Annotated in this window: 54 protein-coding genes, 1 tRNA gene and 1 pseudogene (2 of these 56 only partly in view); 26 read left to right on the forward strand and 30 right to left on the reverse strand. The window is 70.3% G+C overall.

Annotated features, from left to right (window positions below; translation table 11 throughout):
- A protein-coding gene (locus ACWCQS_RS19370; RefSeq protein WP_450983080.1) for a hypothetical protein crosses the window boundary here: on the forward strand, window positions 1-38 show its final stretch. 463 nt of this gene lie to the left of the window's left edge; only the last 38 of its 501 coding nucleotides appear in the window; the start codon falls outside the window, past its left edge; its stop codon occupies window positions 36-38.
- A gap of 3 nt (window positions 39-41) precedes the next feature.
- Here ACWCQS_RS19370 and ACWCQS_RS19375 read toward each other — a convergent pair whose 3' ends face one another.
- Window positions 42-731: a pentapeptide repeat-containing protein gene (locus ACWCQS_RS19375; protein ID WP_451005534.1), complete on the reverse strand. Its 690-nt coding sequence runs from the start codon at window positions 729-731 to the stop codon at window positions 42-44.
- 161 nt (window positions 732-892) lie between these two features.
- Between ACWCQS_RS19375 and ACWCQS_RS19380 the strand changes: the two genes are divergently transcribed.
- The 3 genes from ACWCQS_RS19380 (at window position 893) to ACWCQS_RS19390 (ending at window position 4709) form a co-directional block, all read left to right on the forward strand.
- A complete protein-coding gene (locus ACWCQS_RS19380) occupies window positions 893-2053 on the forward strand; it encodes an NAD(P)-binding protein (protein WP_451005653.1) in 1161 nt (386 codons plus the stop codon).
- 50 nt (window positions 2054-2103) lie between these two features.
- The gene (locus ACWCQS_RS19385) at window positions 2104-3105 is read left to right on the forward strand and encodes a zinc-binding dehydrogenase (RefSeq protein ID WP_451005535.1); all 1002 of its coding nucleotides are present in this window, start codon (window positions 2104-2106) and stop codon (window positions 3103-3105) included.
- Window positions 3106-3194: 89 nt separating this feature from the next.
- Window positions 3195-4709 (forward strand): MFS transporter, encoded by a 1515-nt coding sequence (locus tag ACWCQS_RS19390; RefSeq protein ID WP_451005536.1) that lies wholly within the window; start codon window positions 3195-3197, stop codon window positions 4707-4709.
- On the opposite strand, the gene ACWCQS_RS19395 is transcribed toward ACWCQS_RS19390, so the two are convergent.
- Window positions 4698-5177 (reverse strand): N-acetyltransferase family protein, encoded by a 480-nt coding sequence (locus tag ACWCQS_RS19395; protein ID WP_451005537.1) that lies wholly within the window; start codon window positions 5175-5177, stop codon window positions 4698-4700. The two genes, ACWCQS_RS19390 and ACWCQS_RS19395, sit on opposite strands and share 12 nt — an antisense overlap.
- A gap of 355 nt (window positions 5178-5532) precedes the next feature.
- On the opposite strand from ACWCQS_RS19395, the gene ACWCQS_RS19400 reads away from it, so the two are divergent.
- Window positions 5533-6186, forward strand: coding sequence for a rhomboid-like protein (locus ACWCQS_RS19400; protein ID WP_451005538.1), 654 nt, complete (start codon window positions 5533-5535; stop codon window positions 6184-6186).
- Between the two features lie 10 nt (window positions 6187-6196).
- Entirely contained in the window at window positions 6197-7603 is a 1407-nt protein-coding gene (locus ACWCQS_RS19405) for an NAD(P)/FAD-dependent oxidoreductase (protein WP_451005539.1), read from the forward strand.
- A 55-nt stretch (window positions 7604-7658) separates the two neighbouring features.
- Here ACWCQS_RS19405 and ACWCQS_RS19410 read toward each other — a convergent pair.
- Window positions 7659-7735, reverse strand: a tRNA-Thr gene (locus ACWCQS_RS19410).
- Window positions 7736-7941: 206 nt separating this feature from the next.
- On the opposite strand from ACWCQS_RS19410, the gene ACWCQS_RS19415 reads away from it, so the two are divergent.
- The 3 genes from ACWCQS_RS19415 to ACWCQS_RS19425 all read left to right on the forward strand — a co-directional run bounded on the left by ACWCQS_RS19415 (window position 7942) and on the right by ACWCQS_RS19425 (window position 10588).
- Window positions 7942-9078: an ABC transporter ATP-binding protein gene (locus tag ACWCQS_RS19415; RefSeq protein ID WP_451005540.1), complete on the forward strand. Its 1137-nt coding sequence runs from the start codon at window positions 7942-7944 to the stop codon at window positions 9076-9078.
- Window positions 9079-9305: 227 nt separating this feature from the next.
- On the forward strand, window positions 9306-9767 hold the full coding sequence (locus tag ACWCQS_RS19420; RefSeq protein ID WP_451005541.1) for a hypothetical protein: 462 nt from the start codon (window positions 9306-9308) through the stop codon (window positions 9765-9767).
- An 89-nt stretch (window positions 9768-9856) separates the two neighbouring features.
- Window positions 9857-10588 (forward strand): nucleotidyltransferase family protein, encoded by a 732-nt coding sequence (locus ACWCQS_RS19425; RefSeq protein ID WP_451005542.1) that lies wholly within the window; start codon window positions 9857-9859, stop codon window positions 10586-10588.
- Between the two features lie 110 nt (window positions 10589-10698).
- Here ACWCQS_RS19425 and ACWCQS_RS19430 read toward each other — a convergent pair whose 3' ends face one another.
- From ACWCQS_RS19430 to ACWCQS_RS19460, 7 genes are all read right to left on the reverse strand, one after another.
- The gene (locus tag ACWCQS_RS19430; RefSeq protein WP_451005543.1) at window positions 10699-12405 is read right to left on the reverse strand and encodes a DoxX family membrane protein; all 1707 of its coding nucleotides are present in this window, start codon (window positions 12403-12405) and stop codon (window positions 10699-10701) included.
- Window positions 12406-12558: 153 nt separating this feature from the next.
- Complete coding sequence (rlmB, locus tag ACWCQS_RS19435) at window positions 12559-13500, reverse strand: 23S rRNA (guanosine(2251)-2'-O)-methyltransferase RlmB (protein WP_450983091.1); 942 nt, start codon at window positions 13498-13500, stop codon at window positions 12559-12561.
- 92 nt (window positions 13501-13592) lie between these two features.
- Complete coding sequence (cysS, locus tag ACWCQS_RS19440; protein ID WP_451005544.1) at window positions 13593-15008, reverse strand: cysteine--tRNA ligase; 1416 nt, start codon at window positions 15006-15008, stop codon at window positions 13593-13595.
- 172 nt (window positions 15009-15180) lie between these two features.
- A complete protein-coding gene (locus tag ACWCQS_RS19445; protein ID WP_451005545.1) occupies window positions 15181-15585 on the reverse strand; it encodes a PPOX class F420-dependent oxidoreductase in 405 nt (134 codons plus the stop codon).
- Window positions 15586-15659: 74 nt separating this feature from the next.
- Complete coding sequence (gene ispF, locus ACWCQS_RS19450; protein ID WP_388630742.1) at window positions 15660-16178, reverse strand: 2-C-methyl-D-erythritol 2,4-cyclodiphosphate synthase; 519 nt, start codon at window positions 16176-16178, stop codon at window positions 15660-15662.
- On the reverse strand, window positions 16168-16920 hold the full coding sequence (ispD, locus tag ACWCQS_RS19455; RefSeq protein ID WP_450983095.1) for a 2-C-methyl-D-erythritol 4-phosphate cytidylyltransferase: 753 nt from the start codon (window positions 16918-16920) through the stop codon (window positions 16168-16170). Before ispD ends, ispF begins: the two co-directional genes overlap by 11 nt.
- A gap of 324 nt (window positions 16921-17244) precedes the next feature.
- On the reverse strand, window positions 17245-17727 hold the full coding sequence (locus ACWCQS_RS19460) for a CarD family transcriptional regulator (protein WP_003953493.1): 483 nt from the start codon (window positions 17725-17727) through the stop codon (window positions 17245-17247).
- A gap of 626 nt (window positions 17728-18353) precedes the next feature.
- On the opposite strand from ACWCQS_RS19460, the gene ACWCQS_RS19465 reads away from it, so the two are divergent.
- Window positions 18354-19031 (forward strand): DUF461 domain-containing protein, encoded by a 678-nt coding sequence (locus ACWCQS_RS19465; protein WP_451005546.1) that lies wholly within the window; start codon window positions 18354-18356, stop codon window positions 19029-19031.
- 215 nt (window positions 19032-19246) lie between these two features.
- Here the strand turns inward: ACWCQS_RS19465 and ACWCQS_RS19470 are convergent, their stop codons facing one another.
- Complete coding sequence (locus ACWCQS_RS19470) at window positions 19247-19927, reverse strand: response regulator transcription factor (RefSeq protein WP_362114769.1); 681 nt, start codon at window positions 19925-19927, stop codon at window positions 19247-19249.
- Window positions 19924-21183: a sensor histidine kinase gene (locus ACWCQS_RS19475; protein ID WP_451005547.1), complete on the reverse strand. Its 1260-nt coding sequence runs from the start codon at window positions 21181-21183 to the stop codon at window positions 19924-19926. Before ACWCQS_RS19475 ends, ACWCQS_RS19470 begins: the two co-directional genes overlap by 4 nt.
- A gap of 180 nt (window positions 21184-21363) precedes the next feature.
- On the opposite strand from ACWCQS_RS19475, the gene phoU reads away from it, so the two are divergent.
- Both phoU and ACWCQS_RS19485 read left to right on the forward strand, forming a co-directional pair.
- Window positions 21364-22053 (forward strand): phosphate signaling complex protein PhoU, encoded by a 690-nt coding sequence (phoU, locus tag ACWCQS_RS19480; protein ID WP_451005548.1) that lies wholly within the window; start codon window positions 21364-21366, stop codon window positions 22051-22053.
- A 786-nt stretch (window positions 22054-22839) separates the two neighbouring features.
- Window positions 22840-22995 carry a hypothetical protein gene (locus ACWCQS_RS19485; protein WP_451005549.1) on the forward strand — a complete coding sequence of 52 codons (156 nt, stop codon included), beginning with the start codon at window positions 22840-22842 and terminating at the stop codon, window positions 22993-22995.
- 71 nt (window positions 22996-23066) lie between these two features.
- Here ACWCQS_RS19485 and ACWCQS_RS19490 read toward each other — a convergent pair whose 3' ends face one another.
- From ACWCQS_RS19490 to ACWCQS_RS19500, 3 genes are all read right to left on the reverse strand, one after another.
- Window positions 23067-23531, reverse strand: coding sequence for a hypothetical protein (locus ACWCQS_RS19490; RefSeq protein WP_451005550.1), 465 nt, complete (start codon window positions 23529-23531; stop codon window positions 23067-23069).
- Window positions 23531-24391, reverse strand: coding sequence for a GAF and ANTAR domain-containing protein (locus ACWCQS_RS19495; protein WP_451005551.1), 861 nt, complete (start codon window positions 24389-24391; stop codon window positions 23531-23533). Before ACWCQS_RS19495 ends, ACWCQS_RS19490 begins: the two co-directional genes overlap by 1 nt.
- A gap of 289 nt (window positions 24392-24680) precedes the next feature.
- Complete coding sequence (locus tag ACWCQS_RS19500) at window positions 24681-26210, reverse strand: hypothetical protein (RefSeq protein ID WP_451005552.1); 1530 nt, start codon at window positions 26208-26210, stop codon at window positions 24681-24683.
- A 1112-nt stretch (window positions 26211-27322) separates the two neighbouring features.
- Between ACWCQS_RS19500 and ACWCQS_RS19505 the strand changes: the two genes are divergently transcribed.
- Window positions 27323-27532, forward strand: coding sequence for a hypothetical protein (locus ACWCQS_RS19505; protein WP_450983106.1), 210 nt, complete (start codon window positions 27323-27325; stop codon window positions 27530-27532).
- A 1051-nt stretch (window positions 27533-28583) separates the two neighbouring features.
- Here ACWCQS_RS19505 and ACWCQS_RS19510 read toward each other — a convergent pair.
- Window positions 28584-28874, reverse strand: coding sequence for a hypothetical protein (locus ACWCQS_RS19510; RefSeq protein WP_451005553.1), 291 nt, complete (start codon window positions 28872-28874; stop codon window positions 28584-28586).
- Between the two features lie 806 nt (window positions 28875-29680).
- On the opposite strand from ACWCQS_RS19510, the gene ACWCQS_RS19515 reads away from it, so the two are divergent.
- Window positions 29681-30397, forward strand: a complete 717-nt coding sequence (locus tag ACWCQS_RS19515) for a DsbA family protein (RefSeq protein ID WP_451005554.1) — start codon at window positions 29681-29683, stop codon at window positions 30395-30397.
- 850 nt (window positions 30398-31247) lie between these two features.
- On the opposite strand, the gene ACWCQS_RS19520 is transcribed toward ACWCQS_RS19515, so the two are convergent.
- Both ACWCQS_RS19520 and ACWCQS_RS19525 read right to left on the reverse strand, forming a co-directional pair.
- Window positions 31248-31613, reverse strand: coding sequence for a DUF805 domain-containing protein (locus tag ACWCQS_RS19520; protein WP_451005555.1), 366 nt, complete (start codon window positions 31611-31613; stop codon window positions 31248-31250).
- Window positions 31614-31922: 309 nt separating this feature from the next.
- A complete protein-coding gene (locus tag ACWCQS_RS19525) occupies window positions 31923-32081 on the reverse strand; it encodes a hypothetical protein (RefSeq protein ID WP_451005556.1) in 159 nt (52 codons plus the stop codon).
- A gap of 170 nt (window positions 32082-32251) precedes the next feature.
- Here ACWCQS_RS19525 and ACWCQS_RS19530 point away from each other — a divergent pair.
- From ACWCQS_RS19530 to ACWCQS_RS19545, 4 genes and pseudogenes are all read left to right on the forward strand, one after another.
- A pseudogene (locus ACWCQS_RS19530) lies at window positions 32252-33238 on the forward strand (tyrosine-type recombinase/integrase); the annotation flags it as partial.
- Window positions 33239-33742: 504 nt separating this feature from the next.
- The gene (locus tag ACWCQS_RS19535) at window positions 33743-34336 is read left to right on the forward strand and encodes a hypothetical protein (RefSeq protein WP_451005557.1); all 594 of its coding nucleotides are present in this window, start codon (window positions 33743-33745) and stop codon (window positions 34334-34336) included.
- 33 nt (window positions 34337-34369) lie between these two features.
- Window positions 34370-34987, forward strand: coding sequence for a hypothetical protein (locus ACWCQS_RS19540; RefSeq protein WP_450985693.1), 618 nt, complete (start codon window positions 34370-34372; stop codon window positions 34985-34987).
- A 190-nt stretch (window positions 34988-35177) separates the two neighbouring features.
- Window positions 35178-35591: a hypothetical protein gene (locus ACWCQS_RS19545; protein WP_451005558.1), complete on the forward strand. Its 414-nt coding sequence runs from the start codon at window positions 35178-35180 to the stop codon at window positions 35589-35591.
- A 94-nt stretch (window positions 35592-35685) separates the two neighbouring features.
- Here the strand turns inward: ACWCQS_RS19545 and ACWCQS_RS19550 are convergent, their stop codons facing one another.
- A complete protein-coding gene (locus tag ACWCQS_RS19550; protein ID WP_451005559.1) occupies window positions 35686-36447 on the reverse strand; it encodes a phosphoglyceromutase in 762 nt (253 codons plus the stop codon).
- Window positions 36448-36647: 200 nt separating this feature from the next.
- Between ACWCQS_RS19550 and ACWCQS_RS19555 the strand changes: the two genes are divergently transcribed.
- Window positions 36648-37904, forward strand: a complete 1257-nt coding sequence (locus ACWCQS_RS19555) for an MDR family MFS transporter (protein WP_451005560.1) — start codon at window positions 36648-36650, stop codon at window positions 37902-37904.
- A 102-nt stretch (window positions 37905-38006) separates the two neighbouring features.
- Here ACWCQS_RS19555 and ACWCQS_RS19560 read toward each other — a convergent pair whose 3' ends face one another.
- A complete protein-coding gene (locus ACWCQS_RS19560; protein WP_451005561.1) occupies window positions 38007-38249 on the reverse strand; it encodes a hypothetical protein in 243 nt (80 codons plus the stop codon).
- Between the two features lie 472 nt (window positions 38250-38721).
- On the opposite strand from ACWCQS_RS19560, the gene ACWCQS_RS19565 reads away from it, so the two are divergent.
- On the forward strand, window positions 38722-39195 hold the full coding sequence (locus tag ACWCQS_RS19565; protein WP_451005562.1) for a carboxymuconolactone decarboxylase family protein: 474 nt from the start codon (window positions 38722-38724) through the stop codon (window positions 39193-39195).
- Window positions 39196-39210: 15 nt separating this feature from the next.
- Here the strand turns inward: ACWCQS_RS19565 and ACWCQS_RS19570 are convergent, their stop codons facing one another.
- Window positions 39211-39687, reverse strand: a complete 477-nt coding sequence (locus tag ACWCQS_RS19570; RefSeq protein WP_451005563.1) for a DUF2000 family protein — start codon at window positions 39685-39687, stop codon at window positions 39211-39213.
- Between ACWCQS_RS19570 and ACWCQS_RS19575 the strand changes: the two genes are divergently transcribed.
- On the forward strand, window positions 39686-40486 hold the full coding sequence (locus tag ACWCQS_RS19575; RefSeq protein ID WP_451005564.1) for an AraC family transcriptional regulator: 801 nt from the start codon (window positions 39686-39688) through the stop codon (window positions 40484-40486). The genes ACWCQS_RS19570 and ACWCQS_RS19575 overlap by 2 nt on opposite strands.
- A gap of 18 nt (window positions 40487-40504) precedes the next feature.
- A complete protein-coding gene (locus tag ACWCQS_RS19580) occupies window positions 40505-41149 on the forward strand; it encodes a class I SAM-dependent methyltransferase (protein WP_451005565.1) in 645 nt (214 codons plus the stop codon).
- A gap of 1 nt (window position 41150) precedes the next feature.
- On the opposite strand, the gene ACWCQS_RS19585 is transcribed toward ACWCQS_RS19580, so the two are convergent.
- The 3 genes from ACWCQS_RS19585 to mshA form a co-directional block, all read right to left on the reverse strand.
- Entirely contained in the window at window positions 41151-42815 is a 1665-nt protein-coding gene (locus tag ACWCQS_RS19585) for a glycosyl hydrolase family 28-related protein (RefSeq protein ID WP_451005566.1), read from the reverse strand.
- A gap of 104 nt (window positions 42816-42919) precedes the next feature.
- On the reverse strand, window positions 42920-43423 hold the full coding sequence (locus ACWCQS_RS19590) for a type III secretion system chaperone family protein (RefSeq protein WP_388630793.1): 504 nt from the start codon (window positions 43421-43423) through the stop codon (window positions 42920-42922).
- Window positions 43416-44753 (reverse strand): D-inositol-3-phosphate glycosyltransferase, encoded by a 1338-nt coding sequence (mshA, locus tag ACWCQS_RS19595; RefSeq protein WP_451005567.1) that lies wholly within the window; start codon window positions 44751-44753, stop codon window positions 43416-43418. Before mshA ends, ACWCQS_RS19590 begins: the two co-directional genes overlap by 8 nt.
- Window positions 44754-44916: 163 nt before the next feature.
- On the opposite strand from mshA, the gene ACWCQS_RS19600 reads away from it, so the two are divergent.
- The 3 genes from ACWCQS_RS19600 (at window position 44917) to ACWCQS_RS19610 (ending at window position 48614) form a co-directional block, all read left to right on the forward strand.
- The gene (locus ACWCQS_RS19600) at window positions 44917-45765 is read left to right on the forward strand and encodes a class I SAM-dependent methyltransferase (protein ID WP_451005568.1); all 849 of its coding nucleotides are present in this window, start codon (window positions 44917-44919) and stop codon (window positions 45763-45765) included.
- Window positions 45766-45965: 200 nt separating this feature from the next.
- Window positions 45966-47033: an NlpC/P60 family protein gene (locus tag ACWCQS_RS19605; RefSeq protein ID WP_451005569.1), complete on the forward strand. Its 1068-nt coding sequence runs from the start codon at window positions 45966-45968 to the stop codon at window positions 47031-47033.
- 279 nt (window positions 47034-47312) lie between these two features.
- The gene (locus tag ACWCQS_RS19610) at window positions 47313-48614 is read left to right on the forward strand and encodes a PP2C family protein-serine/threonine phosphatase (protein WP_451005570.1); all 1302 of its coding nucleotides are present in this window, start codon (window positions 47313-47315) and stop codon (window positions 48612-48614) included.
- Window positions 48615-48731: 117 nt separating this feature from the next.
- Here ACWCQS_RS19610 and ACWCQS_RS19615 read toward each other — a convergent pair whose 3' ends face one another.
- The 5 genes from ACWCQS_RS19615 to ACWCQS_RS19635 all read right to left on the reverse strand — a co-directional run bounded on the left by ACWCQS_RS19615 (window position 48732) and on the right by ACWCQS_RS19635 (window position 52098).
- Window positions 48732-49070, reverse strand: coding sequence for a DUF2516 family protein (locus ACWCQS_RS19615; protein WP_388630806.1), 339 nt, complete (start codon window positions 49068-49070; stop codon window positions 48732-48734).
- Between the two features lie 120 nt (window positions 49071-49190).
- Window positions 49191-49781, reverse strand: a complete 591-nt coding sequence (locus ACWCQS_RS19620; RefSeq protein WP_451005571.1) for a hypothetical protein — start codon at window positions 49779-49781, stop codon at window positions 49191-49193.
- A gap of 76 nt (window positions 49782-49857) precedes the next feature.
- Window positions 49858-50334: a helix-turn-helix domain-containing protein gene (locus tag ACWCQS_RS19625; RefSeq protein ID WP_451005572.1), complete on the reverse strand. Its 477-nt coding sequence runs from the start codon at window positions 50332-50334 to the stop codon at window positions 49858-49860.
- 334 nt (window positions 50335-50668) lie between these two features.
- On the reverse strand, window positions 50669-51535 hold the full coding sequence (locus tag ACWCQS_RS19630; protein WP_451005573.1) for an RNA polymerase sigma-70 factor: 867 nt from the start codon (window positions 51533-51535) through the stop codon (window positions 50669-50671).
- Window positions 51532-52098, reverse strand: a complete 567-nt coding sequence (locus ACWCQS_RS19635) for a carboxymuconolactone decarboxylase family protein (protein WP_451005574.1) — start codon at window positions 52096-52098, stop codon at window positions 51532-51534. Before ACWCQS_RS19635 ends, ACWCQS_RS19630 begins: the two co-directional genes overlap by 4 nt.
- 149 nt (window positions 52099-52247) lie before the next feature.
- Between ACWCQS_RS19635 and ACWCQS_RS19640 the strand changes: the two genes are divergently transcribed.
- Window positions 52248-54617 (forward strand): ATP-binding cassette domain-containing protein, encoded by a 2370-nt coding sequence (locus ACWCQS_RS19640; RefSeq protein ID WP_451005575.1) that lies wholly within the window; start codon window positions 52248-52250, stop codon window positions 54615-54617.
- Window positions 54618-54630: 13 nt separating this feature from the next.
- On the opposite strand, the gene ACWCQS_RS19645 is transcribed toward ACWCQS_RS19640, so the two are convergent.
- Window positions 54631-54808, reverse strand: partial view of an HAD domain-containing protein gene (locus ACWCQS_RS19645; RefSeq protein ID WP_451005576.1) — the end only. 305 nt of this gene lie beyond the right edge of the window; the window shows 178 of its 483 coding nt (coding positions 306-483); the start codon falls outside the window, past its right edge; its stop codon occupies window positions 54631-54633.

Raw genomic sequence — 54808 nt, forward strand, 5'->3', positions numbered from 1 at the left:
TCTGGACCCTCCAGGCCCGCTTTCCGCGACTGCCGTAAGGCCTACTCCACCCGGATCCCCAGCTCCGCCGCCAGCACCGGTGCCAGATCCAGCAGTTGGCCCGTGCTGATCACCGCCCCCGACAGCCGGTCCAGCCCCCGCACGATCTCCAGTGGCGCGGCGCCGCGCAGGTCCACGTCCTTCAGTGTCGCGCTGCCGAAGTCGGCCTCTCTCAGCGCGCAGTCGACGAACTCCACCCGCTCCAGCGTCGCGCCCGCGAAGTCCGGCTCGACCAGCACGCAGGACTCGAAGACCACGTCCTTGAGGCGCGCCTCACGCAGATTCAAGTAGTCGATCTTGCCGCCGCGGACCACGACCCGCTCCAGGACGGCGCCGTGCAGCTGGGTGCCGCCCAGCCGGGCGTCGAGCAGCTCGACGTCCCGGAACGTGGACTCGGCGAGATGCGTGCCCACCCCGCGCAGCCCGGTCAGGACCGAGTCCAGCACTCTGGCCCGGCCCAGCGAAGTCCCCTCCACCACGCAGCCGGTCAGCGCGCAGTCCATGAACCGGGCGCCCACGCCGTCCTGCCCGGTCAGATCGGCGTCCCGGAACTCCAGCCCGTCATAGTCCCCGTCCGGCGCCAACTCGCCGCCGGACCACGGCTCCAGGGGCGGCAGCCGCACCTCCGGCCGCTGCGCACCCTTCACCGCTGCCCTGCCCGCCGCACGGCCGCCCGTCGCTCTCCTCGCCATGCCCCCATGCTGCACCCCACCACTGACAGTTCGTCTGACCTGCGCAAACCCCGGCGATGTCACATTCCGGCCCCGCCGAACAGTCATACCTACGGACCGACAGCCGTACGCACGGACCAGGTGTACCGATCCGAGGGAGGGCCCACCTCATGCACCGCCCCATGCACCGCATCACCGTCGTCGGCGGTGGCTTCGCCGGACTCACCGCCGCGATCACCGCCGCCGAGGCGGGCGCCACGGTCACCGTCCACGAGGCCCACCACACCCTGGGCGGCCGGGCCCGCACGGCCCAGGGGCCGTACCGCACCAACGAGGGCCCGCACGCCCTCTACAACGGCGGCCCGCACTGGACCTGGCTCAGGCAGCGGAACCTGATCGGACCGCTCGCCCCGATCCCGGCCCTGGAGGCCGCCCGGCTGCGGCTGCGGCACCACGGCACGCTGCGCCGCACCCCGCCCTTCGGGATGCTGAAGCTGCTGCGCCCCGGCGTCCGGCAGGCGCCCGTCGACACCGACTTCCTGAGCTGGGCCACCAAAGTCGCCGGCGAGGAGGGCGCCCGCGCCGCCGCCCACTACGCGGCCGTCGCCCTGTTCCACCACGACCCCGGCGCCCTGTCCGCCGCGTTCGTGCAGGAACGACTGCGCCGGGCCACCAAGCTGCCGCCGGAGGCGCACTACCCGGTCGGCGGCTGGGCCTCCCTGATCGACCGGATGGCCACCCGGGCCTGGAAGCTGGGCGTGCGGATCGAGACGCTGTCCCGCGTCGACGAACTGCCCACCGACACCCCCGTGGTCGTCGCCACCTCGCTGGCCGCCGCCCGCCGGCTGCTCGGCGACGACTCCCTGACCTGGCCCAGCGGCCGTACGGTCCTGCTCGACCTCGCCGTACGCACCCGGCGCGGTGACCCCTTCGTGCTCTCGGACCTCGACGCGACCGGCTGGCTGGAGCGGTGCACGGCGCCGGATGCGTCCCTCGCCCCGGCCGGGGAGCAGCTGATCCAGGGGCAGTTCCCGATCGGGCCGGGCGAGTCCCGCCTCGACGGTCTCGCCCGCGCCGAGGAACTCCTCGACCTGGGGTTCCCGGGCTGGCGGGAGCGGCTGACCTGGCGCCGGGAGGCGGTGGCGGACGGCCGTACCGGGGCCCTGGACCTGCCGGGGAGCAGTTGGCGGGACCGGCCCGCCGTGGACCGCGGCGACGGGGTCTATCTCGTGGGCGACCAGGTGGCGGCGCCGGGCGTGCTGTCGGAAGTGTCCTTCAACAGCGCGGTCACCGCGGTGTCCCTGATCCTCGGCCGGCCCGTCCTTGACCTCAAGCGCGCTTGAGGTCGGAGCGTGGTCGCGATGACACAGCCGTCCTCCTGGGGGGGGTCACCATGCACGCCGTCCGTCTGTACGCCTTCGGTCCCGCCGAGAACCTCACCTACGAGCAGGCGCCGGACCCGGTCCCCGGCCCGGGCCAGGTGCGGATCGCGGTCGCAGCCGCCGGGGTGCATCTCCTCGACGCCGCCCTGCGCGCCGGGCACCGGGGCCCGCTGCCCGAGCGGCCCGCGCTGCCGACCGTGCCCGGCCGCGAGGTCGCCGGGGTCGTGGACGCGCTCGGCGACGGCGTCGACGGGCTGTGGCTCGGCAGGCGGGTCGTGGCCCACCTCGGCCTCGCGCTGGGGGTCCCCCCAGGCCTTCCGGGCACTGGGGGAGGGTACGCCGAACTCGCCGTCACCGAGGTCGACCGCGTGCACGAGGTCCCACGGAACCTGGACTTCGCCGCCGCCGTCGCCATGATCGGCACGGGGCGTACGGCGCTCGGGATCGTGCAGTTCGCCGAGCCGGGACCGGACGACGTGGTCGTCGTACCGGCCGCCGCCGGAGGCATCGGCACCCTGCTCGTGCAGTACGCCAAGAACGCCGGCGCCACCGTGATCGGACTCGCGGGCGGCCCGGAGAAGACGGCCCGGGTCCGGGCCAACGGCGCCGATCTCGCCGTCGACTACACCGACACCGCCTGGCCCGCGAAGGTCCGGGCCGACCTCGGGGCGAGGCGGGCCTCGATCGTCTACGACGGCGTCGGCGGCGAGGCGGCCCGGCAGGCCGTCGCCCTCCTCGGACCCGGCGGGCGGCACCTGGTCTTCGGCTGGTCGGCGGAGGGCATCGGGCAGGGCGCGGGGCACTTCGTCGAGGGCGTCTCCCGGTCCGTGCTCGGCCCCGAGCTGCTCCGCAGGGCCGGCGGACTGCGCGCGCTCGAACTGCGCGCGCTCGCCGAAGCCGCGCACGGCCGGCTGCGCCCCGCCGTCACCCGCTTCCCCCTCGCGGACGCACCCGCCGCGCACCGCGCACTCGAGAACCGCGGCACTATCGGAAAGGTGGTACTGGAGCCATGAAACGCCCGCCGAAATCCACGCCGAAAGCCCCGAACAGCCGGAACGCACACACGGATGCAATACGCCCCGATTCATGGTCTCCTGGCCAGATGACCAACGGCCGAACGGGTGCGACCGGAACCCCCCGACAGGCCCCGGAGGCGACCGACCCGCACCGCTGGTGGGCACTCGTCGTCATCGCCCTCGCCCAGCTGATGGTCGTCCTGGACGCGACGATCGTGAACATCGCGCTCCCCTCCGCCCAGCACGCCCTGCACATGTCCGACGGCAACCGGCAGTGGGTGATCACCGCCTACACCCTCGCCTTCGGCGGCCTCCTGCTGCTCGGCGGCCGCATCGCCGACCTCGTCGGACGCAAACGCACCTTCGTCCTCGGACTCGTCGGCTTCGCCGTCGCCTCCGCGCTCGGCGGCGCCGCCACCAGCTCCGGCATGCTCTTCGGCGCCCGCGCGCTCCAGGGCGCCTTCGCCGCCGTCCTCGCGCCCTCCGCGCTCTCCCTGCTGACCACGACCTTCACCGACCCCCGCGAACGCGGCAAGGCCTTCGGCGTGTACAGCGCCCTGGCCGGCAGCGGCTCGGCGATCGGGTTCATCGTCGGCGGCCTGCTGACCGAGTACCTCAACTGGCGCTGGTGCCTGTACGTCAACGTGCCCATCGCCGTGCTCGCCGTGATCGGCGCCTTCGCCCTCCTGCACGACCGCCCCGGCCACCGCGAGTCCCGCCTCGACGTCCCCAGCGCGCTGCTCGGCTGCGGCGGACTCGTCGCGATCGTCTACGGCTTCAGCGAGGCGCAGCCCCGCGGCTGGAGCGACTCCCTGGTGCTCGCCCTGTTCGCGAGCGGGCTGCTCCTGCTCACCGCGTTCGTCTGGTGGCAGAACCGCGCCCCGAGCCCCCTGCTCCCGCTGCACATCGTCAAGGACCGCAACCGCGCCGGCTGCTTCCTGACCATGATGCTCGCGACGATCGGCATGTTCGGGCTGTTCCTGTTCATGACCTACTACCTGCAGATCATCCTCGGCTACTCGCCGGTCAGGACGGGCCTCGCCTATCTGCCGCTCACCGCCGCGATCATCATCGGCGCCACGCAGATCTCCGCCCGGCTGCTGCAGCATGTGGCCCCGCGCATGCTCATGACTCCCGGCATGATCATCGCCGCCGGCGGCATGGCTCTCCTCACCCGCATCACGGTCCACTCCTCCTACACCACCGAGATCCTGCCCGCCCTCATCCTCATGGGCCTCGGCATGGGCCTGACCTTCATGCCCGTGTTCGCCACCGCGACCTCCGGTGTCGCCCCTCGCGACTCCGGCGTCACCTCCGCGACCGTCAACACCTCGCAGCAGGTGGGCGGCTCGATCGGTACGGCGCTGCTCAACACCATCGCCACCACCAGCAGCACCGCCTACATCACCGCCCACCTGCGCATCGGCGCACCCAAGGCCCTCGTGGTCCCGGCCGGAGTCGTCCACGGCTACACCGTCGCCATCTGGTGGGCGGCCGGCGTGATGCTCCTGGCGGGCCTGACCGCCGGCCTGATGGTCACGGCCAGGGCGCCGAAGAAGGGGCTGCCGGCCGACGCCCCGGTACCGGAGTCAGTGATCTGACGCCAACTGCGCGAGCGGCCCGTCCGTCAGCCGGTACACCGTCCACTCGTCCTGCGGACGGGCGCCCAGCGCCTCGTAGAAGCCGATCGCGGGCCGGTTCCAGTCCAGCACCGACCACTCCAGCCGCTCGTACCCGCGCTCCACACAGATCCGCGCCAGCTGCGTCAGCAGCGCCCGGCCGTGCCCGCCGCCACGCGCACCCGGCCGGACGTACAGGTCCTCCAGATGGATCCCGTGCACCCCGCGCCAGGTCGAGAAGTTCAGGAACCACAGCGCGAACCCCACGGCCTCGCCGGTGGCGTCGTCCACAGCCATGTGGACGAACGCCGCCGGCCGCTCCCCGAACAGCGCCTCCCGCAGCTGCTCCTGCGTCGCCCTCGCCTCGTGCGGGGCCTTCTCGTACTCGGCCAGCTCACGGATCAGGGCGTGGATGACGGGGAGGTCGGCGGGTGTCGCGGTACGAATCATGCCGCGAGGCTAGTCGGTGAGCCGGCGCGCGATCTCCAGCGGCCGCCCCCCTTCATGACGTCCCACAGGGCGCGCTACCCCCGCGCGGTCGGCGGCCGACACGTTCTCGAAGTGGCAGATCCCAGTGCAGCAGCCGGTCACCGAGCGCACATGCCCGGCGGTGCCGGGACGGACGGCAGACGGGCCGGCAGCCGCGCGATGACCACGACGGCCGCACACGTGACGGCCACACGGCCGCCGTCGGACCCGACGCCGACAGGACCCTGCATCTCCAGGACTCCATCTCCTGGACTCCGCAAGATCGCCGGGAATGTCAATCACGGGCCGGACGATACTGGCGTGCGTGAATCGGCTCATGCGAATCAACCGGGGCCTCGGCTACGTATGGGCGTACATCCGCAGCGCTCCCGGCACGTATGTGTGGCTGGCGGTCCTGTTCGTCACGACCGTCGCGCTGCACCAGATGTCGCCGGAGTTCGAGCAGCACTTCCTGCGGCAGCGGTCGACCAACATCCACGAACTGTCGCACAACCCCGTGCGGGTCCTGGTGGCCAGCGCGCTGTGGATCGACAGCGGCCGCTGGCTTCCCTACGTCCTGCTGTACACGGTGTTCCAGGCGCCCGCCGAACGCTGGCTCGGCACGGCCCGCTGGTTCGCGGTGTGCGCCCTGGCGCACGTCCTGGCCACCCTCATCAGCGAGGGCGCCCTGCTCAAGGCCATCCGGGACGGCATGGCCCCGCACTCGGCCGTCAACACCCTCGACATCGGCGTCAGTTACGCCCTGGCCGGCGTCATCGGCGTCCTCACCTACCGCTTCGCATCCCCCTGGCGCTACGCGTATCTCCTGGTCATCCTGGCCGTCTTCACCCTGCCCCTGGCCGCGGGACGCACCTTCACCGAACTCGGCCACCTCGTCTCCGTACTGATCGGACTGGCCTGCTACCCGCTGACCAGAGGCCGCGGAAAAGCATGGAATCCGAAGGAGACACTGACCGCTCCGAGGGGTTAACGTCCCGGCCATGAGCAGCACGGCAAGCAGTGTCGTCAACGGCGGGATCTCCTTCTGGTACGCGGACGACGGCCTCCCCGCGGTGCGCGAGCCCCTGCCCGGGGACGCCACCGCCGACGTCGCGATCATCGGCGGCGGCTACACCGGCCTGTGGACCGCGTACTACCTGAAGAAGGCCGCCCCCTTCCTCCGCATCACCGTCCTGGAACAGAAGTTCTGCGGCTACGGCGCCTCCGGCCGCAACGGCGGCTGGCTCTACAACGGCATCGCCGGCCGCGACCGGTACGCCCGGCTGCACGGCCGCGAAGCCGCCGTACGCCTGCAGAAGGCCATGAACGACACCGTCGCCGAGGTGATCGCGGCGGCCGAGGCGGAGGGCATCGACGCCGACATCCACCAGGGCGGCGTCCTCGAAGTGGCCACCACGCCCGCCCAACTGGCCCGCCTCAAGGCCTTCCACGAGCACGAGCTGTCGTACGGCGAGAAGGACCGGGAACTCTACGGCGCCCGCCAGACCGCCGAACGCATCCGCATCGCCGACGCGGTCGGCTCCACCTGGACCCCGCACGGCGCCCGACTGCACCCCGTGAAGCTGGTCAAGGGCCTCGCGGCGGCGGTCGAGGCCCTCGGCGTCACGATCCACGAGTCGACCCCGGTCACCGAGATCCGCCCCAAGCACGCCGTCACCCCCTACGGCACGGTCCGCGCCCCCTACATCCTGCGCTGCACCGAGGGCTTCACCGCATCCCTGAAGGGCCAGAAGCGCACCTGGCTCCCCATGAACTCCTCGATGATCGCCACCGAGCCGCTGACCGAGGACCAGTGGGCGGCCATCGGCTGGGACGGCCGCGAAACCCTCGGCGACATGGCCCACGCCTACATGTACGCCCAGCGCACCGCCGACGGCCGGATCGCGCTCGGCGGCCGGGGCGTGCCCTACCGCTTCGGATCGAGGACGGACAACGACGGCCGCACGCAGCAGGCGACCATCGAGGCCCTCCGCGAGATCCTGACCCGCTTCTTCCCGGCCCTGACCGGAGTCCGCGTGACCCATGCCTGCTCGGGCGTCCTCGGCGTGCCCCGCGACTGGTGCGCCACGGTGACCCTCGACCGCTCGACGGGCCTCGGCTGGGCCGGCGGATACGTCGGCTCCGGCGTCGCCACCACCAACCTGGCCGCCCGCACCCTGCGCGACCTGGTCCAGCAGGACTCCGGCCAGGGCGGCCGCACCGAGCTGACGGACCTGCCCTGGGTGAATCACAAGGTCCGCAAGTGGGAACCCGAACCCTTGCGCTGGCTCGGCGTCCACGGCATGTACGCCACCTACCGCACCGCCGACCAACGCGAACGCCTCCGCCCGGGGACGGAGTCCTCACGGCTGGCGAAGGTGGCGGACCGCGTGGCGGGCCGGCACTGAGCGGGCTGAAACGATCGGGCCGACCTGGAGGAAACCCCAGGTCGGCCCGGTTGTCTGGAGCCCCCTGTCGGATTCGAACCGACGACCTTCGCTTTACAAGAGCGGCGCTCTGACCAGCTGAGCTAAGGAGGCGTGCACCTGGGTGCTCGTGCAGTGTACCCAGGTCCACGGCGGGTCCCGGCGAAAATTTCCGCGAAGTTCACAGTCGTCGAGGTACTGACAGACCACGTGACCCCCAGGTACCGTCCTGAGCCAGTTCACTCGTGTGGACTACACCAACCACCTTCCTACAACGGATCGTCCGGCACGTTCCTGCCGGTAGAAGGGGGCCCATCACCATGGCCACTGTCACGTTCGACAAGGCGACCCGGATCTACCCGGGTTCCACCAAGCCCGCCGTCGACTCGCTCGACATCGCGATCGAGGACGGCGAGTTCCTCGTCCTGGTCGGCCCGTCGGGTTGCGGAAAGTCCACCTCGCTGCGGATGCTCGCGGGCCTGGAGGACGTCAACGCCGGCGCCATCCGCATCGGTGACCGCGACGTCACCCACCTGCCGCCCAAGGACCGGGACATCGCCATGGTGTTCCAGAACTACGCCCTCTACCCGCACATGACGGTCGCCGACAACATGGGCTTCGCGCTCAAGATCGCGGGCGTCAACAAGGCGGAGATCCGGCAGAAGGTCGAGGAGGCCGCGAAGATCCTCGACCTCACCGAGTACCTGGACCGCAAGCCGAAGGCGCTCTCCGGCGGTCAGCGCCAGCGTGTCGCCATGGGCCGCGCCATCGTGCGTGAGCCGCAGGTGTTCCTCATGGACGAGCCGCTGTCCAACCTGGACGCCAAGCTCCGTGTCTCGACCCGTACGCAGATCGCGTCGCTGCAGCGCCGCCTCGGCATCACCACCGTCTACGTCACCCACGACCAGGTCGAGGCCATGACGATGGGCGACCGGGTGGCCGTGCTCAAGGACGGCCTCCTGCAGCAGGTCGACTCACCGCGGAACATGTATGACAAGCCCGCGAACCTCTTCGTCGCCGGCTTCATCGGCTCCCCGGCCATGAACCTCGTCGAGGTCCCGATCACCGACGGCGGCGTGAAGTTCGGCAACAGTGTCGTCCCGGTCAACCGGGAGGCGCTGAAGGCCGCAGGTGACAAGGGTGACCGCACGGTGACGGTCGGTGTCCGGCCCGAGCACTTCGATGTGGTCGAGCTGGGCGGCGGTGCGGCCGCCTCCCTGACGAAGGACAGCGCCGACGCGCCGGCCGGTCTCGCCGTCTCCGTGAACGTCGTCGAGGAGCTCGGCGCCGACGGCTACGTCTACGGCACCGCCGAGGTCGGCGACGAGGTCAAGGACCTGGTCGTCCGCGTCAACGGCCGCCAGGTGCCGGAGAAGGGCTCCACGCTGCACGTGGTGCCGCGGCCGGGCGAGATCCACGTGTTCTCGACGTCCACGGGTGAGCGCCTCTCCGACTGAGCACGTGCACGCCGACTGAGCTGCGCGTTTGCGCGGAGTTGACGAAAGGGGCCCTGCGGACTGCCGCAGGGCCCCTTTCGTGCCGTTCGCGCGCCCGGATATACCCCGGCACAGCCATCATTTCGGGCGAGGCCCGTCAACCCCCTACCCAGAAAATGACGACACCACATCCCCCGAAGGGGTGACCGAATGTCGCCAAATCATTACCCCGCGCTACCCTCACACGCGTGAAGCACTCCACCACCCCACAGACGCGACGCGGCCACCGGGGCGGCCCTGCCCGCCGGATCGGCCGCACTCTCGCCCTCGTCCTGCCCGTCGTCCTGGTGCTCTCCGGGACCCTCGCGGTCACCCGGGTCAACTGGACGGGAAGCCCCTCCAGCTCGGTGCTGGCCGCCTCGGACATCTCCTCGGCCGAGGTCTCCACCAGGACGGTCTCCCGGGCCCCGCAGGACGTGCTCCGCGACCAGCTGTTGAGCGAACTACAGGACAAGAACCCCGGGGTCGTCCTCACCCACCTCCAGCAGGCCGTCAACGGACACCCCGCGCTGGCCCGGCACTGCTCCGCCATCGCCCGTGCGCTGGGCCAGGCCGCGGTGCGCATCTACGGCGCCCCGCGCGCCCAGTCCTACGCCCGCCCCGTGTGCGACACGGCGTTCGCCTCGGGCGTGCTCGCCGCGCACAGCTGACGCCGGGTACGCCGGGACGTCGGCGACGGCTCCTCAAGGAGCGCGCCGCCGTCGGCCGGCCCCAGGGGCGCGCCGCGTACAGTGCGGTCATGACCCATCCCAACGCCGCGTCGCGCCCCACCCAGGCCGTGGTCCTGGCCGGTGGCCAGGGCTCCCGGCTGCGTCCCTACACCGACGACCGGCCCAAGCCGATGGTCGAGATCCCCGGCACGGGCACTCCGATCATCGGCCATCAGCTGACCTGGCTCGCCGAGGAAGGCGTGACCGACGTGGTGGTCTCCTGCGGCCACCTCGCCGAGGTCCTGCAGAAGTGGCTGGACTCCGCCGACCTGCCGCTCTCCGTCACCACCGTCGTGGAGACGGAGCCCCTCGGCCGTGGCGGCGGCCTCAAGTACGCCGCCGCGCGTCTCCCGCGCCCCGACCGCCCCTGGTACGCCACCAACGGCGACATCTGGACCCGCTTCTCCCTGCGGGACATGGCCGACTTCCACACCGAGCGGGACGCCGTCGCGACACTGGCCCTGGCTCGGCCGCGGATCCCCTGGGGCGCGGTGAAGACCGACGGGTTCGGGCACATCACCGACTTCATCGAGGCGCCGCCGTCGACGTTCGAGATCAACGCGGGCGTGTACGTCTTCTCCCCCGAGTTCGCCTCGCTGCTGCCGGAGCGCGGGGATCACGAGCGCACCACGTTCCCCGGGCTGGCCCGTGAGCGGAAACTCGCCGGGTTCCCCATTCCGCAGGGGGCGTACTGGCGCGCCATCGACACGGCCAAGGATCTGACGGAGGCGGCCAAGGAGCTTGCCGCGCTGGGGCGGTAGCCCAGCGGTAGGCCAGGGGCAGCCCAGGGGTAGCCAGTTGGTTGCGCCCTCCTCACGTCAGAAGGCCCCGTACCTTTCGCGGTACGGGGCCTTCCGCTCGCTGGGTCGAGCTAGCCGAGCAGGCCGCCCACCAAGCCCGGCTGGCCGCTGGACGAAGAGCCGCCCGAGCTGCCGGAGCCGCCGGAGCCGGACGAGCCGCCGGAGCTGGCTGAGCCGCCGGAGCTGGTCGGGCCGGCCGTCGTGCTCGGGGCGCCGCCCGTCGGGGAGGACTGGCGGGGCGGAATCTGGCCCGAGGTGCCCTGGGTCTGGCTGGGGGTCGTGGTCGTACCGCCGGCGCTGCGGGTGGCGCCCGGGGTCGTGGCCGCGCCGGAGGGGCTCGTGCCGGCCGTGGCGCCGCCCGAGGGCGAGGTGGAGGCCGCCGGGTTCTTCTTGTGCCGCTGGCCGGACTGCTGGGGCAGCGGGGAACCCGGGAGGTTGTTGCGGGGGGCATCACCCGGGCCGGGGACGATGACGCGGCTGGAGTCGCGTACGGCGCCGCCGAGCAGGGAGCCGACGAGCAGCGTGACGCCGACGGTGACGATCGTGATCAGGGCGCCGCGGCGCAGGACGTGGCGGCGCAGGTCCCAGATGTCGGCGCGGGGGCCGAGGCGGCGCCAGGCGCCGGCGGCGAGGCGGCCGTCCACGGAGTACACGGGGGCACCGGCGATGATCAGCGGGGACCAGGCGGCCAGGTAGATGATGTCGGGGGCGTCGTAGGCGGGGACCGTCTTCCAGCTGACGGTGACGATCAGGGCCGCGGACAGCAGGGCCCCCACGACCGCGGCGACGCGCTGCCAGCAGCCGAGGACGGTCAGGACGCCGACGACCACCTGGAGGAAGGCGATGACCAGGCCGGAGCCGACCGGGTGGTGCAGCGCGAACTGGCGTAGCGGCTCGGCGACGTCCCACGGGTGCAGGGTGTTGAGCCACTTGACCATCGAGCCGCGCTTTCCGCCGTCGAAGTAGACGGGGTCGCACAGCTTGCCCATGCCGGCGTAGATGGAGATGAAGCCCAGGAAGATGCGGAGCGGAAGGAGGACGACGCCCAGGTTCAACCGGCGGCCGGGGTAGTAGGCGTGCCGGGCCGGGTCTTCTCCGTGGCGGCGGGCGCGGCGCGGGGCGTCGGGGTCGGAGAGGTCTGCGTAGTCGTCGTAGTCGCCGTGGCCTTCGTAGCCGTCGTGGCTCTCGTACGGCTCGAAGGCGGCGCCCGGGTAGGGGGGTTCGTCGTAGGCGCCGCCGACCGTGCGCATGTGGGGCAGCAGGCGGGTGCCGTCGGCGGCGTCGGGGGCCGTGCGCTGGTGGCCGACGACCGGGGTCTCGACCGTCTGCTCCAGGTCGTCGTAGGCGTCGGCGTAACCGGTCCCGACACGCGGGATGACCCGGGTGGCGCCGGGCTCGGGCTCGTCGGTGTGGCGGACGCTGCTGCCCCGCACGGCCTGGAGGAGCCGGTGGGCGCCGGTGTCGTCGGGGGCGGACCTGCCGCTCCACACGACGGGGCGGCGGCGGCCGGCGGTGGCGCCCGCCCGGCCCGCGGTGCCCATGACGGGCATCCGGGCGGTGTCCTGGGCGGCGCTCGGATGCCAGGCGATCCGCGGGGATTTGCTGCGCCTCGCCGATGCGCCCAGCTGCACGCGGAAGCTGGCGTGATTGACGATGACCTGCGCCGGATCGCTCGGCACCTTCACCATGCTCAGCGCGGGAGCGTCGTCGAGCCCGGACTGGAATCCCGACGAGCGTCCCCCCGTGGGAGTGCGGGGTGTTCTGGTGTCCACACTCATCTAACCGAGTGACGTGGAGTTAGGACACTGCCTTGACCGGGCGGATGTGTCCGGGCCCCGTCAAAGCAGCATCGAAGGCCACACGGACCCCAGAATTACCCCGCAAGGGTGAAATTCCGGACGGGTGTTCAGCCCCGTCGGTGTGCCGTCCCGTCAGCTGCGCCTGCGCGCCGCCTCGTACAGCACGATGCCCGCCGCCACACCGGCGTTCAGCGACTCCGCGCCACCCGGCATCGGGATGCGGACACGGAAGTCGCAGGTCTCGCCGACCAGGCGGGACAGGCCCTTGCCCTCACTGCCGACGACGATGACGACCGGGCCGTCCAGGGCCGCCAGATCGCCGAGTTCGACCTCGCCGTCCGCCGCCAGGCCCACGACCGTGATGCCGGCCTTCTTGTACGCCTCCAGGGCCCGGGTGAGGTTGGTGGCGCGCGCGACCGGGGTGCGGGCGGCCGTGCCGGCGGAGGTCTTCCAGGCGCCGGCGGTCATGCCGGCCGAGCGGCGCTCGGGCACGACCACGCCGTGGCCGCCGAAGGCGGAGACGGAGCGCACGACCGCACCGAGGTTGCGCGGGTCGGTGACGCCGTCCAGGGCGACGATCAGCGGATCCTCGCCCTCGTCGTAGGCGGCTTCGGTGAGGTCCTCGGGGTGCGCGTACTCGTACGGCGGGACCTGCAGGACCAGGCCCTGGTGGTTGAGGCCGTTCGTCATCCGGTCCAGCTCGGGGCGCGGGGCCTCCATCAGGTTGATGCCGCCGCGCTCGGCGGCGAGCTGGAGGGCCTCGCGGACGCGCTCGTCGTTGTCGATGAACTGCTGGACGTAGAGGGTGGAGGCGGGCACGCCCTCGCGCAGCGCCTCGACCACCGGGTTACGGCCCACGACCAGCTCGGAGGCCGACTTGCCGCCGCCCCGGCGCTGCGGCGTGCGGCCCTGGGCGCGGCGGGCCTTGGCCGCGGCGGCGCGCTGCTTGGCGTGGCCCTTGCGCATCTCGGCGGGCGGGGTCGGGCCCTTGCCCTCCAGGCCCCGGCGTCGCTTGCCGCCGCTGCCGACCTGCGCGCCCTTCTTGCCGGACATGCGGCGGTTGTTCGCGGCCATGACCTACCTGTTCTCTACGGAAAAAGTGTGCGTACGTCTATGCAGTGTGCCGCCCGGGGGGCCGGGCGGCACAATCGATCAAGGGTCGGGGCCTACCGGGACCCGAGGGTCCAGCGCGGACCCTGCGGGCTGTCCTCGATGACCAGACCCGACTGGTTCAGCTGGTCGCGGATGGCGTCGGCCGTCGCCCAGTCCTTGCGGGCGCGGGCGGACTCACGCTGGTCGAGGACAAGGCGGACGAGGCTGTCGACCACGCCGTGCGCGCGTTTGTTGAGCACAGTCTCGTCCTGGTCGGACTCCCCCGCCCACCGCTCGTCGAGCGGGTCGAGTCCGAGGACGCCGAGCATGGCCCGTACCTCGGCGAGGCGGGCGACGGCGGCGTCCTTGTCGTCGGCGGCCAGCGCGCTGTTGCCCTGCCGGACGGTGGTGTGCACGACGGCGAGGGCCTGCGGGACACCCAGGTCGTCGTCCATCGCCTCGGCGAAGGCGGGCGGGACCTCGGTGGCCGGCTCCACGGTCTTCCCGGCGAGCTCGGTCACGCGCTGCACGAAGCCCTCGATCCGCGCGAACGCCGACTCGGCCTCGCGCAGCGACTCCTCGCTGTACTCGATCATCGAGCGGTAGTGCGGGGTGCCCAGGTAGTAGCGGAGCACGATGGGCCGCCACTGCTTGACCATCTCGCTCACGAGCACGCTGTTGCCGAGCGACTTGGACATCTTGTCGCCGGCCATGGTGACCCAGGCGTTGTGCACCCAGTACTGCGCGAAGTCGTCGCCGTAGGCCTTGGCCTGGGCGATCTCGTTCTCGTGGTGCGGGAAGATCAGGTCGAGGCCGCCGCCGTGGATGTCGAAGGCGGTGCCCAGGTACTTGTGCGCCATGGCCGAGCACTCCAGGTGCCAGCCGGGGCGGCCTTCGCCCCACGGGGTCGGCCAGGTCGGCTCACCCGGCTTCGCCGCCTTCCACATGGCGAAGTCGCGCGGGTCCCGCTTGCCGGTCTCGCCCTCGCCGGACGGCTGGAGCAGGTTGTCCAGCTCCTGCCGGGACAGCTCCAGGTACTGCGGGAAGGACCGTACGTCGAAGTAGACGTTGCCGTCGGCGGCGTAGGCGTGTCCGCGGTCGATGAGGCGCTGCATCATCTCGACCATCTCGGTGATGTGGCCGGTGGCGCGCGGCTCGTAGGTCGGCGGCAGGCAGCCGAGGGCGGTGTAGCCCTCGTCGAAGGCGCGCTCGTTCTCGTACCCGATCGACCACCAGGGCCGGCCCTGCTCATGGGCCTTGGCGATGATCTTGTCGTCGATGTCCGTGACGTTCCTGACGAAGGTCACGTCATAGCCGCGGTACGCGAACCAGCGGCGCATGATGTCGAAGTTGAGCCCCGACCGGATGTGCCCGATGTGCGGTGCCGCCTGCACGGTGGCGCCACACAGGTAGATCGAGACACAGCCCGGCTTGAGCGGGGTGAAGTCACGGATCTGCCGGGCGCTGGTGTCGTACAGGCGAATAGTCACCACTCCAGGGTAGTGGGCGCGGGGTGGTGCCCAGTGCCGCATGCCTCAGAACATGCCCACGACCTTCTCCGGCGTGATCCTCCCTCACGATCACACGGTCGGCTCGTCGGCGGAGGCCGGGCTGCCCGTCACCCCACCAACACCAACCACCCGGACCACACCGGACGCGCCCTCAGAACATCCCGACGACCTTCTCCGGCGTGATCCTCACGATCACACGGTCGGCGTCGTCGGCAGAGGCCGGGTTGAACTCGGCGTATTTCTTGCCGGTGTATTTCATGGACAGTTCGTCGATCAGGGCCTTGGCGCCCTGCGTGGTGAGCTCCGCGGTGCCCCGGATCTCGCCGTAGGCGTACGGCATCTCGGGGTCCTGGACAACGACGCTCACCCGGGGGTCGCGGTCGAGGTTCTTCTTCTTGCGGCGGTCGACGGTGGTGGAGAACAGGATCTGGTCACCGTCCCGCTTCACCCACACCGGGGACATCTGGGGGCGGCCGTCGGGCTGGATCGTGCCGACCACGATGAACACGGGACCGTCGAGCAGGGACTTGAGCCGGTCGGGCAGGGTGGCGGGCATGGGTACCTCCTCGGTCAGCGGTGACTCTGCGGGTACCCTCGCACGCTCTGCGCACACGCGCATCACGAGCAACGTCAGCCCGTACGGACCACCAGCGCCGTAGCGATCGCCATCAGCCCCTCCTCACGGCCCGGGAAACCGAGGCCGTCCGTCGTGGCTCCGGAGACGGAGACGGGCGCGCCGGCCGCCTCGGAGAGGATCTTCTGGGCCTCGTCCCGGCGCTTGCCGATCTTCGGGCGGGGGCCGACCACCTGGACGGCGATGTTCCCCACGGCGAAACCGGCCTCGCGGACGATCCGGGCGGCCTCCGTCAGGAGGGTCACGCCCGAGGCGCCGGACCACTCGGGGCGGCCGGTGCCGAAGTGCTGTCCCAGGTCACCGAGGCCGGCCGCGGAGAAGAGGGCGTTGCAGGCGGCATGGGCGACGACGTCCGCGTCCGAGTGCCCGGCGAGGCCCGCCCCCTCGCCCTCCCACTTCAGGCCCGCGCACCACAGCTCGCGGCCCTCCTCGAAGGCGTGGATGTCGGTGCCGATGCCGACCTGCGGCAGGACGCCACCCGGCGGCAGCCGGAAATCCGGTGCTTCAGAAGCCATCGTTCAGCCTCCTGCGGGCCAGGACCGCCTCGGCGAGGACCAGATCGAGGGGCCGGGTGACCTTGAAGGCCTCCTCGTGCCCGGGTACGGCGACGACCGTCAGGCCCAGCTGCTCGACCATGCTCGCGTCGTCGGTGACATTGTCGGTGACCGTCTCGTGGGCGTGGATCAGGGTCGCCCGGTCGAAGCCCTGGGGCGTCTGGACGGCGCGCAGGCGGGCGCGCTCCGGCGTGGCGACGACGGGCTCCGGCTCGCCGGCCTCGGTGGCGGGCTCGACCTCCTTGACGGTGTCGGCCAGCGGGAGCGCGGGGACGACGGCGGGGGCGCCCGCGCGTACCGCCTCGATGACGGCGTCGACCGTGTCGACCGGGACGAGCGGGCGGGCCGCGTCGTGGACGAGGACGATGCCGTACTCGGGGGGAAGCGCGTCGAGGCCGAGCCTGACCGATTCCTGGCGGGTGTCGCCGCCGGGGACGACCAGGAAGTCGGTGCGGTCCGGCAGGGCGTGCGCGTCGAGCAGGGACTTGACCTCGGCGGCGCCGTCCGGCGGGGCCACGACGATCACCAGGGAGACATGGCGGGAGGCGGCGAGCGCGCGGACCGCGTGGATGAGCATGGGCGTGCCGTTCAGCGCGCGGAGCGCCTTGGGGGCGCCCGGACCGAGGCGTACGCCCCGGCCGGCGGCGGGAATCACGGCGGCGACGGGGGTCTGCGCGGGCGAAGGGCGCGATTCGTCAGACATCGGTTCCTGTCAAGGTTTGTGTGCTCGACCTAGGTGGGTATGGCCTGGAGGAGTGCCGGGCGCGACGCCTTGACCGGACCCTTTCCGTGACCCTGGTCGAGCCATCTGCCCGGGCCCGGCACATCAAGTATCGGGGGCATTCCCTGAGGTGTACGGCAGGCGTTTCGACGCCCCGTTTCCGGCTGCCGAAGCCGCGCTGAAGGTTCGCGGCATTTCCGGGGACGAACATGCCGCAGCGCCCGGCGACATGGTCAGTGTCATCGGGCACCGCGGCATTTCACTGTGCTGAGCGTGGCGGAAGCGAAGGTTCGCCGCCGTGGCGCGTCAGGAGGCGAGCACCTCGTCGAGCAGGGCCTCGGCCTTGTCCTCGTTCGTGTTCTCCGCGAGAGCCAGCTCGCTCACCAGGATCTGGCGGGCCTTGGCGAGCATGCGCTTCTCACCGGCGGAGAGCCCTCGCTCGCGCTCACGACGCCACAGGTCACGCACGACTTCCGCGACCTTGATGACATCGCCGGAGGCGAGCTTCTCCAGGTTTGCCTTGTAACGACGCGACCAGTTCGTGGGCTCCTCGGCGTACGGCGCGCGCAGCACCTCGAAGACCCGGTCCAGCCCGTCCTGACCGACCACATCACGCACGCCCACGAACTCAGCATTGTCCGCTGGCACACGTACCGTCAGGTCACCCTGGGCGACCTTCAGCACCAAGTAGGTCTTGTCCACGCCTTTGATCTGGCGAGTTTCGATGGCCTCGATCAGCGCGGCCCCGTGATGGGGATAGACCACGGTGTCGCCAACCTTGAACGTCATGTGACAGGTACCCCTTCCGTGGCTATCCAGGGTAACACGGATACGGCGTCTTCTGAATGGCGTTTTCGCAGGTCAGGGCATATCTCGGGGCTTGACAACTGCGACAGGAACGTGCTGCGAGGGGCCTCGCGAAGCGGGAATTCGCAGGTCGGAGGGGCTCTCCGGGCGAGGTGAAACGCGTACGTTACACACTTCGGGAGCCGTCTCCAAGTGGATGAACGTCCCGGTTTGTCCGCTTCCAAGCGTACGACTTCCGCTACTCCGTTCGGTGCCTGTGGGCCGATCCGGGCCGATTCCGGAATTGATCAACGGCTGCCCGGGCGGTGCCGCGTGATCAATATCGAGACAGTCGCCGAAGGGTCGCCGAGGGCGAGCACGCATTCCTTCACGGAAATTTTGCGAGCGGTTATGTGAATGGCGGACGAGCGCCCGGCAAAGTGACGGGAGAGTCCTCTGTGACCACAGTGACGAAGGGTTCGCGGTACCCCCAGCCGGAGGCAAGCAGGCTGCTTGGGGAGGGTCGGGTGCGGCGGCTCCGGAACGGCTCGGTAACCTAAGGCCGCTGACAGACACTTAGGGTGGCTTTATAAGGGAGCCGCCCGCGCGTTCAAGGAGTTGCCGCCGCCGTGAGCAGCAGCCTTCGACGCGGCGCCCTCGCCGCCTCCGCCATCGCCTTCTCGATCGCCTCGCTCGCCGCGTGTGGTGCCGGCAACGACTCCCAGACCCTCGGGATCAAGCCGGACAACGCGGCGACCACGGTCGGCAACATCAAGGTCCAGAACGCGACGGTCATCACCCAGCCCGACCTGAAGTCGACGGGCCCGGCCGTGGTCTCCGCGACCCTGTTCAACCAGGGCAGCACGGACGAGACCCTGCAGTCGATCGCCGTCGCGGGCAGCACCGAGGCCGTGAAGCTGACCCCGGCCAAGGGCGGCAGCCTGACCGTCCCGGCGCACGGCTCCCTGATCCTCGGCGGCCCGGGCAACGCCTCCGCCGAGCTGCCCAGCGGCCGCGCGGCGGTCCAGGACGGCAACGCCCAGACGATCACCTTCACCTTCAGCAAGACCGGTGCCGTGAGCCTGCGCGCCTTCGTGGTGCCGGCCGCCGGCTACTTCGACAAGTGGGGTCCGAGCCAGATCCCGACCGCTTCGGCGACGGTCTCCGGGGCGCCGGGCGCCACGGCCTCCGGCAGCGCCAAGCCGGGCAAGCACGGCAAGGGCAAGGCCACCGCGTCGGCGACCGCGAGCGGCAGCGCGTCCGCGGCCCCGAGCGACTCCGCCTCGCAGTCGGCCACCGGCCAGTGAGCAGCCACTGAGCAGCCGTACGCACGAGGGCGGCACCCCACAGCGGGGTGCCGCCCTTCGTCGTGGAGCCGATGCGGCCGACGTACCCGGCACACGGCTCGTACCGCGGACTCGTGCGGTCTACGGCTCGACCTTGCGGCCCAGCGCGCATGCGCTCGACGTGGACGTCGAGGGACCCCTCCCCCACGCAGGGAGCGTTCCCGACGTCGGCTCGATCACGGCTCGAACTTGTAGCCCAGGCCCCGGACCGTCACCAGGTAACGCGGCGCACCCGGGTCCGGTTCGATCTTGGCGCGGAGGCGCTTGACGTGGACGTCGAGGGTCTTGGTGTCGCCCACGTAGTCGGCGCCCCAGACGCGGTCGATGAGCTGCATGCGGGTGAGCACGCGGCCGGCGTTGCGCAGGAGCATCTCCAGCAGGTCGAACTCCTTCAGCGGGAGGTCGACCTTGGAGCCGGCGACCGTCACCACGTGGCGGTCGACGTCCATGCGGACCGGGCCCGCCTCCAGCGCGGCCGGGGCGACCTCCTCCGGCTCGCCGCGGCGGCGCAGGACGGCACGGATGCGGGCGACCAGCTCGCGCGAGGAGAAGGGCTTGGTGACGTAGTCGTCGGCTCCTATTTCCAGGCCGACGACCTTGTCGATCTCGCTGTCCTTGGCCGTCACCATGATCACGGGGACGTTGGAGCGGCCGCGCAGCTGGCGGCACACCTCCGTGCCGGGCAGCCCCGGCAGCATCAGGTCGAGGAGGACGAGGTCGGCGCCGTTGCGCTCGAACTCGTCGAGTCCGTCGGGGCCGGTGGCCGCGATGGCGACCTCGAAGCCCTCCTTGCGGAGCATGTACGACAGGGCGTCGGAGAAGGACTCCTCGTCCTCGACGACGAGCACTCGGGTCACGGAAGGACCTCCGGGGCGGGAAGCGGTTCGTACGGGGATGAGTCGGGGGCGCCGCCGTCCTCGTCTTCTTCGTCGAGGTCGGGGTGCTGTTGTGCACGGTCGCGGGCCGCACCCGCCTCCGGCAGCCTGAGGGTGAACGTGGAGCCCTGACCTTCGGCGCTCCACACCGTGACCTCCCCGCCGTGCGAGGCGACCACGTGCTTGACGATCGCGAGACCCAGACCGGTGCCTCCGGTGGCCCGCGAGCGGGCCGGGTCGACGCGGTAGAAGCGCTCGAAGATGCGCTCCTTGTCCTTGTCCGAGATGCCGATGCCCTGGTCCGTCACGGCGAGCTCGATCATGTCGCCGCCGGGTGCGCTGACCCGACGGGCGGCTATGCCGACGCGGGTGCGGGCCGGGGAGTAGTTCACGGCGTTCTCGACGAGGTTGCCCAGGGCGGCGGCCAGCTGGCCGCGGTTGCCCCAGACGTGCAGGTCGGCGGTGCCTCCCGCGGCCATGGTGATCTGCTTGGTGCCGGCCTGGTGGCGGCAGCGGTCGATCGCCTCGGCGACCAGCTCGTCCACGCGGACGGGCTCGGCGTCCTCCAGCGGGTCGTCGTTCTGCACCCGGGAGAGGTCGATCAGCTCCTGGACCAGGTTGGTCAGGCGGGTCGCCTCGATCTGCATACGGCCCGCGAAGCGCTGTACGGCCTCGGGGTCGTCGGAGGCGTCCATGACCGCCTCGGACAGGAGGGAGAGGGCGCCGACGGGCGTCTTCAGCTCATGGCTCACATTGGCCACGAAGTCGCGTCGTACGGCCTCGATCCTCCGGGCCTCGGTCAGGTCCTCGACCAGCAGCAGGACCAGTCGGGAGCCGAGCGGGGCCACGCGCGCGGAGACGGCGAGGGCCTCGCCGCGTCCGGTGCCGCGCCGGGGCAGGTCCAGCTCGACCTGCCGTATCTCGCCGTCGCGTCTGGTGTCCCTCGCCATCTGCAGCATGGGCTCGATGGCGAGCTTGCCGCCGCGGACCAGCCCGAGGGCGTAGGCGGCGGAGCTGGCCTTGACGACGGCGTCGGCCTCGTCGAGGACGACGGCCGAGGAGCGGAGCACGGACAGCACGGTGTCCACGCCGGGCGGGAGTACGGGATCGGTGTGCAAGGAAGTCCTGGTCGGTCGCTTCTGGTCGCGTTCGCTCCAGCGGAACGCCAGCATGGCGATGACGCCGGTGAGCACCCCGGCGATCGCTGCCGCTGCGGCGACCGCCGCGTTCACGTCCATGCATCCAGGTTAAGCAGGCCCTACGACATGACTACAGCCGTCGAGGTGCGACCTCGGACACTCGTCGCCCAGAGTTCACCTTGGGGCCAGGATTGATTCATTTGGGGTGGCGGAAACGGACGCGTGCGGGTCAGAACGTGGGAGCGTGGGGACCAAGCACACCTATGAGAGGGAACCCTGATGCGGGACGCGTACCACGAGGAACTTGACTCGATCGGCGACGGTCTGGTGGAGATGGCCCGGCTGGTCGGGTCGGCGATCGGGCGCGCCACGACCGCCATCCTCGACTCCGACCTGAAGCTGGCCGAGAGCGTGATCGAGGCCGACCAGAAGGTCGACGAGCTCCAGCACGACCTGGAGGCCCGGGCCATAGCCCTGCTCGCCCGGCAGCAGCCGGTGGCGACCGACCTGCGGATCGTCGTCACCTCGCTGCGCATGTCCGCCGACCTGGAGCGGTCCGGCGACCTCGCCCAGCACGTGGCGAAGCTGGCCCGGCTGCGCTTCCCCGAGCGCGCGGTGCCGCAGGACCTGCACGCCACGATCCTGGAGATGGGCCAGCTCGCGCAGCGCCTGATGGCGAAGGCGGCCGAGGTGATCATCACCAAGGACGTCGACCTGGCGCTGCAGCTGGAACAGGACGACGACGAGATGGACCTGCTGCACCGCACCCTGTTCCAGCACCTGATCGACGAGCGCTGGAAGCACGGCATCGAGACGGCGGTGGACGTCACCCTCCTCGGCCGCTACTACGAGCGCTACGCCGACCACGCCGTGGCCGTCGCCAAGCGCGTCGTCTACCTGGTCACGGGCGAACACGCAGACGAACTCCAGCCGGACATCCAGCCGGTCACGGGGGTCGAGGGCGCGTAGCCCCTCCGGGGGTTCGGCCCGGGTTGGGCGGGCTCTGCCGGGTTACGGCCCGGGGCGGGGGCTCGCGGGGGTTCGGTGTGAGTCGGGGCTCGCGGGGCCAAAGCCGGGGCGCGGAGCTTCACGGGGCCTCGACTTCCGGGGCTACCCCGGCACTGGTGCCGGGCGGGGTGGGGGCGCGCTCGACGGCCTTCGGCCCGGGGCGGACGGGGCTTCGGAATTGTGGCCCGAGGCTGCGGCCGGGGGCAGAGAGATTCGCGGGGCTACGGCCGCCGGGGCTGCTCCGACGCCGGCGCCGGGCAGGGTCGCGCGCTCGCCGACGCTTGCCGGGTGGGGACCGGGTCCTCTGGCGACGCCTGCCGGGCGCGGGCCGGATCGCTCGCCGACACTCGCCGGGCGCGAGAAGCCTCGCGGGGCTTCGGCCCCGGGCAGAGAGATTCGCGGGGCTACGGCCGCCGGGGCTGCTCCGACGCCGGCGCCGGGCAGGGTCGCGCGCTCGCCGACGCTTGCCGGGTGGGGGACCGGATCGCTCGCCGACACTCGGCGGGTGGGGACCGGGTCCCTCGCCCGATGCCCGCCCGGCAAAGACCGGATCACCCACCCGACGCCCGCCCGGTGAAGGACCGGATCACTCGCCCGACGCTGGCCGGGTGCGGGCCAGGGCGCTTGGTGGGGCTTGGTGAAGGGGGGGTGCGGGCGCTGGGGCGCCTCTGTGCGCCGTTGATGCGCCTGGGGGAGCGGGCATGGAATAGGCGAGGGCATCCCTGCCCCAGCTTCTAGGAGGGACCCATGGCCGAATCCCCCAGCGCCACGCCCGACCCCACGCAGGAACGCGAGACCGACCAGCCCGCCGAGACCAGGAGCCTTGCGCTGATCGGCGCGTGCGGCTGCGGCTCGGGCTGCGGTTGCGGGTGCCAGTCCGGCGGCCCCTGCCAGTGCGGCTGAGGGCGGTACCACGTCGTAGGGCCGGTGTGCGCCCGATTCGCACCGGCCCTACCCATGAGCCTTACTGAGCCTCAATCAGCCTCATCGCCCTGCGCCCGCCGGTGCAGCTCCTCCAGCGCGGCCCGGACGGTGGTCGTCCGGTACCAGTCCAGCCACGCCCCCGCCTCCCGGGCGACCCGGTCCAGCGCACCGAGTTCGGCCCCGGTGTAGGCGTGCCCGGGCTGATCGTGGTGGGTGGAGAACATGGTAACCGCGCCGTACGGCGAAGGGGGCGAGTCCTCGCGGAAGCTCTCCAGGCAAGGGCCCTCGTCGGCCTGGAGCTGGAAGAACTCCAGCGCGCCCGCGTCCTCCTCGGTGACCGCCAGGGTGCGCAGATCACCGCGGCCGGAGACGACCATGATGCCGACCGCGTCCGCTTCGGTGATGTCGACGCAGTTGCGTGCCAGGCGCTCGACCAGCACCACCGGGTCGATGTCGTCGGCCAGGGGGTCGGCCAGCCCGACGAGCGCCTCGGCGAGCTGTTGTTCACGGCCCATCACCGTTCACCGTCCCTTCCCTCGTCCCCGCCCTCGCGCCCGTCCTCGCCGGCGTAGTGCCTGCGGTCACCGCCGTCGTCCGGCTCCTTGCGGAAGCGGAACCGGCGGGCCAGGACCTCGCGGGCCAGCTGGCTGACCGTACGGCCCTCGGCGTACGCGCGGGCCCGCAGCCGGTCCAGGGCCTGCTCGGGGTCCAGGTCCAGTTGCACCATCACCATGCCGACCGCCTGGTAGACCTCGGTGTGGTCGGCCTCGGAGGCCGCCACCCAGGACGCTACCTCGTCCTCCGTGTCTTCCTCGGTGCTGTCGTGCCCGGCCGCCTGGAGGCTCATCAGCGCGTAGGTGACGGCGTCGCGCACCCACAGCGCGGTCCGCATGTCCTGTTCGGTGAGCCCGCCGACGCTGTCGCTGTACAGGTCGAGGGTGCCGATCGCGGCGCCGCTGACACCGAGGGGCAGCGAGAAGACGGCGCGGACGCCGAGGGCCATGGCCTCGTGCGCGAAGATCGGCCAGCGGCGGGCGTCGGGGCCGCCGGCGAGGTCGGCGGCGACGACGGGGGCGCCCTGTTCGAGCGCGGTCTGGCAGGGCCCGTCCCCCACGGTGTACTGCAGCTCGGCGAGCCGCGCGGCGACCCGGTCGCTGGCGCACCAGGTGACGCGTACGCCCTTGCCGCCGGAGATCGACACCGAGGAACCGCTGACGGGCAGCAGCCGTACGCACGCCTGGCACAGCGCGCCCGGCACCGCCTGCGGGTGGTCGGCGCCCCGCGCTGCGGCGGCCAGCGTCTCACTGACCCGCAGCCGTGCCTGCCCCTCCGGCGGCACCCAGCCGGTCGGCCCTCCAGGCTGCCCGGGCGGCATGGTCATCACCCCCGTCGCGCGGCGCACCGTCAGCAGACATGATCCACCAGTATTCCGTCCGACACCCCCGGACCGACTACTCCACGCCCGAGTTCCCAGCCTGAGGGAACCAACGTGGCGTTTCGTCGTCCGGGCGGCCGTGCCCGAGTGGACGGTGAACAGCACCCGGGTCTCGGCGGCCCGGCCGAGGAGATCCCTCGGGCGGACCGCCGGTGTCTCGACGGCGGGTGCGGTGGCCGTCTCCACGGCGGGTCCGGTGGCCGTCCGAACGGCGGCGGCTCCGGTGGCCTCAGCTCACGGCGTACGCGTTGTACACCGTCGTCGTCGAGCTGTCGCCGTGGGTGTCGGTGACCGTCGAGCGCAGGCCGACGCGGCCGGAGGCCGGGTTGTGGACGGCGATGGTCCACTTGCCGCCGGACAGCTTCGCGGCGGTGGCGTGCCAGGTGACGCCGTCGTCGGTGGTGTACCAGGCCTTGACCGACTGCACGCTGTCCGACAGCTGCTGCACCGTGCTGTCGTCCGTGCCGTTGCGCTGCATGCCCAGCACGACGGTCGTGGTCGACCCGGGGGCCGCCTGGTTCCTGGAGTTCAGCGCATCGGGCCAGAACCGGGTGATGTAGTCCCGGATCTGCTGGTTCTTGCTGGGGTCCGCGTAGAAGTGCAGGCTGAGGCCCACGGTGGTCGACAGCGAACCGGACGGCAGGCTGCGCCGGCCGGTTTCGGTGAGCGTGTACCAGCCGGCACCAGGGATCTTCGGGTGCGCGTCGATCTCGTCCGACGGGGTGTAGTTGTGCGAGTAGAGCGTCTTGCCCGCGTGGGTCAGCTTCACCGAGCCGCTGGCCAGCGTGCCGCCCTCCGGCAGGGTCGGGTCGGCGAACAGGTTGATGGACCCGAAGTACAGCTGGTGGTACCAGGTGTTGGGCAGCCGCCCGCTGGGTCCCCAGACGGCGTGGCCGAGGGTCAGCGAGGTCGTCCTGCCGGCCGCGTAGCTGTGGAACCCGTCGAAGATGAAGTCGTTGGCCTGCTGGCCCACCTGCCACTGGCCGGCCGGGAGGTGGGCGGTGAAGGAGTTGGGCAGGTCACGCTGGAACTGGAGCGAGTTCGGGCCCCACGAACAGGAGTCGCCGCTCGACGACGAGTAGTTGAACGAGAAGAACGCCGTTCCGCTGTCGGGGCCCGAACGGGCGGACACCTTGAGGGCGGTCAGCGCGGACTGCTTCAGCGTCGCGGAGACCCCGGACGGCACGCCGCCCGCGTGCCTGGCGGACCCCACCCAGAAGTCCCCGCCGGTCGCCGACCGCGGCTGGTACGTGGTGCCGTAGGCCAGCTCGTACGCCTTGCTGCTCGACGGGATCACATACAGGTCACCCGCGTCCGCCGACGCGCCCATGGTGGCGGGTCCGTTGTCGGAGGTGCAGACGTACGCGCTGACCGTGTGGTCGTATCCGCTGCCCGGGTTCGGGCTGAGCGAGACGTTGACCGCGCGGCCCTGCCGGGCGTCGAACGTGGTCTTGGTGGACCCGGAGACCGTCACACTGTGACCGCCGACGGTGGCGCGCTCGTCACCGGCGTCCGCGATCGACGTGGCGAGCTCGTAGCTGCCGTTGGGCAGCGACGTCGCCTTGTTGCTGTCGATGTAACGGAAGTCGTTCGTCTTGGTGTTGTAGACCGCCACCTGGGCGTGAACCGGCTTGCCGCTCCGGTCCAACGTCGTGACGGTGAGTGCCCCATTGCCTGCGGCCGACGCCATTGAGGTGCCGGCCAGGAGAAGCGGGACGAGCACGGTGACGACACTCGCCGCTGCTGTGGTTCGCCGCATCAAACCCCCCTAGGTTCGCGACAAAAGCGAGCCACGGTAGCGCACGGGGGCCACGCCACCATCACCGACCCCTCACAGAGCCCTGCGCGGGGATCCGCGCCCGCCTGCGCTGACAATTGCCCGAAACCGGAGGGGCTCGCGGTCGCGGCACTCCGCGATGCGGGAGCGCGAGCAGAGGCGAGACAGCAGACCTGAATCGCACTCCGCGCCGGGCCGGCGCAGCGGTGGGTTACTTCTTCTTGCCCTGGGTCTGGCGGGCCCGTCTTTTGGGCCCGGTCAGCGCATTCCGTGCCCACTGCAGGCACGGAAGCGTCCCTGTCCTGCGGGCGACAGGCTTCGCGCGATCGCGGTTACTCAGCGCGGCCGCCCCCCGGGTGCCCAGGACGGGCGGAGGAGAGGATGCGACGCTGGAGTGAGTGGCCTGCGAGTGGAGGTCCGAGTGCGCCTCATCCGGTCCGGGGCCCTCTCCTTCGGCCTGGCGACCATGTCCCGGTGCGGCTCGATGGATGCGACGCAGAATCGTGCGGTCAGTCTGTGCGCCGGCCGGGCACCACTCACCGAGCGTCGCCAGGCGGCCTTACCGCGTGGATCCGGCCCGCCGGGACCAGGACCGCACGACCAACCCGGAAGGCAGGTGCGTCCCATGCGTACGTCGACCCGGAGCTGATCAGCCCCAAGGGAGTTCCGGCCTTCTCACCGTCGATCGCGGTCGCCGAACGGGGCTCGGTCGCGCTCACTTACTACGACCTGCGCTTCCTCAAGCCGGGCGACACCACCACCGAACGACGGATCTCGCGAGTCTTCGACTGGCTGCAGGCGCCGTTCTCCGGGGCTATTTCCTCGGCGACTACCAAGGCCTGGTGGCAGACGGCAAGGGAGTACGGGCGGTGCTCACCGAGACCCACTCCGGCGCACCGCAGAACCGTACGGACGTGTACACCAGCAGTCTCCGCACCCGCTGACCGACGCGGCCTGCTGCTCTGGGGTCGCGTCACCGACCCCGCACCCGACAGCACTGCCACCCGAATGGCGCAGCATGACGTGCCACCCACATGGGTGAAGATCAAGCTGACTAGTGGCCCCACCGAGGCAATCCGTGAAAGGGGAACCACATGCGCATTCGACGAATCCTCGCCGCCGTCATCGCCACGGCAGCCCTCGCCGGACTGGGCCTCACAGGCGCCGCCACCGCCACCGCCGCCACTGCACAGGGTGCCCCATCCTACGTCACCCCCTCTCAGTGCAGGCAGGGCGGCGGAACGGCCGATCTGGCGGACAACACCTGCAAGGGCGGTACGTACGACGGGCAGAAGATCGACTAAACCCCATAAGGCGCCCCGCAGCCACGCGCCGCGGGGCGCTCCCGCGAGAGCGTAGCCGGGAGAGTCGCCGGGACTGTGCCGACCCGTCGGGCACGCTAGGTCCGAGTCGGCCAGGAAGAGCTGCTTCTTCTTGCCGTGGATCTTGCCGAGGATCTTGGTGAGCTGGGTTTTGGCTGTTCAGGGGCGGTGGGCTCGTGTGCAGCTCCGGGCAAGCCGAAGGAGTACCCGTGGCACCTGCTCCTCGGCGCGGTCGAGGAGATCGTCGCAGCGCGGTAGCCGACGTACTGCGGCCTACGGCAGGTTGGTCAGGTCTTCTCATGCTCCGGCTTGTGCAATATCACCAGCACCGCCTTGCCGATCATCACGAGGCCGCTGGCCACGCAGCACCAAGCCCCCTACTCACGGAAGAAACCGCAGGTAGGGGGCTTACGCGTGGGCGCTTACTTCTTCTTGCCCTGGGTCTTGCCGGGGAGCTTGGTGGCCTGCGTTCTTGCTGGTGAGGGGTGGTGGACTCGTGTGCGTGGTGGTCGTCGTTGGTCGTCATTGGCCACTGTCGAGCGTCCTCGGACGGCCCGGGGACGGCCCAGCTTTGGCGCGCCGGCCCGGCACCTTCGATGCCCCCGTCTGAACCTCAGCCGACGACAGTCAGCCACGATTGCGGGTGCGCCGACCGACCAGGCGCGCGTGTGTCTCGCTGTACCCCCACCGGCCTTCACCACGCTGCGAGTGCCGTGGACAAGAGCAAGCGGAGACGGCCAGCACGTGAGAACGATGCCTGAGCCCTCAGCTTGGGAAGCTAACCTCACGCTTTCGCGAGATGGCCTGTTCGAGGGTTGGCCAAAAACGCAGAAAGTGCTCCTGACCTGCAATGATAGGACTTACTGAGGGTCCTGTTGGCTGCCAGGAGAGAAGCACTTTCCAGATGAAGAAGCGTATCGGGTCCCACCCGCGTGTCGGCATCGAGGGCGGCGGCACTTAGGTGGTCTCCCAGGCCGGGGCCGTGCTGCTGGTGGAGGCCAGCGTCGGGCGGTTCACGGCGAGCAGGCGGGGCCTACCCCACGTACACGCTGTATCCGTAGTAGTCGGGGGCGCTCGTGCCGGGCGTCAGAGTCTGAATCACGAACCCCGTGCAATTGTTGGTGCTGAAGATGTACGCGATGCCATTGGTGTGATTCTGCACCTGTTTCGGAAGGCTCCCCACCATGTAGCAGCCGCTGGGGTTGTTGTACGTCGTGCTGCCGATGATCAGCTGTCCTTCCGCTGCCGACGCGGACTGTGTGACGCCGAGCGCAAGCACGGCACCGACACCGACCGCCCCAAGGGTCCGGGCAATGGATGGCATGTCATTCTCCCCTGCTCAAGCGGAAGCCGCTACTCGACTCCCAGCGGGCATCACTTTATGCATGCAGGTGACTCCATGCAGTCACGTTCGCGAGGGGAGCGACGCCCTCCGCTCTTTCGGCCTAACTAAGGTGACTGAGGGCTCACTGTGGGGCTGACCTGCGTCGCAGGAATGTCGGTGCCTGGTGGCCGGGCGGTTAGCTCCCCGGTGTTCCCCGTGGTTCCCGCACCATCTGGCACGGTTGTGGCACGTTCCGCGTTAAGTCCCACGGCCCCAAGACGGCCCCAGCACAGCAACGAGCCCCCTACCCACGGAGGAACCGCAGGTAGGGGGCTTACGCGTGGGCGATTACTTCTTCTTGCCCTGGGTTTCGACCGCCCGATTTTTGGCGCTGGTCAGTGGGGCCGGCACCTCAACTGACCTGCGACTGGGCGGTTGTTGTTGGTCGTTGTCTGTCGTCGCTTGTTGACCTCGGAGGTTCCAGACAGGTCCCAGCCATGAGGCCCGACCTGCCGCTATCGATAGCGGCAGGAGTCGCTAACGTTAGCGACCTTGATAGCGGCTAAACCCATGGGTGACCACTGCGTTACTCAGATTCCAGGCGTGATGTCGCACGCAAACAGCCTCTGGACGGCGAAGGGTTCCCACCGGAACACGTAGGGAACCTGTGGCAGCAACTGAGCACCACGGAAGACCCCCCACCGCCCTGGTCCTGGAGCGGATGCCTTACTCTCCCCTTCCATTCCATGACACGCAGTGGGGGCATGATGCAGTTGACGCGTGGGGGTAGACGGCTGACGGTAGCCGTGTTGACAGGCGTGCTCGGTGCGACCGTGGTGAGCTGCGGGTCTCGGCACCCGGTGACAGCCGCCGACGGCGGACAACAAGTCTCGGGCAAGGCCAATTACGCCAGGTCGGCTGACGTGCCCGAGCAGGTGGAACCGGACGGCACGAGCGTCTTGGTGGGTGATCCCCAGGCGCGGACTACCGTGCACCTCTACGAAGACCCGCGCTGCCCGTACTGCAAGCAATTCGAGACCTCGGGCGGCGGCCCGGTCCTGACCAAGTGGATCCTGCGGCGCAAGGTCAAGGTCGAGTACACGATGGCGTCGTTTCTGGACGGACGGTTGGAAGGAAACGGGTCGAAGAAGGCGGTCAACGCGCTGCGCGCGGCGGTGGAGAAAGGGAAGTTCGCCGAGTACCACGCCGTCCTCTACCAGAACCAGCCTTCCGAAGAGGTCGACGGGTTCACCGACGCGCGCCTGCTGCAATTGGCGAGCAAGGTGAAGGGCCTACGAAGCCCGTCCTTCGACACCGCGGTGAAGTCCATGAAGTACCGAGATTTCGTGGATTCCTCCGAGAAGGTGTTCGATGCCGCTGGGCATTACAACGGGCACGCCGGGCCGGGCACGCCTACCGCCGAAGTCAACGGGTACCGGATCCCCGTCGAGTACAGCGGGCTCCTCTACAAGGCAGATCTCTTCGACAAGTACCTGGCACGGGTGGTCGGTGCGGCGACGTGACGATCGGCTGCCCCTGACGACATCGCGCCTGGAACGTCAGGGATTCGGCCCGTTGGGCACCTTCGACGGGGCGCCGGCCGGGCCCACTATCGCTCGCGCGTCAGCGCACCGCGATACTCCCTCCCCTGCGGCTGGCCGATGCTTGTCGGCCCCCCGGAAGACAAGCACCACTCATCGGCTTGCCGCCGCCCGAAACCGGCCCTGACCTGGGGCGCGACAAGCGACAAGACAAGACAAGCGACAAGCCGCACGACAAGGGAGACGACAAGCAATGCGACAAGCGCACCTCCCCGCCGAGCGGAGTTGGGAGAGCTCCCGAGCGCGCGCCCTCGTCTCGGGAAGAACAAGAAGGACCGCCCTTCGGGCGGACGACCTTCGGCCGCCCTCCCTGTTCGCCACGTCGGCGCCGTGGGCGGCTACTGGGTAGTGGGGTCCCCAGTAGGAACGCCCCGGTAGAGGCCTTCTGAGCGCGCTACTGGGGCGTCTACTGGGTAGTGGGGTGTCGGCTGATGGGGCTCCTTGAGTTCGGCCACCCCGTGATCGGCTTCGCCTCAGAGTTACTCGGCTTGATTCCCCAGGCAGACCCACGCTGACCTGCGGACGGGCGCCACAAGGGAGGGGCCGCCCGATAGCCAGCCAGCACCAGGACCGTGGTGGCCGATCCAGGGTGCGCTCAGCGCAGCGCGTGAGCCGGGCCATCAGCATGCCCGCAAGCGGAAATCTCCACACTGAACGAGCAGAAAGGGTCCGCCAGCAAGCTGACGAACCCTCATGCAAGATCGAGGCTAGGGGGTCAATGTGCCATGTACACCGGTTCGTTCGGCGATCCGGACCGCACGGCCCCGGGCGTTTATGCGAACGCCTGGATCTCCTTGGGGTTCGGGCCGTACTTGTTGGTCCCCGACTCGCTGTCCGTGCAGAAGAAGACCAGCAGGGTGATACCGCCGACGAGCGGGACGATCCCGAACAGGAGCCACCAGCCCGAGCGTCCCGTGTCGTGCAGCCGGCGCACGCCGACGCCCCAGGCCGGCAGCAGGAAGAAGAGGTAGGCGACGCCGACGAGGCCGATGGCGACCGGCTTGCCGGCCACGGTGCCGATGATGCCCAGCACCGCGAAGGTGATGTACGTGAACAGCAAGAACAGCCAGTACTCCTTGCGGCGCGCCCGCCCGCTGAAGACCGCGTACTTCTTGAGCGCAGCGATGAACCAGCTCATGAGAACCCCCCTGGGATCGATGTTCGGACGGTCCGTGAACCGGATCCGGCCAGCACAGAGGGTAGAGGTTTGTCGCGACCGCGTCATTCTGGGTCGGTGAGCGCAGGTCAGCGCCCCGACCCGGCTTTAGAGCGCGAATCACTCTGCCTCAAACATCGATTTCCGGACAGATCTCCCCGTGAGTAGGGGCCGTTCCCCGGACGGCGGTATGCCATTCGGGATGCCGAGTTCGTTCCGTGGCCCAACCGAAGGCGAACCGAGGCTGATCCGCTATCACTTCGGTACCGGAGCGAGCTCCGCCCGTGTCCATCACCAGCGCTTCTGCGCCACCGCGGTCGCCCAGTACGTGAGGATGTTCCGGATCACGTCCCACCAAATGGTGTAATTGCTGGTCGAGTTGATTCGGTTCCGGTGGGGAAGCCGGCGGCGGTCATCCGCAGTCGGTTTGCGGTTGAGGACTTCGGCCATGGCAGACACTCGCGCGTTCCGGGACCCTGCCCGGCTACACCACTTCATGGGACGCGATCCACTACCCAGTACCCAGTAGTGCCGCGGGCGGCAATCCAGGGCGGCCTCGCGTCGCCCCCGCTTGGAAGGCATCTAGCTATAGGACGCTACGACCGGCCTGCACAAGCAAGACGTTCGAGGAGTTCGCTGAGAAGTGGCTCGCGAGCCAGAGCGGCGACCCCAACACCCGTGCGTCCATGGAGTCTCAGCTCAAGCTGCACGCCTTCCCTCGCATCGGGTCGCGTCAGCTCGGGTCGTTCCAGCCGAGCCACATCCGCGAGTTCGTGACACAGCTCGAAGAGACCGGCATGTCCGGCTCGTACGCCCGCGTCATCTTCTCCAACGTCCGCGCCGTGCTCTCCGCCGCCGTAGAGGACGGATGCCTACGCCGGAACCCCTGCAACTCGCGCACGGTCACCCCGCCGGCCATGGGCACGCGCCGCGTCGTCCCCTGGGAGCCTGAGCGTGTCTTCGCCGTACGCGGCGCCATGGTCGAGCGCTTCCGGCCCATGGTCGACGTGGGCGCCGGATGCGGCCTGCGGCAAGGCGAGATCCTCGGCCTCTCCGTCGATGACATCGACTTCGACAGCGGCACCGTGCACGTGGTGCAGCAACTCAAGCTGAGTCTGAGCAAGGCCGTGTTCGCGCCACCGAAGGGCGGCAAGCTCCGTGACGTGCCGCTGCCCGATCCCGTGGCAGAGGCGCTACAGGAGCACATCAAGCGGTTCCCGCCCGTGGAGATCAAACTCCCGTGGATGCGGGCGAACGGCCAGCCGGTCACCCGGCGGCTCATCTTCACGGGCCCCAACGGCGGGCACGTCTGGCGTACGTCCCTGAACGAAGACCACTGGAAGCCCGCGCTCGCCAAGGCAGGCGTCATCCCCAGGGCCAAGAGCCGCGAGCACGCCGCCGCCCGCGAGCACGGCATGCACGCACTGCGGCACTTCTACGCGTCCGTTCTTCTGGACGCCGGAGAGAGCATCAAGGCCCTTGCCGAGTACCTCGGGCACTCCGATCCGGGCCTGACACTGAAGGTGTATGCCCACCTCATGCCGAGCAGCCGTGAGCGCGCTCGGAACGCTCTCAGCAAAGCGCTTCGCCCACCTTCTCCACGCTGATCCTTTAGGTGCGAACCCCTGCCGTCCTTAAGTCGCCGACGAGCTAGACAAGGAACTCAGGTCCCGGTACCCCCGCGAAGCCGCCTCACGCGACTTCCACGAACAGGTCATAGCCATCAAGCGAGGAGCCACGAGGTCGGAGCTCCCCTTCTGAGCCGACCGCACGATGGGTCCCGCACCTCACCGGAGGAGCGGGACCCATCGCGTTGCCGCGGGACCTTCAGTGGGATTGCACCGACCTTTCCCGAGCGTATTCAGACACTCGATTTTCTCGACTGTCTTGTTGTGCTCCATTTTGCCCACATGCAAGGGCCGCTGGTTGAGCTGTTTCGGCCAAAAGCGAGAGGAAGAGTATTCGGCTGACCAGATTGAAGCAGGTTCGGAAACCTCAGGTTTAGCTCAGAAGATCGTTCACGCACCCTCAAGCAGGCCGTCCCCTGTGTAGGTTCAATTCCGTAGCCACCGCCCATTCGGGGGAGGTGGGAACACTGAGGGGGATTTCCTGTGAACAGGAGAATTGCAATAACGGCAATCACTGGCGCACTGGCTCTGGGCGTCATCGGAGCCGGTACCGCCCAGGCCGCACCCGTGGCTGACCACCACGCCGCCCCGGCCGCCACCAGTGACCCCGGGCTGTTCACCCCGACCGCGCACACCATCGTGAAGCGGGGCGGTGTCACCGCCCTGACCCCCACCGCTGGCAAACTGATGCAGCCAAGGGCCGACTGGGTGAAGGCCACGGGCCGGGTCTACCAGGGCGAGCAGTGCGGAACGAACGTCATCCAGAAGACCTCTGGCGCGGGGAAGACCACCCTGACCATGTCTGTTCAGAAGTCCGTGGCCACGAAGTGGAGCGCTACTGCAAGCATCTCGGCCGGCGCGGTCAGTGCCGGCATGGGCTTCGATGTGACCCGCACGTACACGGTCACAGACCAAACTGCTTTCGATGTCCCCAAGGGAAAGTTTGGGACGATCGAGGCATATCCGCTGTACGACCTCTACGGCTTCGACGAGAGCAGCATCGTCGACGGGAAGAAGATCGGTACCGGGAAGGTCCTGAAGCCGGTCGGCGTATGCTTTAACCAGTGGAACGACTAATCACGGCGTGACAGTGTAAGGAAGGGAAGACGAGTGACGGTGATCCGTACAACTCAATTCGTTGTTATCGGCATTGCCGTTTCCCTCGCCAGCGTCGCGTGCTCGGCGTCTTCGGGCGGGGCCGCAAGCCCCACCCGGAGCGCTTCGGCGCAGGGTACCCCCCTGAGCTCCCTGCCCCGTGTCGATCTCACAGGCAAGGTCTCCGATACAGCCAACCCGGTACTGTCACCGGCTAGCAGCCGGGTCATTGCCCAGGTTCGCAGCGGGCCGGACTACCTCATCGCCTACGTCACCGGCCACAAGTGCGGGCTCTTGGTTATCCGCCCAGACAGCCCGCACGCAGTCCAACTCCAGGTCACTGCCGCCTGGCCGGAGAATCCCTCCGAGGGGTCGTCCCGCCTGCCTGGCGGTCCCTATCTCACCGCAACGAGCACATCGGCCACGCCGGGCACCTTCGCTTCCCTGTACTGCGGCGTGAACAGCGAAGTCATCGAATACTCCTCCAGCGCCACCGGCCCCGCATCGGGCGTGCCAAGCGGCATTGGCCCCGTCTCCGTGGTCAAGCCCAGTAAGTCCGGCGCCCCCATCATTGTCTCTGTCGGAAACGCTGATACCCGGCACGACGTCACTGCGCACTACAAGAAGGCTTAAAGACTTCAGGGGTTCGCTCCTGCGGCTCAGAAGACGCTCAACTCACGTTTCTGTACGACGTAGGCGACGCAAGACGCAGCCATGAACGGGTTGGAATGGGGCACGGTCCCCGCATGGCTCAGCGCCTTACTCACAGGCGGCTCCCTCCTCATGGGCTTCCACATCCTCCTGCGTGACAAGAAGAAGGAGGATGTGGAACGAAGCCCCGAAGGTCGTCACATGGGCGCAGCGGGATGCCAACGATGAAGGTAGCTTCATCCGCATCCATGTCCGCAACACCGCTGACCGCCCCATCCTCTACGTCGATGCGCTGTACGAGGGTGCCGGGGGCATCGAGCGGTTGCCCTCCAACGTGCCGATGGTGCTGAAGGACGAGGAGATCACCTTGGAAGTACCGCGATACATGAACGGCCGGCGCACCCTCGCCCGTGGTATCGCTTTCCAGGACGCCAACGGCTTCTCGTGGGTCAAGGACATCGCTTCGCAGGACGTGTATCGACAATCCCGGCTACGACGCGGAGACCCGACACTACGGATGCTGTTCCTCTCGTTCGGCTCGTTCCGGCTGTACCGATCGACGAAGAAACGCATGCGGCGCGCATGACGAAGGCCGTACTAGAGGTGCCAGAGAGGTCCCAGGCCGTGAAAATGCCTCCCATCCGCGCCGTTGGCGCAGGTGGGAGGCATGATCGCTTTTTCTACTTCTTCTTGCCCTGGTTCTTGACCGCCTCGATCGCCGCCGCGGCCGCCTCGGGGTCGAGGTACCTGCCGCCGGGGGTGAGCGGCTTGAAGTCGGGGTCGAGTTCGTAGACGAGGGGGATGCCCGTCGGGATGTTCAGGCCCGCGATGTCGGCGTCGGAGATGCCGTCCAGGTGCTTGACCAGGGCGCGCAGCGAGTTGCCGTGGGCCGCGACCAGGACCGTGCGGCCGGTCAGCAGGTCGGGGACGATGTCGTCGAACCAGTACGGAAGCATCCGGTGGACGACGTCCTTCAGGCACTCCGTCTTCGGGCGCAGCTCCGGCGGGAGCGTGGCGTAGCGCGGGTCGTCGAACTGGGAGAACTCCGAGTCGTCCGCGAGCGGCGGCGGCGGGGTGTCGTAGGAGCGGCGCCAGAGCATGAACTGCTCCTCGCCGAACTCGGCCAGCGTGGCCGCCTTGTCCTTGCCCTGCAGGGCGCCGTAGTGGCGCTCGTTCAGGCGCCAGCTGCGGTGGACCGGGATCCAGTGGCGGTCCGCGGCCTCGAGGGCCAGCTGGGCCGTGCGGATCGCGCGCTTCTGGAGGGACGTGTGGACCACGTCGGGCAGGAGGTCGGCGTCCTTCAGGAGCTCGCCACCGCGGACTGCCTCCTTCTCGCCCTTCTCGTTCAGGTTGACGTCCACCCAGCCGGTGAACAGGTTCTTCGCGTTCCACTCGCTCTCGCCGTGGCGGAGGAGGATCAGCTTGTACGGTGCGTCGGCCATGGGACAGAGCGTAATCCACCGCTTCGGGCACATGCCCGGCCCGGCCAGTGGGTGGACTGTTGACGGCATCTGTTAATCGAGTGGCCCACGACAGACCCCTTATGTAAGTTGTGCCTACCGCTTGAGCCGCTTACCGCTACGCCCAGTACCGCTTGCCGCGCCCCCACCGGGGCGTCCTTCGATCCGTGGGGGGTCTTGTCATGTCCGCCGCCCGTTTCCGACGTGCCGCCCGGGAGTCCGTCTCCGGGCTCCCCCGTGAGTTCTGGTGGCTGTGGACCAGCACCCTCGTCAACCGGCTCGGCGCGTTCGTGGCCACCTTCATGGCCCTCTACCTCACCCTCGACCGCGGCTACTCCGCCTCCTACGCCGGTCTCGTCGCCTCTCTGCACGGGCTGGGCGGGGTCGTCTCCTCACTGGGGGGCGGGGTCATGGCCGACCGGCTCGGCAGGCGGCCGACGCTGCTCATCGCCCAGTCGGCCACGGCCGTCTCCGTCGCGGTGCTCGGCTTCATGACGGGCCCCCTCGCCATCGCCGGCGTCGCCTTCCTCGTCGGCATGGCCTCCAACGCCTCCCGGCCCGCCGTACAGGCGATGATGGCCGACATCGTCCGGCCCGAGGACCGGGTGCGGGCCTTCTCCCTCAACTACTGGGCCATCAACCTCGGGTTCGCCGTCTCCTCCATGGCCGCCGGGTTCATAGCCGAGTTCAGCTATCTCGCGGGCTTCCTCATCGAGGCGGGGATGACCCTGGCCTGCGCACTCGTCGTCTTCCTCAAGGTGCCCGAGTCCCGGCCGACGGCACCGGTGAAGGAGAAGGACGGCGCCGTCAGCCTCGGCACCGTGCTGCGGGACGGGCGGTACATGGCCGTCGTAGGGCTGTCCTTCCTGGTCGCCCTCATCTTCCAGCAGGGGTCGGTGGGGCTGCCGGTGGCCATGGGGCGGGCCGGGTTCTCGCCCGCCGACTACGGCGTCGCCATCGCCGTCAACGGCATCCTGATCGTCGCCCTGCAGATCCCGGTCACCCGGTTCATCGAGCACCGCGATCCGCGCACCCTGCTGATCGTCTCGTCGCTGCTCGCCGGTTACGGCTTCGGGCTCACCGCCTTCGCCGGCTCGGTCGGCGTCTTCATGGTCACCGTGTGCGTCTGGACCCTCGCCGAGATCGTCAACGCGCCGACCCAGACCGGACTCGTGGTCCGGCTGTCCCCGGTGCACGGGCGCGGCCGCTACCAGGGCGTGTACACGCTGTCCTGGTCGGTCGCCGCGCTGGTCGCCCCGCTGATGTCCGGCGCGGTCATCGACCGGCTGGGCGCGGAGTGGCTGTGGGGCATGTGCGCGGCGGTGGGGACGGTCGCCGGGCTGGGGTACGGGCTGCTCATGCGGGGGCTGCCGAAGGAGAGCCCGGCGGTGGCGGCCCCGAGGACGGACGACTCCGAGCCGGAGGTCAGCGCCGCCTGAGGGACTGGACGCCCGGCAAGCACGTCCCGCGCACGACCGGGCCCCTTGCCGGGAAGTTCTCCGGCAAGGGGCCCGGTGCGGTGATCGGAGCGATCAGCAATCTCAGATGGTGAGGTTGACGCCGATCTGGTGGGGCTGGGAGAGGGCGCCCAGCACCTCGCCCTGGACGGCGCCGAGCTGGGACAGCGCGGCGGCGCTGTCCAGGGTCGTGGAGTCGGCGGTGAGGCTGGCCTCGGGGGCCAGGCCACCGGAGACGGTGTCGAGGTCGGCGTCGGAGATCTCGACGGTCTGGATCTGGTGAGCGGCGTTCATGATGAAACTGCCCTTCGCATGGATGGTCCACATGGTCCAAGGGGGAAGCGGCCCGCTGGGGACTGACGATCGGGCCGCAACCGCAGGCGTACGCCGTCCCTTTCAGGACACCTGGCGCAATCCGGCGGTGCGAGCGATCAAACCACGGAGCGTGCCGGGCAGCCAGTCAACCGGCGCCCGCACCGGGTCAGTTGAGCGCCCTGGATGACGCATCCGTGCGGGCGCGGTCACGCGTTGGGGCCAGTTCCTCCACATGTCGCGCCGCACAGGCAGACCACAGCTCTTGCCACGGCCGCGCCGAGCGGGACATCTCCACACCAACGGAACCCGCACGACCCGCGGATGCGTACGCACTGTGCAGATTCCGTTCACGGATGAATGCGCGCCCCTGGCGAGCCCATCCCCGGACGAGTCGGTGACGCAGGTCACTCTCGCCCCCGTCACATCTCCCCGGAGGGATCCGTCAGGGAGGTGTAGCCGACGAAAGACGACACGGGAGGACATCATGGACGCTCGCCTCAACATCTTCACCAACGCGGTCACCGGCAAGTTCTTCAGGTACATCAACTCGGCGGGGAAGGTGGTCACGGACTCCACCCTGCCGGCCGCGACGCAGGAGCTGGTGAAGATCCGGGCCAGCCAGATCAACGGCTGCGGGATGTGCCTCGACATGCACACCAAGGACGCGACGGCCGCCGGCGAGACGGCGCAGCGGCTGAACCTGGTCGCGACCTGGCGGGAGGCCAAGGTGTTCAGCGAGGCCGAGCGGGCCGCGCTGGAGCTGACGGAGCAGGGCACCCGTATCGCCGACGCGGCCGGCGGCGTCCCGGACGAGGTCTGGGCGAACGCCGCCAAGCACTACGACGAGGACCAGCTCGCCGCGCTCGTCGCGCTGATCGCCCTGATCAACGCCTACAACCGCGTCAACGTCATCGTCCAGCAGCCCGCCGGCGACTACCAGCCCGGCATGTTCGACTGACCGTGACCCGGAGCCTCAGGGGTGCATCCGTGCGCCCTTGAGGACCTTGTCCACGCCGCTCCGGGGGCCGTACACCGCCAGCCCCACCAGGTCCAGCTCCGCTGTCGGCACGGCGCGGACCGCCGCGCGGTTGTCGCTGTCGTTGCCCGTGGCGAACAGGTCCGAGGTGAAGACGGCACGGGGCAGGGCGCGGCTCAGCGCCCTGCCGTGGGCCGCCTTCAGGGTCTCCTTCGAGCCCTCGAAGACCAGCACCGGCTGACGGAACATGGGCAGGTACGCCACCCCGTCCGCGTCCTCGTACGGCTCGCCGATCACCTCGGGGACCGTCGCGCCCAGGCCACTGACCAGGAACGCGGTGACGTTGAGCCGCTGCCAGGGCTCCAGGTCCTCGCGCAGCAGCACGGCGATCTTCGTGTCGAAACGGATGGGTTCAGTGCTCATGGAATGAGACTGCCGACCGCCTTGGGGCGCGGTCTTGTACGTTCTTTGCATGGCCGCCCGCCAGGAAGTCAGCGCGTGGCGCCCCAGCGTCCCGGGCGTCACCGAGGTTTTCCACGCCCACTTCACCGAGTACGCCTATCCGATGCACGTCCACGACGCCTGGACGCTGCTCATCGTGGACGACGGCGCCGTACGGTACGACCTGGACCGGCACGAGCACGGCACCCCGCACGACACGGTCACGCTGCTCCCGCCGCACGTGCCGCACAACGGCTCCCCGGCCACCCCGGACGGCTTCCGCAAGCGGGTCGTCTACCTCGACAGCAGCCGGCTCGGCGAGGATCTCATCGGGCGTGCCGTCGACACGCCCGATCTGCGGGATCCGGAGCTGCGGCGGCGCGTCGGCCAGTTGCACTCCGCTCTCGCCCGGCCCGGCGACGAGCTGGAGGCCGAGAGCCTGCTGACCTTCGTCGGCGAACGGCTGCGCACGCATCTACGGCCGTCGGCGGCGCCGGCGCCCCCGCGTCCCGACCCCGCGCTCGCCCGCCGCCTGCGCGAACTCCTCGACGAGCACGTGGTGGACGGCCTCACCCTCGACCAGGCGGCGCGCCTCGTGCACGCCCATCCCGCCCATCTGGTACGGGCGTTCAGCACCGCCTACGGCATCGCCCCGCACCAGTACCTCAACTCCCGCCGCATCGACCGCGCCCGCCGCCTCCTGCTCGACGGCCGCTCGCCGGGCGAGGTGGCCGCGGCGACGGGGTTCTTCGACCAGTCCCATCTGACGCGGCATTTCCGGAAGTTGGTGGGAGTCACGCCGGGACGGTTTTCCCGGACGGCGCGCGGGTGATCGCCGTACGCTCCGCGTATGGACTGGCATGCGTGGCACGACACGTACGACAGGGCGGACTCCCCCTTCGTCCAGAGGCTGGCGACCGTCCAGGACCGTATCCGTGACGCCCTCGACCACGCGCCCGCGGGCCCGCTCACCGCGCTGAGCGTCTGCGCCGGGCAGGGGCGCGATCTGATCGGCGCGCTCACCGGGCACCCGCGGCGGCACGACGTGCGGGCGCGGCTGGTGGAACTGGACGAGCGGAACGCCGCGGCGGCCCGGCGCGCGGCCGAGGCCGCCGGGCTCCCGGGGGTCGAGGTCGTCGTGGGCGATGCCGCGTCGACCGACCACTACCTGGACGTGGCGCCCGCCGACCTCGTGCTGTTCTGCGGTGTCCTCGGCAACATCACGGACGCCGACGTGGAACGCACCCTCGACCACGCCACCCGCCTGTGCCGGACCGGCGGCACGGTGGTGTGGACCCGCAACCGCAAGGCTCCCGACCTCGTCCCGCGGGTGTGCGCCTGGCTGGAGGAGCGCGGGTTCGAGCGGCTGTGGGTGTCCGAACCCGGTCTCGTCCAGGCCGTGGGCGCCCACCGGTTCACCGGCGTGCCCCGCCAACTTCCCCGTGGTGGGCGCATGTTCACGTTCGTCGGCTACGACGCCCTGCGCCGCACCTGAGTCACAGGTCCCGTTGCGCCTCGTGCAGGTTGCGGGGCCGGACCGCGTCCGTCGTGGGGTACAACTCCAGGCGCGCGTGCAGATCACCGGTGAAGTCCGGTACGTCGATCTGGTCGAACTCGGTGACCTCGTTGACGCCGACCGTCGCGGAGCAGGGCGCGAGTCCGTCGATCTTCATCAGGCCCGCGCGGCCGTTGGTGACCCTGATGTTCCAGTGGGTGAAGCGGGCGCCGAACAGCGGCCCGGCGTTGGCGTCTCCGCCGTGCCGGCCGTTGTTGTTCACCGTGATGTCCGTGCGGACATTGGCGAAGGGCAGGCCGCGGTGGCTGTCGAAGGTGCCCATCTGCATCCGGCCGCGCGACCAGACGTTGTAGGAGGAGAGTCCCTCGACGTTGATGCCGTGGAGCTGGGTGTTCGGCGGGGCCGGGACCGTGCGTTGTTCGATGGTGAAGTCCTCGATCAGGTTGTCGTGGGAGCCCTCGCGGCAGAAGTACGGGTGGTGCGAGCCACGGCCGGCGACCCGGGTGCGGCGCAGGGTGCAGGAGGAGGCGGCGACCAGGCCGAAGCCGTTGTCGACGTTCGTGACCGTGACGTCGTCCACCCAGCAGTCGTACGCACACTGCAGGACCACACCGTTGTAGCCCTTGTCGAGCAGATGCGGGGACTGCGGGGTCTCGACCGCCCGGAGGGTCAGTCCCTCGACACCGGAGCCGGTCAACTCGGGGACGTGGGTCGTCAGTTGCGGGTTCCACTCGGGGCGTATGTCGAGCGGGAGGGGCCGTTCGAGGGCGATCCGGCGGCCCCGGACGCGGGCGATGCGCACGGGCCACTCGTAGGGGACGTACGACAGCAGCTTGGTCTTGTCGTCCCAGTAGTAGGACGCCGGGCCCGGGCCGCCGCCCGCCATGTGCTGGAGGAGGGTGTGCGCGGGGTCGTCCGCGAGGCGGAGCAGGACGAGCCGGCCGGGGTGCAGCCCCTCCGGATCGGCGACGGTGACCGTCCACGAGCCCTGCCGGGCCGGTTCCACCGCCGTCAGCGCCGTCCACTCGTCCCGCTTGTTGCCGGTCCAGCCCTCGAAGGGCCAGGCCCGGGACCGGATCGCGGCCACCAGGGAGTCCCAACGCGCCTTCGGTGCCAGCCAGATCAGACCGCCCGCCCAGGACCAGGCCGACTTGTCGCCGCCGTAGCGGGAGCCGTAGACGCCGATCAGCTCGGTGAGGGACTTCGTCGCGTACAGCGTCGTACGGCCGCTGCCCGCGCCGCGCAGGACGACGCCCGAGTCCCCGATGTGGATCAGGTCGTCGATGCGGAAGGTGCCGGGCGGGATGGTGACCGTGCCACCGCCGGCCCGTCCGGCGGCGGCGATGGCACGGTTGATCGCGGGGGCGCAGTCGGTGGTGCCGTCGGGTACGGCGCCGTGGTCGGTGACGTCGGCGACGACCCGGGGACGGGGGAAGCGCGCGGCTCCGCCTCGGCAGCCGGCCCGGCCGACGTAGGGGATCTGGGGGTGGGTGAACGGCGACCGGGTGAACTCACGCCAGATGTCCGGCACTTGGGCTTGTTCGGCGGCTGCCGCCTTGACCGGCGTCCCGATTGTGGTCGAGCCGAGCGCCACGGCCGTGGCACCGGCCAGCAGGGTCCGTCTCGTGAGGTGCGTGCTGCTCATGTCCACCCGCCCCTTCATATTCATGTATATGAATGACGTTCAGGAGTGCGTCGGCCGTGAGCATGCCACTGCCACCGCCGGAGAGGGAAGAGGTCGTACGGAAGTCAGTCCGCCGGGCGTTCGATCAGATGCCTGAACGCGTCCAGGTTGCGCGTGGACTCGCCCCGGGACACCCGCCAGGCGTACTCCTTGCGGATGGAGGAGGCGAAGCCCAGCTCCAGCAGGGTGTTGAAGGCGCCGTCGGCCGCTTCCAGGATCTGGCCGAGGAGGCGGTCGATCTCGTCGGGGGTGACGGAGGCGAGGGGCAGGCGCGCGGTGACGTAGATGTCGCCGAGGCGGTCGACGGCGTAACTCACGCCGTACAGCTTGAGATTGCGCTCCAGGAGCCAGCGGTGGACGCCCGCCTCGTTCTCGTCCGGGTGACGGACGACGAAGGCGTTCAGGGAGAGGGAGTGGCGGCCGACGAGGAAGGAGACCGTCGTGGAGAGCTTGCGGGTGCCGGGGAGCTTGACCACGTAGTTTCCGGGCTCGGGACTCTCCCACTCCAGTTCGGCGTCCTTCAGGACGCCTTCCAGGACCTGCCCGGCCGCCTTCTGACCATCACCCATGGTGGGAGCGTACGCGACGGCGGTGGGACTGGGTCGCGGCCGTGTAGACGTCCGCGGTCTCAGCGGCCGCGCGGTCCCAGCCGAAGCACTGCGCGTGCCGGGCGGCGGCCGCGCCCATGCTCGCCGGGAGGGACGGCTCGTCGACGAAACGGCCCAGCACGCGCGCGTAGTCGGCGGGATGGTGGCCGCTCACGAGGAAGCCGGTCTCGCCGTCGCGCACGGCCACCGGCAGTCCGCCGACCGAGGCCGCGAGCACCGGCGTGCCGGCCGCCTGGGCCTCGATGGCGACCAGCCCGAAGGACTCGCTGTAGGACGGCATGACCAGCACGGACGCGGCCCGGAACCAGTCCGCGAGCTGTTCCTGCCCGACCGGCGGGCGGAAGCGCACCACATCGGCGATACCGAGCCGGGCGGCGAGTTTCTGCAGCCCCTCCGGCTTGGCGAGCCCGCTGCCGCTCGGGCCGCCGACGACCGGGACGAGGATCCGGGAGCGGAGCTCGGGGCGCTCGTCCAGCAGCACCGCGACCGCGCGCAGCAGGACGTCCGGGGCCTTCAGGGGCTGTATGCGGCCGGCGAAGAGCGGGATCAGGGCGTCCTGCGGGAGACCGAGCCGGGCCCGGGCGGCGGCGCGGCCGTCGGCGGGGCGGAAGCGGTCGAGGTTGACGCCCGGGTGGACGACGGCGACCTTCGCGGGGTCGGCGGCGTAGTGCCGTACCAGCTCGTCGGCCTCCTCGGCCGTGTTGGCGATGAGCCGGTCGGCGGCGGCCACGATCTGGGTCTCGCCGATGAGGCGGGCGGCGGGCTCGGGCGTGTCGCCGTCCGCCAGGTTGGCGTTCTTGACCTTGGCCATGGTGTGCATGGCGTGCACCAGGGGCACGCCCCAGCGCTGGGCGGCGAGCCAGCCGACGTGGCCGGAGAGCCAGTAGTGGGAGTGGACGAGGTCGTAGTAGCCGGGGCGGTGACCGGCCCAGGCCTGCATGACGCCGTGCGTGAAGGCGCACAGCTGGGCCGGGAGGTCCTCCTTGGCGAGGCCCTCGTAGGGGCCGGCGTCGACGTGCCGGACGAGGACGCCGGGCGCCAGCTCGACCGTGGGCGCGAGGCCGCCCGCCGTGGCCCGGGTGAAGATCTCGACCTCGACGCCCTGGGCGGCGAGCCGCTGGGCCAGCTCCACGATGTAGACGTTCATGCCGCCGGCGTCACCCGTGCCGGGCTGGTGGAGCGGGGAGGTGTGCACGGAGAGCATGGCGACGCGACGGGGTCTGCGGTGCAGTCGTAGCCGTGACGCGGCCGACGGGGAGCGTCGCCCGAGCCTGCTGACGTACTGGCTCACCTGGCGGTCCTCTCCTTGCTGCGGGCATGCCGGACGGAGGACCGACCTCGCCCTCCAGGGAGGTGCAACATCGGCTGGGTGCCGTGCCATTTCCCCACCACGCGGCTTTACTCAATCATTGCCGTCGGAGTTGGGGGTCACCGGCCCGCTTACCCTCGTATGCATGACAGCCCGCGCAGCGCCCCTCCCCCACTCTCGGCTTCGTTCGAGCGGGGGGACCCCCGTCGTGGGAACGGTGACGCGCGGGACCACCAACCCCAACCGGCTCCGCCGCATGGACCGCTGGATAGCCGCCACGCACGGGTCCGATCTGCGTCGCGCCGCAGAGCCCCTGGCCATCGACCTCGGCTACGGCGCCGCCCCCTGGACCGCCGTGGAACTGCTCGGCCGGCTGCGCACCGCCGCGCCCCGCACGCGCGTGATCGGCGTCGAGATCGAACCGGAGCGGGTCGCGGCCGCGCGACCGTACGAGCGCGAGGGGCTGATCTTCCGGCACGGCGGCTTCGAGGTGCCCGTGCCCGGGCGGCCGATGCTCATCCGGGCCGCCAATGTGCTGCGCCAGTACGAGGAGGCCGAGGTCGCCGCCGTCTGGGAGCGGCTGTGCGCGCGGCTCGCCCCGGCCGGCGGCCGCTCGCGCGGCGGACTGCTGGTCGAGGGCACGTGCGATGAGATCGGACGGCGGCACGTCTGGGTGGCGCTCGGCCCGGAGGGGCCGCGGACCGTCACCTTCGCCACCCGGCTGGGCTCGCTGGAGCGGCCCTCCGACCTCGCCGAGCGGCTGCCGAAGGCGCTGATCCACCGGAACGTACCCGGCGAGCCGGTGCACGCCTTCCTGCGCGACTTCGACCGCGCCTGGGCCGCCGCCGCGCCCTACGCCTCCTACGGCGCCCGGCAGCGCTGGCTGCGCGCGGTGCGGGACCTGACGGCCGACTGGCCGGTGACGGACGGCCCGGTGCGCTGGCGGCAGGGTGAAGTGACGGTGGAGTGGGGGGCGTTGGCGCCCCGGAGCTGACATCACCCGTCCGGGGGCGGTGAGACGGAACGATCCTCGTGCGCCGTACGTCACACCGGCGGGGAGATGGTCATGGTGGGGGCGGGTACGGGGGAAGAGTTCACTCTGTCGCCGACCTCTGTCGTTCTGTGTCGCAACGTGACACCATCCCCCCGGCATCGTAAGTTACTGACGGTAAATCAGCTTGGGGAGATCATGTGATGGGCTGGGGCAAGCGCAGCATCCTCTCGGCCGCCGTGACCGTGGTCTGTGCGGTGACCGTGCTGGCGGCGCCCGGCACGGCCTTCGCCGCGCCGGCGCCCACTCCGAGCGCGTCCCCGACTCCCCCGCCGAGCAAGGACCTGGAGAAGGTCCGCGAGAAGCTCGACCAGCTCTATCACGACGCGGCCGTGGCCACCGACGCCTACAACGCGGCCGAGGAGAAGGCGAAGCAGCAGTCCGCCCAGATCGTCGCGCTGGCCAAGAAGATCGACGAAGGACAGCGGAGGCTCGCGCAGCTCAAGGACCAGGCGGGCGCCGCCGCCCGCGCCCAGTACCGCACCGGCGGCATCCCGCCCACCGCCCAGTTCCTGCTCAGCGACGATCCCGGGCAGGTCCTGGACGGGGCCGGGCTGGTGCTCGAGGGCCAGCGGGCGACGAGGTCGCTGATGACCGAACTGACGACCACGCAGGAGCAGTTGCAGGCGTACGCCGACGACGCGTCCGCGCAGTGGCGGAAGCTGGACGACGAACGCGAGGCCAAGGCCACCGCCAAGAAGAAGATCCAGCAGCAGATCGACGCCGCCGAGAAGCTGGAGTCCGCCCTGGAGAAGAAGGACCGGGAGCGGCTCGCCGAACTGGAGGACCAGGTCGCGCTGAAGGCGCAGACGAAGTGGCTGGACACCGGCATACTCAAGAAGATCCACGGCATGGCGTCCGCGCAGGGCGAGAAGGCCGTCGCGTTCGCCGCCGCCCAACTGGGCAAGCCGTATGTGTGGGGCGCCGAGGGCCCGAAGTCCTACGACTGCTCCGGCCTGACCTCCCAGGCCTGGGCGGCGGCCGGCCACCCCATCCCGCGCACCTCGCAGGAGCAGTGGAAGCAGCTCAAGCGCGTCGGCATCCAGGACATGCGCCCCGGGGACCTCATCATCTACTTCGACGACGCCAGCCACGTCGCCATCTACGTCGGGGACGGTGCGATCATCCAGGCCCCGCGCCCCGGGCGGACGGTGACGGTCGCGGGCGCCGGCTCGATGCCGATCCTGGGGGTCGTACGACCGGACGCGTGAGCCAGGTCATCTCCGGCCGGGCGCCCGTGATGTGCGTCATATGACCCACTCCACCACCAACCTCCGCCCAAACCCCGGACGGACGTGAGCTTCGTCATCCCCCTCGCCGGGGTGCCCTGTCCAACTGTCGTACGGAAAGCGGCATATGACAGCGGCCTGCACGCGAGCGACGCGGCTCACACCATTCCATCGGGGCGGGAGCACCCGCTATGGTCCCCGTCGGTGGCATCGAGACCCTCGGCGCCACCATGCCCTCGGGGGGAGGGAAGGAACCAAGAGATGCCCGTACCCGTACCGCGGCAGAGAGCGATCCCGGCCGTGGAGAGTGGTCAGGCGCAGGCTGCCATCGCAGGCGGCGGCCCCCTCAAGGAAGAGGCCCACCGCGACGCCGTGGCCACGTGCGGCACCGGCGCCACTCTCACCCTCCTGCTGATCGAGGACGATCCGGCCGGTTCGCCGATCGTGCCCGACCTGCTGGACTCGGCCGGCAAGCCGATTCGCGTCCGCACCGCCCGGAACCTCACCGAGGCCGAGCGGCTGCTCACCGACGACGTCCACTGCATCCTGCTGGACCTCGCGCTGCCCGCGCCCGGCCGCAGCGACGCCGACGACGAGCTGGCCGTGCTCAAGCACGTGCTCCGGCTCGCGCCCCGGCATGCCGTGCTCGCGCTGACCGCCTCCGGCGACGCCGAGCGCGGCGCCGAGGCCGTGCGCGTGGGCGCGCAGGACTACCTCTTCCGGGACGAGCTGGACGGCCGGCTGCTCAGCCGCGCCATACGCTACGCGGTGGAGCGGAAACGTTCCGACACGGCCGAGCGACGGCTGGCCGAGGGTCGGCTGCGCGCGCAGGAGAACCGGCGCCTGGAGCGCGGGCTGCTGCCCACGCCCCTGCTGGACGGCTCCTCGCTGCGCTTCGCCGCCCGCTACCGCCCCGGCCGCTCCCGCGCGCTGCTCGGCGGTGACTTCTACGACGCCGTGCGCACCCCCGACGGCACCGTGCACGCCATGATCGGTGACGTCTGCGGCCACGGCCCGGACGAGGCCGCGCTCGGCGTGGAGCTGCGCATCGCCTGGCGGGCGCTGACGCTGGCGGGCCTGTGCGGCGACGAGCTGCTCGGCACCCTCCAGCAGGTGCTGGAGCACGAGCGGGCCGACGAGGAGATCTTCGCGACCCTGTGCACGGTGGACATCGCGCCCGACGGCCGCCGCGCGGGCCTGTGCCTGGCCGGCCATCCGGCCCCGCTGCTGGCCCGCCCCGGCCGACAGGCCCGGCTGCTGCCGTACGACAACAACGGCCCCGCCCTCGGCCTGCTGCCCGGCGCCCGCTGGCCGCGGATGCAGGTGGAGCTGGGTTCCGAGTGGAGCCTGATGCTCTACACCGACGGCCTGATCGAGGGCCGGGTCGGCGAGGGCGGCGAGCGGCTGGGCCAGGACGGGATGATGTCGATGATCCGCCGCCAGCTCTCCGAGGGTTTGCGGGGGGAGGAGCTGCTGCGGGCGGCGGTCAGTGAGGTGCGGGAGCTCAATGGTGGGGAGCTGACCGACGATGTGGCAGTGGTGCTGTTGGATCGGGCACCGTGATCGGAGTCTCGCCGTAGGCGGTGCTTCGCCGTCGCCGGGTGCGGGTCCGCTGTGGCTTGTCCCGCCCCCGTGGCGGAGCCGCATATCGAATACAGCCCCGCGCCCCTTCGGGGCGCTTCAGCGGCCGCCGTTCCACGGCCCGTAAGGACCGTCGCTGCTGCTTCCGCGTCCCCGGCGGCGGAAGCCCTTGCCGCCCGAGACCTGCTGGAGGGCGGGGCGTACGTCCACGAAGAAGACGATCGAGGCGACCAGGCCCGCGAGCTGCAGGAACAGCATGGGCACGAAGAGGTTCACGGCGACCGCGATGCCGAGGATGATCAGCCAGAAGCCCTTGTTCTGCTTGTCCGCGGCGCGGTACGCGTCATCGCGGAAGATCGCCGCCATCACGAACGCCACGATGGCGAGCGCCAGCATGGCGGTGAAGATCAGCCACATCACTCCGCCGACTGCCGTCATCAGCACAATGCCCACCACCCGAGTCGAGTCGTCCGTACAGCCACCGTACCCGTACAACGGGCCGGACACCCCCAAGGTGCCCGGCCCGCTGTCATCTCGGTGTGATCCCGCCGCTGCCGGTCACTTGGCCGGCGGCGTCGTCTTCTTCGCGGTGCTGGTCTTGCGGGGCGCCGGCGTCTTCTTCGCCACCGGCTTGCTGTCCGCGGCGGGCTCGGCCACGACCGGCTTGGGCTCGTCCTGGGCCTCGGCCGGCTCCGGCCTGCCCTCGACGGCGATCGCGAAGTCCTCGATCTCCTCGGCGGCCTCGCCGCGCCAGCTCTTCACGGCCTGCTCGCCGTGCTCGGCGACCTTCTCGTAGGTCTCGCGGGCCTTGACGGCGTACTCGGCGGCGACGCCGACGCCGCGCAGGGCGAGGTCCTGGGCCTGCTCGCCGAGCTTCTTCAGGTCGACGTCGAGAGTGCCGAGGAACTCGTTGACCTTGGTCTGGAGGGTCTCCTGCGCCTCCTTGGCCCGGGCGGCGGCCTTCTCCTGCACGGCCTTCGGGTCGGTGTTCCGCACGGCCTCGATGCGGGCCGGGGCCTCCGCGCGCAGCTGCTCGACCAGGGCGGGCACCTTCTTGGCCTGCTGGAAGGCGAGGTCGGCGGTGCCGGCGGCGAAGTAGAGCGGAGTCGGGTCGCTGAGGGTCTTGCGCAGGTCGTCGGTGATGGCCATGGTGATCAGGTCCTCCCGGATTCGCGTTCGGCTGAGGTTGGTGTGGTCCGCGGTGGGAGCCGGCGCCCTGGTCCGGTTACCCGGCCGTCCGCCGCGGGCCTGCATCGGCATCGTGTCCGCCGGCAGTGCCGGTGCCGGGCACGGTGGTGCCGGCGGTGTCCGCTTCCTGAGCGCTGTCCTCGTCGCCGGCGGGCTCGCCGATCCCGAATCCGTTCTCTTTCCGGAAGGACTCGTAGATCTGGAGCAGCACCTGCTTCTGCCGCTCGTTGAGCGAGGGATCGGCGAGGATGACCGCCCTGGTCTCCGCTTCATCCCGGTCCCGCTCGGCGTCGAGGATTCCGGCGCGGACGTAAAGCGTCTCGGCGGAGATGCGCAGGGCCTTGGCGACCTGCTGGAGCACCTCCGCGCTGGGCTTGCGCAGCCCGCGCTCGATCTGGCTCAGGTAGGGATTGGACACCCCGGCGGCATCGGCGAGTTGCCGCAGCGACAGCTGTGCGTTCCGCCGCTGTTCGCGCAGGTACTCACCGAGGTTGCCGACGTTCAGCGATGCCATGCCTCCACCATGCCCCACCCTCGCTAACAATTGCAAGCACCCGCTTGCAAAAGTCTGTCGCGGGCGGGGGGAGGCAGCGGAGCGCCGATCCGGCTGGGCGTCCCTTCTGCATCATCCGGCTTGGCCCCGCCCAACTGGGGGACGACCTGGCCGGGCCGGCTCGGCGCCCGGTAGTCGTCGCCCCGTTGGAAACCGGTGAACGCTCCGTACTCACCGTTGAGCCCCGCGAAGTCGGCGTCCGACTTCGGGTGCGGTTCCAGCTCGGTGGCCTGCTGATGGAACGCGGCCAGAGCCGGCGGGTCGGGGCAGTCGATTGTGATCGCGACCAAGGGCCCTACCGGGCGAGTTCGGCCGGTTCGTGGAGGCGGGTCAGCTTGTGCGGGTTGCGCACCACGTGGATCCGGGTGATCCGGCCGTCCTCCACCGTGAGGCTCACCGCGCTCGGCTCGCCGTTGAAGTCGATACGGCCGGCCGGGGCGCCGTTGAGCCACACGGCACTCGTCTCCAGCGTGTCCACCCGCCGGTGTGCGCCGGCGAGCACGTCCGCGACCACGGCGGCCCCGTGGAACGGCGTCATGGCCGCGGCCACCACCCCTCCCCCGTCGGTGACCATGACCACGTCCGGGGCCATGATCTCCAGCAGCTCCCCGAGCTGCCCGGTGCGCAGCGCGGCGAGGAAGCGGTCCACCACGGCCTGCTGCTCGGCGCGGCTCACCCGCACCCGGGGCCGCCGGGCCGCCACGTGCTCGCGGGCGCGCCGCGCGATCTGCCGTACCGCGACCGCCGTCTTCCCGACGGCCTCGGCGATCTCGTCGTAGGGCAGCTCGAAGACCTCGCGGAGCACGAACACCGCCCGCTCGGTGGGCCCGAGGGTTTCCAGGACCGTCAGCATCGCGATCGACACGCTCTCCGCGAGTTCGACGTCCTCGGCAACATCGGGGCTGGTCAGCAGCGGTTCCGGCAACCACTCGCCGACGTACTCCTCGCGGCTGCGGGACAGGGTGCGCAGCCGGTTGAGCGCCTGCCGGGTGACGATCCGGACCAGGTAGGCCCGCGGGTCGCGCACGTCGGCCTGCTCGACGCCGGCCCACCGCAGCCAGGACTCCTGCAGCACGTCCTCCGCGTCGGCCGCCGAGCCGAGCATCTCGTAGGCGACCGTGAAGAGCAGGCTGCGGTGGGTGACGAAGGGGTCCTCGGTCATGAGGCCGGCCGCTCCGGACGCGCGGCCAGGGGAATCTCGCAGGTCTCGGAGTAGCCCTGCGAGGTGATCCCGTGCGCCGTGTTGCAGCGGCTCGCGAGGTTGGCGAAGCCGATGACCACGGTGAGCTCGACGAGCGCCGCCGGGCCGAGCCGGTCGAGCAGTCGCGCCGACAACTCGTCGGTGACGGTCGGCGGAGTGTTCGTCATGGCCTCGGCGTACTCCAGCACGTCCCGCTCCAGCGGTGTGAACACCTCCGACGCCCGCCAGCGCGGCACCTGGCTCGCCTTGGTGAGGTCCAGGTTCTGGTTCAGCGCGAGGAAGTAGTTGACGTCGAGGCACCAGCTGCAGCCGACCTGTGCGGCGACGGCCATGTGCGCGAAGGTCTTGAGGTCCGCGTCGGCCGCGGTCCACGTACCGACCTGCGCGGCGAACTCCCGGTTGGCCAGGGCGAGGTCCGGGTGGTTCCACAGCACCTCGTCGGGCTCGGGCACGGAGCCGAGCTGCTTCAGCAGGGCCTCCCGCAGCTCGGCGGGCAGTTCTGCCTTCGGAACGCGGAGCGTCATGTGTTCTCCTTGTACGACTGATGTGCCGACCGGTTCGCCATGAAGACACCGCCGGGCTCCCGGGCGTGACACCCGGCTCGCCGGGTCGTCGGGATTGTGGTCAGGATTCGAGAAGCGCCGGGCGCTCCCGCCCCGCTACCGTGACCGCCATGGACGACGCCACCGCACCGCACACAGCCGACAGCCACGACCTGATCCGTGTGCACGGCGCCCGGGAGAACAACCTCAAGGACGTCAGCGTGGAGCTGCCCAAGCGCCGGCTGACCGTGTTCACCGGTGTGTCCGGCTCCGGCAAGAGCTCGCTGGTGTTCGACACGATCGCCGCGGAGTCGCAGCGGCTGATCAACGAGACGTACAGCGCGTTCGTACAGGGCTTCATGCCGACGCTCGCGCGCCCCGAGGTCGACGTCCTCGACGGGCTCACCACCGCGATCATCGTCGACCAGCAGCGGATGGGCGCCGACCCCCGCTCCACCGTCGGCACCGCCACCGACGCCAACGCGATGCTGCGCATCCTGTTCAGCCGGCTCGGCAAGCCGCACATCGGCTCGCCCAAGGCATACTCCTTCAACGTCGCCTCCATCAGCGGTGCGGGTGCGGTCACCGTGGAGCGCGGCGGACAGCAGGTGAAGGAGCGGCGCAGCTTCAGCATCACCGGCGGCATGTGCCCGCGCTGCGAGGGCCGGGGCACGGTCACCGACCTCGACCTCACCCAGCTCTACGACGACTCCCTGTCCCTCAACGAGGGCGCGCTCAGCATCCCCGGCTACAAGACGGGCGGCTGGAACTACCGCCTCTACACCGAGTCCGGCCTGTACGACCCGGACAAGCCGATCCGCAAGTTCACCAAGCGGGAGCTGCACGACTTCCTGTACCGCGAGCCGACCCGGATGAAGATCGCGGGCATCAACATGACCTACGAGGGTCTGATCCCGCGGATCCAGAAGTCGATGCTCGCCAAGGACAAGGAGGGCATGCAGCCGCACATCCGGGCGTTCGTGGACCGTGCGGTCACCTTCACCGTCTGCCCCGACTGCGAGGGCACCCGGCTCACCGCGGCGGCCCGGTCCTCGAAGATCGACGGCGTCAGCATCGCCGACGCGTGCGCGATGCAGATCAGCGACCTGGCCGAGTGGGTGGGCGGGCTCGCCGAGCCGTCGGTGGCACCGCTGCTGGCCTCCCTGCGGCACACCCTCGACTCGTTCGTGGAGATCGGCCTCGGCTATCTCTCGCTGGACCGGCCGGCGGGCACGCTGTCGGGCGGCGAGGCCCAGCGCGTGAAGATGATCCGCCACCTCGGCTCCTCGCTCACCGACGTGACGTACGTCTTCGACGAGCCGACCATCGGCCTGCACCCGCACGACATCCAGCGGATGAACGAGCTGCTGCTGCGCCTGCGCGACAAGGGCAACACCGTGCTGGTCGTGGAGCACAAGCCGGAGGCGATCGCGATCGCCGACCATGTCGTCGACCTCGGTCCCGGAGCCGGTACGGCGGGCGGCACCGTCTGCTTCGAGGGCACGCTGGAGGGGCTGCGGGCCAGCGGCACGCTCACCGGCCGGCATCTGGACGACCGGGCGGCGGTCAAGGACACGGTGCGCAAGCCGACGGGCGCGCTGGAGATCCGGGGCGCGACGACGCACAACCTGCGGAACGTGGACGTCGACATCCCGCTGGGCGTGCTCTGCGTCGTCACGGGTGTGGCCGGCTCCGGCAAGAGCTCGCTGGTGCACGGTTCGATGCCGTCGGGCGCGGACGTCGTGTCGATCGACCAGACCCCGATCCGCGGCTCGCGGCGCAGCAACCCGGCGACGTACACCGGGCTGCTGGAGCCGATCCGCAAGGCGTTCGCCAAGGCCAACGGCGTGAAGCCGGCGCTGTTCAGCGCCAACTCCGAGGGCGCCTGCCCCACCTGCAACGGCGCCGGTGTCGTCTACACCGACCTGGCGATGATGGCCGGGGTCGCCACCACGTGCGAGGAGTGCGAGGGCAAACGCTTCCAGGCCTCGGTCCTGGAGTACACCTTCGGCGGGCGGGACATCGCGGAGGTGCTGGCGATGTCGGTGACCGAGGCGGAGGAGTTCTTCGCCGCGGGCGAGGCGCACATCCCGGCGGCCCACAAGATCCTCGACCGCATGTCCGACGTCGGCCTCGGCTACCTCACCCTCGGCCAGCCGCTCACCACCCTCTCCGGCGGCGAGCGCCAGCGCCTGAAGCTGGCCACGCACATGGCCGACAAGGGCGGGGTCTACGTCCTCGACGAGCCGACGACGGGCCTCCACCTGGCCGACGTGGAACAGCTCCTCGCCCTCCTGGACCGCCTGGTCGACTCCGGCAAGTCGGTGATCGTGGTCGAACACCACCAGGCGGTCATGGCCCACGCCGACTGGATCATCGACCTCGGCCCCGGCGCGGGCCACGACGGCGGCCGCGTCGTCTTCGAGGGCACCCCGGCGGACCTGGTCGCCGCTCGCTCGACGCTGACGGGGGAGCACCTGGCCGAGTACGTGGGGGCGTGAGGGGCCCCAGGTGTCAGTGGCCGGCCGCCCGCAGCCAGTCCTCCAGGATCCCGAAGTCGCTCTCCGTCAGGCCGTGCCGGTGGTCGACCCGGTGGAGAAGGGCGAGGCCGGGATGGTTGGCGGCCGTCCAGGCGCGGTCGGCCTCCGTGATCTCGTCGTCCACCCAGACGAACGGCCGCCCCGACGCCCAG

Source organism: Streptomyces sp. NPDC002076, from assembly GCF_053593835.1.

Bases quoted from the DNA above. Each gene is read 5' to 3' on its own strand.
- ACWCQS_RS19375 (WP_451005534.1), bottom strand. From the start codon at position 731: ATGGCGAGGAGAGCGACGGGCGGCCGTGCGGCGGGCAGGGCAGCGGTG.
- ACWCQS_RS19380 (WP_451005653.1), top strand. From the start codon at position 893: ATGCACCGCATCACCGTCGTCGGCGGTGGCTTCGCCGGACTCACCGCC.
- ACWCQS_RS19385 (WP_451005535.1), top strand. From the start codon at position 2,104: ATGCACGCCGTCCGTCTGTACGCCTTCGGTCCCGCCGAGAACCTCACC.
- ACWCQS_RS19390 (WP_451005536.1), top strand. From the start codon at position 3,195: ATGACCAACGGCCGAACGGGTGCGACCGGAACCCCCCGACAGGCCCCG.
- ACWCQS_RS19395 (WP_451005537.1), bottom strand. From the start codon at position 5,177: ATGATTCGTACCGCGACACCCGCCGACCTCCCCGTCATCCACGCCCTG.
- ACWCQS_RS19400 (WP_451005538.1), top strand. From the start codon at position 5,533: ATGCGAATCAACCGGGGCCTCGGCTACGTATGGGCGTACATCCGCAGC.
- ACWCQS_RS19405 (WP_451005539.1), top strand. From the start codon at position 6,197: ATGAGCAGCACGGCAAGCAGTGTCGTCAACGGCGGGATCTCCTTCTGG.
- ACWCQS_RS19415 (WP_451005540.1), top strand. From the start codon at position 7,942: ATGGCCACTGTCACGTTCGACAAGGCGACCCGGATCTACCCGGGTTCC.
- ACWCQS_RS19425 (WP_451005542.1), top strand. From the start codon at position 9,857: ATGACCCATCCCAACGCCGCGTCGCGCCCCACCCAGGCCGTGGTCCTG.
- ACWCQS_RS19430 (WP_451005543.1), bottom strand. From the start codon at position 12,405: ATGAGTGTGGACACCAGAACACCCCGCACTCCCACGGGGGGACGCTCG.
- rlmB (WP_450983091.1), bottom strand. From the start codon at position 13,500: ATGGCCGCGAACAACCGCCGCATGTCCGGCAAGAAGGGCGCGCAGGTC.
- ACWCQS_RS19445 (WP_451005545.1), bottom strand. From the start codon at position 15,585: ATGCCCGCCACCCTGCCCGACCGGCTCAAGTCCCTGCTCGACGGTCCC.
- ispF (WP_388630742.1), bottom strand. From the start codon at position 16,178: ATGGCTTCTGAAGCACCGGATTTCCGGCTGCCGCCGGGTGGCGTCCTG.
- ispD (WP_450983095.1), bottom strand. From the start codon at position 16,920: ATGTCTGACGAATCGCGCCCTTCGCCCGCGCAGACCCCCGTCGCCGCC.
- ACWCQS_RS19460 (WP_003953493.1), bottom strand. From the start codon at position 17,727: ATGACGTTCAAGGTTGGCGACACCGTGGTCTATCCCCATCACGGGGCC.
- ACWCQS_RS19475 (WP_451005547.1), bottom strand. From the start codon at position 21,183: ATGGACGTGAACGCGGCGGTCGCCGCAGCGGCAGCGATCGCCGGGGTG.
- phoU (WP_451005548.1), top strand. From the start codon at position 21,364: ATGCGGGACGCGTACCACGAGGAACTTGACTCGATCGGCGACGGTCTG.
- ACWCQS_RS19485 (WP_451005549.1), top strand. From the start codon at position 22,840: ATGGCCGAATCCCCCAGCGCCACGCCCGACCCCACGCAGGAACGCGAG.
- ACWCQS_RS19490 (WP_451005550.1), bottom strand. From the start codon at position 23,531: ATGGGCCGTGAACAACAGCTCGCCGAGGCGCTCGTCGGGCTGGCCGAC.
- ACWCQS_RS19495 (WP_451005551.1), bottom strand. From the start codon at position 24,391: ATGCCGCCCGGGCAGCCTGGAGGGCCGACCGGCTGGGTGCCGCCGGAG.
- ACWCQS_RS19500 (WP_451005552.1), bottom strand. From the start codon at position 26,210: ATGCGGCGAACCACAGCAGCGGCGAGTGTCGTCACCGTGCTCGTCCCG.
- ACWCQS_RS19505 (WP_450983106.1), top strand. From the start codon at position 27,323: ATGCGCATTCGACGAATCCTCGCCGCCGTCATCGCCACGGCAGCCCTC.
- ACWCQS_RS19510 (WP_451005553.1), bottom strand. From the start codon at position 28,874: ATGCCATCCATTGCCCGGACCCTTGGGGCGGTCGGTGTCGGTGCCGTG.
- ACWCQS_RS19520 (WP_451005555.1), bottom strand. From the start codon at position 31,613: ATGAGCTGGTTCATCGCTGCGCTCAAGAAGTACGCGGTCTTCAGCGGG.
- ACWCQS_RS19525 (WP_451005556.1), bottom strand. From the start codon at position 32,081: ATGGCCGAAGTCCTCAACCGCAAACCGACTGCGGATGACCGCCGCCGG.
- ACWCQS_RS19545 (WP_451005558.1), top strand. From the start codon at position 35,178: ATGTGGAACGAAGCCCCGAAGGTCGTCACATGGGCGCAGCGGGATGCC.
- ACWCQS_RS19550 (WP_451005559.1), bottom strand. From the start codon at position 36,447: ATGGCCGACGCACCGTACAAGCTGATCCTCCTCCGCCACGGCGAGAGC.
- ACWCQS_RS19555 (WP_451005560.1), top strand. From the start codon at position 36,648: ATGTCCGCCGCCCGTTTCCGACGTGCCGCCCGGGAGTCCGTCTCCGGG.
- ACWCQS_RS19560 (WP_451005561.1), bottom strand. From the start codon at position 38,249: ATGTGGACCATCCATGCGAAGGGCAGTTTCATCATGAACGCCGCTCAC.
- ACWCQS_RS19565 (WP_451005562.1), top strand. From the start codon at position 38,722: ATGGACGCTCGCCTCAACATCTTCACCAACGCGGTCACCGGCAAGTTC.
- ACWCQS_RS19575 (WP_451005564.1), top strand. From the start codon at position 39,686: ATGGCCGCCCGCCAGGAAGTCAGCGCGTGGCGCCCCAGCGTCCCGGGC.
- ACWCQS_RS19570 (WP_451005563.1), bottom strand. From the start codon at position 39,687: ATGCAAAGAACGTACAAGACCGCGCCCCAAGGCGGTCGGCAGTCTCAT.
- ACWCQS_RS19580 (WP_451005565.1), top strand. From the start codon at position 40,505: ATGGACTGGCATGCGTGGCACGACACGTACGACAGGGCGGACTCCCCC.
- ACWCQS_RS19585 (WP_451005566.1), bottom strand. From the start codon at position 42,815: ATGAGCAGCACGCACCTCACGAGACGGACCCTGCTGGCCGGTGCCACG.
- ACWCQS_RS19590 (WP_388630793.1), bottom strand. From the start codon at position 43,423: ATGGGTGATGGTCAGAAGGCGGCCGGGCAGGTCCTGGAAGGCGTCCTG.
- ACWCQS_RS19600 (WP_451005568.1), top strand. From the start codon at position 44,917: ATGACAGCCCGCGCAGCGCCCCTCCCCCACTCTCGGCTTCGTTCGAGC.
- ACWCQS_RS19605 (WP_451005569.1), top strand. From the start codon at position 45,966: ATGGGCTGGGGCAAGCGCAGCATCCTCTCGGCCGCCGTGACCGTGGTC.
- ACWCQS_RS19610 (WP_451005570.1), top strand. From the start codon at position 47,313: ATGCCCGTACCCGTACCGCGGCAGAGAGCGATCCCGGCCGTGGAGAGT.
- ACWCQS_RS19615 (WP_388630806.1), bottom strand. From the start codon at position 49,070: ATGACGGCAGTCGGCGGAGTGATGTGGCTGATCTTCACCGCCATGCTG.
- ACWCQS_RS19620 (WP_451005571.1), bottom strand. From the start codon at position 49,781: ATGGCCATCACCGACGACCTGCGCAAGACCCTCAGCGACCCGACTCCG.
- ACWCQS_RS19625 (WP_451005572.1), bottom strand. From the start codon at position 50,334: ATGGCATCGCTGAACGTCGGCAACCTCGGTGAGTACCTGCGCGAACAG.
- ACWCQS_RS19630 (WP_451005573.1), bottom strand. From the start codon at position 51,535: ATGACCGAGGACCCCTTCGTCACCCACCGCAGCCTGCTCTTCACGGTC.
- ACWCQS_RS19635 (WP_451005574.1), bottom strand. From the start codon at position 52,098: ATGACGCTCCGCGTTCCGAAGGCAGAACTGCCCGCCGAGCTGCGGGAG.
- ACWCQS_RS19640 (WP_451005575.1), top strand. From the start codon at position 52,248: ATGGACGACGCCACCGCACCGCACACAGCCGACAGCCACGACCTGATC.